39 protein-coding genes (2 of these 39 running past the window's edge) are annotated in these 57,671 nt (G+C 63.8%); 17 read left to right on the top strand and 22 right to left on the bottom strand.

The window, feature by feature from the left end:
• The 11 genes from typA to def form a co-directional block, all read right to left on the bottom strand.
• Positions 1 to 1,535, bottom strand: the 5' portion of a protein-coding gene (typA, locus tag ACW73L_RS12020; RefSeq protein ID WP_498922270.1) for a translational GTPase TypA. It extends 295 nt beyond the left edge of the window; the window shows 1,535 of its 1,830 coding nt (coding positions 1-1,535); it begins with the start codon at positions 1,533 to 1,535; its stop codon lies beyond the left edge, outside the window.
• Positions 1,536 to 1,707: 172 nt separating this feature from the next.
• Positions 1,708 to 2,418 (bottom strand): glycosyltransferase family 2 protein, encoded by a 711-nt coding sequence (locus tag ACW73L_RS12015; protein WP_498922268.1) that lies wholly within the window; start codon positions 2,416 to 2,418, stop codon positions 1,708 to 1,710.
• Positions 2,419 to 2,521: 103 nt separating this feature from the next.
• Positions 2,522 to 2,917, bottom strand: coding sequence for a rhodanese-like domain-containing protein (locus tag ACW73L_RS12010; protein WP_498922266.1), 396 nt, complete (start codon positions 2,915 to 2,917; stop codon positions 2,522 to 2,524).
• Positions 2,914 to 3,525, bottom strand: a complete 612-nt coding sequence (locus ACW73L_RS12005; RefSeq protein WP_498922265.1) for a class I SAM-dependent methyltransferase — start codon at positions 3,523 to 3,525, stop codon at positions 2,914 to 2,916. Before ACW73L_RS12005 ends, ACW73L_RS12010 begins: the two co-directional genes overlap by 4 nt.
• On the bottom strand, positions 3,522 to 4,910 hold the full coding sequence (gene trkA / locus ACW73L_RS12000; RefSeq protein WP_129884966.1) for a Trk system potassium transporter TrkA: 1,389 nt from the start codon (positions 4,908 to 4,910) through the stop codon (positions 3,522 to 3,524). The genes ACW73L_RS12005 and trkA overlap by 4 nt, the downstream gene beginning before the upstream one ends.
• A gap of 49 nt (positions 4,911 to 4,959) precedes the next feature.
• A complete protein-coding gene (locus tag ACW73L_RS11995; protein ID WP_498922263.1) occupies positions 4,960 to 6,324 on the bottom strand; it encodes a sigma-54-dependent transcriptional regulator in 1,365 nt (454 codons plus the stop codon).
• Entirely contained in the window at positions 6,317 to 8,518 is a 2,202-nt protein-coding gene (locus ACW73L_RS11990; protein WP_498922262.1) for a sensor histidine kinase, read from the bottom strand. Before ACW73L_RS11990 ends, ACW73L_RS11995 begins: the two co-directional genes overlap by 8 nt.
• Positions 8,494 to 9,060, bottom strand: coding sequence for a DUF4390 domain-containing protein (locus tag ACW73L_RS11985; protein ID WP_498922260.1), 567 nt, complete (start codon positions 9,058 to 9,060; stop codon positions 8,494 to 8,496). The genes ACW73L_RS11990 and ACW73L_RS11985 overlap by 25 nt, the downstream gene beginning before the upstream one ends.
• Positions 9,060 to 10,352, bottom strand: a complete 1,293-nt coding sequence (rsmB, locus tag ACW73L_RS11980) for a 16S rRNA (cytosine(967)-C(5))-methyltransferase RsmB (RefSeq protein WP_498922258.1) — start codon at positions 10,350 to 10,352, stop codon at positions 9,060 to 9,062. The genes ACW73L_RS11985 and rsmB overlap by 1 nt, the downstream gene beginning before the upstream one ends.
• A 5-nt stretch (positions 10,353 to 10,357) precedes the next feature.
• On the bottom strand, positions 10,358 to 11,281 hold the full coding sequence (fmt, locus tag ACW73L_RS11975) for a methionyl-tRNA formyltransferase (RefSeq protein ID WP_498922257.1): 924 nt from the start codon (positions 11,279 to 11,281) through the stop codon (positions 10,358 to 10,360).
• Positions 11,282 to 11,359: 78 nt separating this feature from the next.
• Positions 11,360 to 11,896: a peptide deformylase gene (gene def, locus ACW73L_RS11970; RefSeq protein WP_498922256.1), complete on the bottom strand. Its 537-nt coding sequence runs from the start codon at positions 11,894 to 11,896 to the stop codon at positions 11,360 to 11,362.
• A 200-nt stretch (positions 11,897 to 12,096) separates the two neighbouring features.
• Between def and ACW73L_RS11965 the strand changes: the two genes are divergently transcribed.
• The 7 genes from ACW73L_RS11965 (at position 12,097) to ACW73L_RS11935 (ending at position 20,214) form a co-directional block, all read left to right on the top strand.
• Complete coding sequence (locus tag ACW73L_RS11965) at positions 12,097 to 13,131, top strand: LysM peptidoglycan-binding domain-containing protein (RefSeq protein WP_498922255.1); 1,035 nt, start codon at positions 12,097 to 12,099, stop codon at positions 13,129 to 13,131.
• Positions 13,132 to 13,135: 4 nt separating this feature from the next.
• Positions 13,136 to 14,251, top strand: a complete 1,116-nt coding sequence (gene dprA / locus ACW73L_RS11960) for a DNA-processing protein DprA (protein ID WP_498922253.1) — start codon at positions 13,136 to 13,138, stop codon at positions 14,249 to 14,251.
• Between the two features lie 41 nt (positions 14,252 to 14,292).
• Positions 14,293 to 14,760: a Smg family protein gene (locus ACW73L_RS11955; RefSeq protein WP_129884975.1), complete on the top strand. Its 468-nt coding sequence runs from the start codon at positions 14,293 to 14,295 to the stop codon at positions 14,758 to 14,760.
• A gap of 114 nt (positions 14,761 to 14,874) precedes the next feature.
• The gene (gene topA / locus ACW73L_RS11950) at positions 14,875 to 17,178 is read left to right on the top strand and encodes a type I DNA topoisomerase (RefSeq protein WP_498922252.1); all 2,304 of its coding nucleotides are present in this window, start codon (positions 14,875 to 14,877) and stop codon (positions 17,176 to 17,178) included.
• Between the two features lie 221 nt (positions 17,179 to 17,399).
• On the top strand, positions 17,400 to 18,629 hold the full coding sequence (locus tag ACW73L_RS11945; protein WP_498922250.1) for a pyrophosphate--fructose-6-phosphate 1-phosphotransferase: 1,230 nt from the start codon (positions 17,400 to 17,402) through the stop codon (positions 18,627 to 18,629).
• Positions 18,630 to 18,770: 141 nt separating this feature from the next.
• Positions 18,771 to 19,547: a TorF family putative porin gene (locus ACW73L_RS11940; protein WP_498922248.1), complete on the top strand. Its 777-nt coding sequence runs from the start codon at positions 18,771 to 18,773 to the stop codon at positions 19,545 to 19,547.
• 319 nt (positions 19,548 to 19,866) lie between these two features.
• Positions 19,867 to 20,214: a zf-HC2 domain-containing protein gene (locus tag ACW73L_RS11935; protein WP_498922246.1), complete on the top strand. Its 348-nt coding sequence runs from the start codon at positions 19,867 to 19,869 to the stop codon at positions 20,212 to 20,214.
• Between the two features lie 251 nt (positions 20,215 to 20,465).
• Here the strand turns inward: ACW73L_RS11935 and tatA are convergent, their stop codons facing one another.
• The 7 genes from tatA to ACW73L_RS11900 form a co-directional block, all read right to left on the bottom strand.
• Positions 20,466 to 20,615, bottom strand: a complete 150-nt coding sequence (gene tatA, locus ACW73L_RS11930; protein ID WP_129884980.1) for a twin-arginine translocase TatA/TatE family subunit — start codon at positions 20,613 to 20,615, stop codon at positions 20,466 to 20,468.
• Positions 20,616 to 20,738: 123 nt separating this feature from the next.
• Positions 20,739 to 21,428, bottom strand: a complete 690-nt coding sequence (locus ACW73L_RS11925; protein ID WP_498922244.1) for an SCO family protein — start codon at positions 21,426 to 21,428, stop codon at positions 20,739 to 20,741.
• Positions 21,429 to 21,459: 31 nt separating this feature from the next.
• On the bottom strand, positions 21,460 to 23,541 hold the full coding sequence (locus ACW73L_RS11920) for a multicopper oxidase family protein (RefSeq protein ID WP_498922242.1): 2,082 nt from the start codon (positions 23,539 to 23,541) through the stop codon (positions 21,460 to 21,462).
• 324 nt (positions 23,542 to 23,865) lie between these two features.
• A complete protein-coding gene (locus tag ACW73L_RS11915; RefSeq protein ID WP_498922241.1) occupies positions 23,866 to 24,663 on the bottom strand; it encodes a trypsin-like serine peptidase in 798 nt (265 codons plus the stop codon).
• Positions 24,660 to 26,036, bottom strand: a complete 1,377-nt coding sequence (locus tag ACW73L_RS11910) for a TolC family protein (RefSeq protein ID WP_498922239.1) — start codon at positions 26,034 to 26,036, stop codon at positions 24,660 to 24,662. The genes ACW73L_RS11915 and ACW73L_RS11910 overlap by 4 nt, the downstream gene beginning before the upstream one ends.
• 3 nt (positions 26,037 to 26,039) lie before the next feature.
• Positions 26,040 to 27,383: an HlyD family type I secretion periplasmic adaptor subunit gene (locus tag ACW73L_RS11905; protein WP_498922237.1), complete on the bottom strand. Its 1,344-nt coding sequence runs from the start codon at positions 27,381 to 27,383 to the stop codon at positions 26,040 to 26,042.
• Between the two features lie 32 nt (positions 27,384 to 27,415).
• On the bottom strand, positions 27,416 to 29,173 hold the full coding sequence (locus tag ACW73L_RS11900; protein WP_498922236.1) for a type I secretion system permease/ATPase: 1,758 nt from the start codon (positions 29,171 to 29,173) through the stop codon (positions 27,416 to 27,418).
• Positions 29,174 to 29,494: 321 nt separating this feature from the next.
• Here ACW73L_RS11900 and ACW73L_RS11895 point away from each other — a divergent pair, with 321 nt between their 5' ends.
• From ACW73L_RS11895 to ACW73L_RS11885, 3 genes are all read left to right on the top strand, one after another.
• Positions 29,495 to 29,797, top strand: a complete 303-nt coding sequence (locus ACW73L_RS11895) for a YceK/YidQ family lipoprotein (protein WP_498922235.1) — start codon at positions 29,495 to 29,497, stop codon at positions 29,795 to 29,797.
• Between the two features lie 736 nt (positions 29,798 to 30,533).
• Positions 30,534 to 36,917, top strand: coding sequence for a peroxidase family protein (locus ACW73L_RS11890; RefSeq protein WP_498922233.1), 6,384 nt, complete (start codon positions 30,534 to 30,536; stop codon positions 36,915 to 36,917).
• A 567-nt stretch (positions 36,918 to 37,484) separates the two neighbouring features.
• Positions 37,485 to 38,078, top strand: coding sequence for an RNA polymerase sigma factor (locus ACW73L_RS11885; protein ID WP_498922231.1), 594 nt, complete (start codon positions 37,485 to 37,487; stop codon positions 38,076 to 38,078).
• 830 nt (positions 38,079 to 38,908) lie between these two features.
• On the opposite strand, the gene ACW73L_RS11880 is transcribed toward ACW73L_RS11885, so the two are convergent.
• The 3 genes from ACW73L_RS11880 to ACW73L_RS11870 form a co-directional block, all read right to left on the bottom strand.
• The gene (locus tag ACW73L_RS11880) at positions 38,909 to 45,031 is read right to left on the bottom strand and encodes a peroxidase family protein (RefSeq protein WP_498922229.1); all 6,123 of its coding nucleotides are present in this window, start codon (positions 45,029 to 45,031) and stop codon (positions 38,909 to 38,911) included.
• 236 nt (positions 45,032 to 45,267) lie between these two features.
• Positions 45,268 to 45,960, bottom strand: a complete 693-nt coding sequence (locus ACW73L_RS11875; RefSeq protein WP_498922227.1) for an SCO family protein — start codon at positions 45,958 to 45,960, stop codon at positions 45,268 to 45,270.
• Between the two features lie 32 nt (positions 45,961 to 45,992).
• The gene (locus tag ACW73L_RS11870; RefSeq protein WP_498922226.1) at positions 45,993 to 48,101 is read right to left on the bottom strand and encodes a multicopper oxidase family protein; all 2,109 of its coding nucleotides are present in this window, start codon (positions 48,099 to 48,101) and stop codon (positions 45,993 to 45,995) included.
• Here ACW73L_RS11870 and ACW73L_RS11865 point away from each other — a divergent pair.
• Positions 48,095 to 48,361 carry a hypothetical protein gene (locus tag ACW73L_RS11865; protein ID WP_498922224.1) on the top strand — a complete coding sequence of 89 codons (267 nt, stop codon included), beginning with the start codon at positions 48,095 to 48,097 and terminating at the stop codon, positions 48,359 to 48,361. The two genes, ACW73L_RS11870 and ACW73L_RS11865, sit on opposite strands and share 7 nt — an antisense overlap.
• A gap of 993 nt (positions 48,362 to 49,354) precedes the next feature.
• Here ACW73L_RS11865 and ACW73L_RS11860 read toward each other — a convergent pair.
• Positions 49,355 to 50,389, bottom strand: coding sequence for an AI-2E family transporter (locus tag ACW73L_RS11860; protein WP_498922222.1), 1,035 nt, complete (start codon positions 50,387 to 50,389; stop codon positions 49,355 to 49,357).
• 318 nt (positions 50,390 to 50,707) lie between these two features.
• Here ACW73L_RS11860 and ACW73L_RS11855 point away from each other — a divergent pair, with 318 nt between their 5' ends.
• The 6 genes from ACW73L_RS11855 to ACW73L_RS11830 form a co-directional block, all read left to right on the top strand.
• Complete coding sequence (locus ACW73L_RS11855; RefSeq protein ID WP_498922220.1) at positions 50,708 to 51,658, top strand: cytochrome c family protein; 951 nt, start codon at positions 50,708 to 50,710, stop codon at positions 51,656 to 51,658.
• 140 nt (positions 51,659 to 51,798) lie between these two features.
• The gene (locus tag ACW73L_RS11850) at positions 51,799 to 52,575 is read left to right on the top strand and encodes an SHOCT domain-containing protein (RefSeq protein ID WP_498922219.1); all 777 of its coding nucleotides are present in this window, start codon (positions 51,799 to 51,801) and stop codon (positions 52,573 to 52,575) included.
• A gap of 126 nt (positions 52,576 to 52,701) precedes the next feature.
• A complete protein-coding gene (gene pta, locus ACW73L_RS11845) occupies positions 52,702 to 54,846 on the top strand; it encodes a phosphate acetyltransferase (RefSeq protein ID WP_498922217.1) in 2,145 nt (714 codons plus the stop codon).
• Positions 54,847 to 54,974: 128 nt separating this feature from the next.
• On the top strand, positions 54,975 to 55,841 hold the full coding sequence (locus tag ACW73L_RS11840; RefSeq protein ID WP_498922215.1) for an isocitrate lyase/PEP mutase family protein: 867 nt from the start codon (positions 54,975 to 54,977) through the stop codon (positions 55,839 to 55,841).
• 72 nt (positions 55,842 to 55,913) lie between these two features.
• Positions 55,914 to 56,489 carry a DOMON-like domain-containing protein gene (locus tag ACW73L_RS11835; RefSeq protein WP_498922214.1) on the top strand — a complete coding sequence of 192 codons (576 nt, stop codon included), beginning with the start codon at positions 55,914 to 55,916 and terminating at the stop codon, positions 56,487 to 56,489.
• Positions 56,490 to 56,492: 3 nt separating this feature from the next.
• On the top strand, positions 56,493 to 57,671 hold the 5' portion of the coding sequence (locus ACW73L_RS11830) for an exo-beta-N-acetylmuramidase NamZ family protein (protein WP_498922212.1). 27 nt of this gene lie beyond the right edge of the window; only the first 1,179 of its 1,206 coding nucleotides appear in the window; it begins with the start codon at positions 56,493 to 56,495; its stop codon lies off the right edge, out of view.

Raw genomic sequence — 57,671 nt, 5'->3', positions numbered from 1 at the left:
ACGAACAGGCGCCCCCTTTCCTGTAGATTGAACAGCGCGAACGCCAGGGCCTTGCCTTCGACGTTCGAGATGAGCACACCGTTGGTCCGGCTGCCGAGGTCGCCCTTCTTCATCGGACCGTAGTGGTCGAATACGTGATAGAAGAGCCCGCTGCCGGAAGTCGTGCTCAGGAACTCGGTCTGAAAGCCGATCAGTCCGCGTGATGGCACCATGTACTCGAGGCGCACGCGGCCCTGGCCGTCGGGAAGCATGCTAAGGAGGTCCGCCTTGCGCGAGCCCAGCTTTTCCATGACGGCGCCCTGATGGGTTTCTTCGACCTCAAGGGTCACGAACTCGTAGGGCTCGCAGGTCTCACCATCGACCTCCTTCAGGATGACCTCGGGACGCGATACGCCGAGTTCATAGCCTTCGCGCCGCATGTTCTCGATCAGGATCGACAGGTGCAGTTCGCCCCGGCCAGAGACCTTGAACTTGTCGGGATCCTCGGTCTCTTCGACCCGCAGTGCCACGTTGTGCTTCAACTCGCGCAGGAGGCGCTCCCGAATCTGTCGGGAGGTGAGGAACTTGCCTTCCCGGCCGGCGAATGGCGACTTGTTGACCTGGAAGGTCATGCTGACTGTGGGCTCGTCGACGGCCAGCGCCGGCAGCGCCTCGGGCGTGTCGGGTGCACACAGCGTGTCGGAGATGTCGAGCGTCTCCACGCCGGTGATTGCGATGATATCCCCCGCTCCGGCCTCGCCGACCTCGACCCGTTGCAAGCCCCGAAAGGAAAGGATCTGGAGGATCCGGGCATTGCGGCTGTTGCCGTCCCGGCTGATCACCGTGATCGGCGTGTTCGACTGAATGCGGCCGCGCTGTACACGGCCGATACCAATCACGCCGACGTAGGTGTTGTAGTCCAGGCTGCTGATCTGCATCTGGAAGGCGCCCTCAGGGTTGACTGCGGGCGGATGGACCTTGTCGACGATGGTCTGGAACAGCGGCGTCAGGTCGCCCTCGCGGATGTCGGGGCTGAAGCCCGCGTAGCCGTGCAATGCCGAGGCGTAGACGATCGGAAAGTCCAGCTGTTCCTCGGTCGCGCCCAGGCGGTCGAACAGGTCAAAGGTCTGGTCCACGACCCAGTCAGGGCGTGCGCCCGGGCGGTCGATCTTGTTGATCACGACGATCGGCTTGAGGCCAAGTGAGAAGGCCTTCTGCGTGACGAAGCGGGTCTGGGGCATCGGGCCGTCGACCGCGTCGACCAGCAACAGCACACAATCGACCATCGACAGCACGCGTTCCACTTCGCCGCCAAAGTCGGCGTGGCCAGGGGTGTCGACGATATTGATCCGGTAATCCCGCCAGTTAAGCGAGGTGTTCTTGGCCAGAATCGTGATCCCGCGCTCCTTTTCGAGGGCGTTCGAGTCCATGACCCGTTCCTCGAGTCGTTCGTGAGCCGCGAAGGTGCCGGATTGCTGCAGGAGCTTGTCGACCAGCGTGGTCTTGCCGTGATCGACGTGCGCGATGATCGCGATATTGCGTAAGTGTTCCAACATGGGGAAGGGTGCCGGGTAGGGAGTCAGGAAAAACTGCTAATCATAACAGCGAGCGTGGGTCAAGAACAAACGCGGGGGCGTACGAGGTCCCGTTGGCTGCCTGTGGGAGGCGGCGCTGGTCGCCGTCAACCCCGGCGCCCGCGAAGGCTCGGGTTACCAGCACGCCTTCCGTTCAGTCGGGCCGCTGTCGCGACCAGTAGCCCCAGTCACTCGCTCGCCAGGCCGGCGGGAGTAGATCGGCATACAACAGCATGCAACGCAGCAGCGAGTGGGCGGTTTTTCGCAACCGACCCTGCCGCAGCCGTCGATGGTCCGTGGCATAAACCGGCGTATCGCCGGCGAAGCGGGTCCGAAAACCGGCCCGCTTGACGCGCCAGACCAGTTCCGAATCCTCGTTGCAAACGAGTTGACGATCGAAGCCGCCAACCTCCAGCAGTACCCGCCGGCGCAACGCGAGATTCGAGCCGGTGGCAGAGGGAATCCCGAAAGAGTGCAACAGCCGCTGACCCTGACTGAAGGCACGGTAATAATGCCGATACGTGTCGCGCGATAGCTTGCTGCCGTAAACGCAGTCGGCGTCGCGCAGTTGGCGCGCCAGACGCGAGAAGAACGTGGGCGGGAACACGACATCGGCGTCGGTGAACAACACCCATTCGGTGCGTGCTGCCTCGCCGCCAATCTGCCGGGCCTCCGCAATGGGGCAGCGGCATCTGATCACCAGGGTATGGTCTGGCCGGTGTGCGACCGCAAGTTCCGCCGTCCGGTCGGTGCTCGCGTCGACGACGATCAAGGGCAGGTCCCGCGGCAGCGATGCGAGAAAACGCGGGAGGTTGCGCTCCTCGTTGCGGGTTGGAACGACGACAGTGAGAGCGGCAGTATGCATCGGGTCTTCCGGGAGTTGTTGGATATCCCGGATTGATACCCGCCTCCCGTTACAGCCGTTCGATGGAACCCCTCGAATCGCCAAGATTCCCGAATGTCGGGACTCAGCTCTGCTCCCAGGGCAGGCCGGCACAGCGCCAGCCTCCCAGAGTGCCCCTGTGTCCGTTGGCGTCCAGCGGACCTTCGAACCCTTCCTCGATATTGGTCAGGTTGCGGTAGCCCGATTCCGCCAGCGCGTTAGCAGCGTCCAGCGAGCGTTGACCGCTGCGGCACAACAGGAACAGGGGCGTCTCGGGTCCGCCAACTTGGCGCACGCGTTCGATGAACTGGGGATTGCGGCGCCAGTCGGGTGCCATCTTCCAGGGGACATTGATCGCCCCGACAGGGTGTCCCACGAAGGCGAACTCCACCGGGTCGCGGACGTCGATCAAAACACTGCCGGCTTCAGCCTGGATTTGCCGCCAGGCGTTTCCGGGATTCAGGGAACGGATCGTGGTCATGTATCCTCCACGGCCGCGGTATGCTCCGCCGCCGGCTTTTGTCCAACGAAATAGGCCTCGTTGCGGAGCCCGGCCGCCAGGTCTCCGCAGCGGTTGTCCTCCCGGTAGTACCGAACCTTCAGACTCCCGAACAGCGCGAACAGTTCGTTCTCGCCCAGCAGGAAAGCCGGGTTTCGCGGTCCGGTCGCGTCCAGCTTGGCCGCCGTGAAGGTCTGGTAAAACAGTAGGCCGCCCGGCCGGAGACTGTCGCACAAGTGGGGCGCAAGCGCCCGGTCCAGATAACGCGAGACCACGATGACGTCGAAGCGGTCAGTTGACCAGACCACGGCATCGATATCGCAGGCCTCGGCATGTATCGCCAAGGCCTCTTGTCGGGCGGCGCTGCGCAACGCGTTCACCGCATTCGCTGCAATGTCCCAGGCGCACACCGTCAGACCGCGTCGGGCGAGGAACAGCGCATTGCCCCCGGTTCCGCAGGCCAGATCGAGCGCCTCACCGCCACGCGGGAGCAAATGCGCATTGTCGACCAACACGCGGCAGGCCTCCGAGGGTGCGGCCAGCCGCGCCATGTAGCGCTCGTTCCACGAGTCGCGCAGCGCTTCGTTCACGCGGTCCGCGCCTGAGCGGACAGATCGTCGACCTGAAACAGCTGTTCGATGACGGGGATCAGCTTCTTGTCGAGCAGGAAGATGATGACGTGGTCGCCATCCTGTATCACGGTGTCGTGATGGACCTGGATCACTTCATCCCCGCGCACCAGCGCGCCCATCACGACGCCGGGCGGGATCTTGATCCGGTCTATGGGTATGCCGACGACTTTGGAGATACCGGGCGTGCCATGGGCGATGGCTTCGATCGCTTCCGCGGCGCCATGCCGTAGCGAGTAGACCCGGGCCGCATCGCAGCGCCGGATGTGGCGCAGCAGGGCGCCGATCGTCGATTGCTGCGGCGAGATGACCAGATCGACCAATTGCGAATCGATGATGTCGGCGTAGGCGGTCTTGTTGATCAGCGCGATCACCCGCCGCGCACCCAGCCGCTTGGCCAGCATCGCGGAAAGAATGTTCGCCTCGTCGTCGTTTGTGATCGCGCAGAAGACATCGGTATTCTCGATGTTCTCGCTGAGGAGCAGTTCCTTGTCCGACGCATCCCCCAGCAGTACCACGGTGTTGGTCAGCTCGCTGGCGATCTTCTTCGCGCGTTTGGGATCCTTCTCGACGACCTTGACCTGATAATCGTTCTCCAGCGCCAGCGCGACACGCTTCCCGATATGACCGCCGCCGGCGAACATGAGTCGCTTGTACGGCTTCTCCAATTCGCGCAGTTCGCTCATGACGTCCTTGATCTCTTCGCTCGATGCGATGAAGAAGACCTCGTCGTTGACTTCGATCGTCACGCGCCCGTTGGGAATGATCGCCTTGCCCTGGCGGAAAATGGCCGTGATCCGCGCATGCACGTTCGGCATGTGCTGGTGCAGTTCGCGGATCTCACGCCCGACCAATGGTCCGCCGCGCAGGGCCCGCACCGAGCCGAGGCGCACCTTCCCGTCGGCAAAATCGAGAATTTGCGATGCGCCGGGATATTCCAGAAGACGTTCGATGAACTCCGTGATGATCTTTTCCGGGCTGATGACCACGTCGATCGGTATCGCGTCGCCGGCGAACAGCTCGGGATAGCTCAGGTACTCGATGGCACGGACGCGCGCGATCTTCTTCGGGATCTTGAACAGCGCGTCGGCGATCTGGCAGGCGAGCATGTTGGTCTCGTCGTCGCTGGTGACGGCGATCAGCATGTCGGTTTCCTCGCCCCCAGCCCGTTTGAGCACCGTCGGATGCGCGGCATTGCCCTGTACGATGCCGATGTCGTAGCGGTCCTGGAGATCGCGCAGCAGATGCGACTGGGTGTCGACCACCGTAATGTCGTTGCGTTCGCTGGCCAGGCTGGCGAGCACGCTGGTGCCGACTTGGCCGGCGCCCAATATGATGATTTTCATGAATGAGTGATGAAAGCCAGCGGCCCCTGGTCAGGTGCCGGATGCCGGGTCATCGCCGATCCTTGAAGTTGACGCCGAGCGAGTTCAGTTTGCGGTACAGATGCGTGCGTTCGAGCCCGATCGCCTGAGACAGTCGAGCCACATTGCCGCTGTATTTCTCAAGATGGTATTCCAGATACGCTTTCTCGAATCTGTCGCGTGCCTCCTTGAGCGGCAACCCGAAAAAGTCCGGCTGCCCCTGGATGCTGGCGACATTCAGGGATTCGCCCAGCGCAGAGCGGACTTCGTCAAGAGAGACTTCCTCGCCCGCTCCAAGGATCATGAGCCGCTGTACCAGATTCTTGAGTTCCCGGATGTTGCCGGGCCAGGGGTAGTTGCGGAGGAAATTCTGCACCGCCACCGGAAAGCGCCGAAAGGGAATTTTCTCGCGGCTGACGAAGTAGTCAACGTACCAGCTCAGCAGTTCCGGAATATCCTCGGTGTGCTCCCGCAGGGGCGGGATCTTCAGCGTGACCACATTCAACTGATACAGCAGGTCGCGGCGGAAGACGCCATTCCGCACCTCTTCCTCGAGCATTTTCCGCGTCGAGGCGATCACGCGTACGTCGACGTTGATCGGGTCGCTCCCGCCGATGCGCGAAAATGCGCGCGATTCGAGCGCGCTCAGCAACCGCAACTGGGTGTCGCCATCCATGTCGGCCACCTCGTCGAGGAACAGCGAGCCGGCGTGCGCTTGTTCCAGTAAACCCCGGTGGATATGCCCGCCGGATTCCCGCCCGAAGAACTCCACGGCCGAATGATCCGGGGCGAAGGCACCCACGCCTACATCAATGAAGGGCCCTTCGCGCCGTGGGCTCATCTGGTGCAGATACCGGGCAAAGGTTTCCTTGCCGCTGCCGGGCTCCCCGACCAACAAGACCCGCGCATCATGCTGCGCCAGTTTTTTGATCTGTTCCCTCAAGCGTTCCATCGCTGCGCTTTTGCCGATCGGTTCCAGGACCGGTTCGACGCGTCGTTTCAGGCCGATGTTTTCCTTGCGTAGCCGGGCGGCTTCCAGTGCCCGCTCCACCGTCACGAGCAGTTTTGCCATGGACAGCGGCTTCTCGAGGAAATCGTGGGCACCCAGGCGTGTGGCCTCGACCGCGGTCTCGATCGTCGCGTGTCCCGACATCATGATGACCGGGCAGTCGAGGTAGCCATTCTTTAGCCAGTCCTTCAACAGGCTGATGCCGTCCTCGTCGGGCATCCAGATGTCGAGCAGGATCAGATCGGGGCGCTGTTCGTTGAGTCGCTTGCGCGCCTCGCTGCCGCTGTCCGCGATGCTGACGAGATAACCCTCGTCTTCGAGGATTTCCGATAGCAACTGACGGATATCCGGTTCGTCGTCGACGATCAGAATCTTCGATTTAATCATGGCGGGCCTCGAGGGCAGAGCGCAGTGGATGGGGTGGAGCAGGAGCGGCGGAGGGCAGCCGAATCAGGAATGCGGCACCGCCGGCTTCGGCGCTTTCGAGCCGGATCTGACCGCCATGCTCTTCGATGATCTTCTTGACGATGGCTAGGCCCAAGCCGGTTCCCTTCGATTTCGTAGTGACATACGGTTCAAAAATGCGGTCGGCCTGATCCGCCGGTATACCCGGCCCGTTGTCGCCAATCAGCAGTTCGGCATGCCGGTTGCCATCGCCTTCCACGCTGCGGGTGGTGATCGTGACCAGACCGGGCTTCCCGGAACTCGCTTCCTGTGCATTCTTGATCAAATTGTGCAGCACCTGCCGGATGCGTCCCGGGTCAGCAAGCGTTGCCGGGAGCCGCGACTCCAGCTCCAGATGAAATTCTAAACCACTCTGCGGCGGATACAGTGCAACGACCTCTTCGATCAGTGCATTCAGTTCGACGCGCTGGATATGGGCGACGGCCGGACGGGCGTATTCCGCGAAGGCATTCACCATCGTCTTCATGGCCTCCACCTGTTGCACGATGGTACGGGTCGAGCGTTCGAGGAACGCGGCTTCCGTTTCTCCGAGCGTGGGTCCGAGTTTGATTTTCAGGCGTTCGGCGGACAACTGGATCGGCGTCAGCGGATTCTTGATCTCGTGCGCCAGGCGTCGGGCCACCTCGCTCCAGGCGGCTTGCCGCTGTGCCTGGATAAGGGCGGTCACGTCGTCGAGCACGACGACCGCACCCTGCCAGGTCCCATCCGGACTGAACAGCTGCGTGCCCCGGCACAGCAGTTCCTGCGCTCCCTGTGGCCCCGGCAAGCTGACCTCGACTTGCCAGACGCCGTTGCGGGTGGCGCGCAGGTGTTTCTCGATCACCCGCAGCAGATCGGCCAGATGTGGGTGGTGGCGCTCGATCGAGCTCATCGACAGTCCGACGGAACGGCTCAGCGTGGCGTGCAGTATCGAGTCGGTCGCGTGATTGGCGGTCAGGATGCGCAGGCGTGCATCGAAGCTCATGACCCCGGACGACAGATTCGCCAAAACGGTCTCCAGATAGGCGCGCTGGCGTTCGACCTCCATGCGCGAGCGGTGCGCTTCGTCGCGGGCCTGAGACAGCGAGGCGGTCATGCTGTTGAACGATTCCACCAGGAAACCGAGTTCGTCGCGCTCTTTGACCGGCAGTCGCTGTTCGTAACGCCCTTCGGCAACCGCGCGCGTGCCTTGTGCGAGATGACGGACTGGCGCGACCAGGCGTCGGATGCTGATGAAGGCTACCCAGATCGCGGCGAGCAGACTCAGCAGCAGCACCAGCGACAAGGTCAGCGAAAAACTCTGCTTGAGCGAATTGCGCAGGAACCCGAGCTCCTTGATCTGGATGTAAGCCGATTCGACCGTCTCGGCCAGTTGAGATAGACGCAGGGGTAGAGGGTGCACTGCCTGCAGGAAGTAAGCCGAATCGTCCGCCAGCAGGGCCAGAGCCCGCACCTGCAGGTGTCCGTCGGGCCCCGGCTCCAGCGTGGTGAAGGTCTTGCCGGGTTTGACCTGGAGCAGCACGACGGCGTCGGGCAGGTCGGGAATCATCAGGCTGGGCTGAGGGCTGCTCGAGGCGATGATGCGGCCCTGTTTCGAGAAGATCGTCAGGTCGCTCTCTTCGCTGCTGCGGATTTCGTCGAGCAGCAGTGCCATTTCCGGCAAGGGGGCGTGCTCCAGTTGCTTGGCACCCTGTTCGGTCTGCTTGGCAATGGCGCGGATGCGCTCGTCGACGGCGGCCTGTCCGAGTTTCAGCGCATCGTCCATGGCCTGGTCGATGCGCACGTCGAACCAGCTGTCGATGCTGCGTTGCAGGAACATCATCGAGTAGTAGAAGACGATCGATGCCGGCGTCAGCGTTAGCAGCAGGAACAGGAACACCATCCGTGCGGTCAGCGCCGAACCCGCCGCGCGCCGCCGCAACTGCTTGACCAGCCAGACGATATTCGCCACGACGAGCGCCAGCAGCAGGATCGAGCCGAGCGTATTGATCAGCAGCAGCTTCGAGTAGATCTCGCCGAGCTGCGAGGAGTCCTGGGTCGCGTTGCTCATCAGGTGCAGCGACGCGAGTATCGCGCCAAACAGCACGACGACGATCAGGCTCAGCGGCGGCTTCAGTCGGATTTTGCGAAAGACCATCGGTATGTCGGGCTACTGAGGTACCAACTCGGTGACAGGTAGGCCGTCGGACGTAGCGGCAGCGGTAATGTCTCGATGTCCAGACGGACCGACAGTTCCGCCACGTAATGCTCGCCGGCCAGAATCCTGTCGGTCGCGATGACCGGTAGACGGCGGATCGAGCCCATGGCGTCCAGCAGGGACGCCAGGGTCGTGAAACTCTGCCGGTTGCCTCTATCGTCGACGTTCAGCTGGAACAGCTGTCCCAGTGGGTGATAGCGGATCTCGAGCTGGTGGCGATGGTCCAGAATCGTTTCGTTCCACCAGTGCGCACGCACGCGCTCAACGCGCAGATTCATGGCCAGCGTCAGCGGTACGCTGTTGTCCAGCGCTTCGAGTGCGCTGGCGGAGAAGGCGTAGTGGATTTCGGCGTTCAAGACGTAGTCGGACCCGACCGGCACCAGTTCCGCGCTCCGGATCACAAAGCCTTCCTCGGCGGGCGCCGGGCCACTCAGCAAGGCGCACCCCAGCACGAATCCCGCCAGCCGGAGCGCGGATGCCATCAGCCGAGCTTGAGGAGGCGGGCGTAATAGAACCCGTCCATGCCGCGATCGCCCGGCAGCATCTGGGCTCCATGGACCACCGGGCGATTGCTCAGCCCGGGCAGCGGGACTTCCCGCGCGTCGGTGTGTTCTCGCAGGAAGTCGGCGACATTGTGTTCGTTCTCCTCCCGCAACACCGAGCAGGTGGCATACAGCAGACGGCCGCCAACGGCGAGCATGGGCCAGACGCGCTGCAGGATGCGGCGCTGCCGCGCGGCAGCTTGGGCCACGTCTTCCGGCTTACGGAGAAGCTTGATGTCCGGATGGCGCCGGATCACACCGGTGGCGGTGCACGGTGCGTCGAGCAGGATCCGGTCGAATGTCTGGCCGTCCCACCAGGCAGGTTTCGCTTCGGCGTCGGCAACGACGACGCGCGCTTCGCAGCGGCTGCGTGTCAGATTCTCCCGGATCAGCGTCGCACGCTCGGCCGAAACATCGACCGCGACGACCTCGGCGAGGTCCGGGCAGGTTTCCAGCATGTGCACGGTCTTGCCGCCGGGCGCCGCGCAAACGTCCAGTACTCGCTGGGCGGGCTGCAGGTCCATCAGGCCGGCGACGAGCTGGGGCGCTTCGTCCTGCACCGATACCCGGCCATCGGCAAAACCCGGTAGTCGTTCGACGGGGACCGGTCTTTCCAGGATGACGGCATCGGGAGCCGCCAAACCCGGTTCGCAACCGATCTCCGCGCTCCGCAGCGCCTCGCAGTAGTCCTCGCGGGTCGTCAGGCGCCGATCAGCCCTCAGCGTCATCGGCGCCGGCAGGTTGTTTTGCCGCAGGATTTCGGCACAGTCCTGCGGCCAGTCGCGTTCCAGGCGCTCGATCAGCCATCGGGGATGCGCGGTGCGTGCGAGCAGGTTCTCGGCGACGGCCTCATCCAGCGCCGCTTGCTGGCGCAGGTAATTGCGGAGCACCGCATTCAGCAGGGGTTTGGCCCAAGCGGCGCGCCGCTGCGCCGCCGCAACGGTCTCGGCCACCGCGGCGTGGGGCTTGATCCGCATGTGGCGGAGTTGGAACAGCCCGGCCAGTGCCAAAGCGCGGACATAGGGTTCCCGGATCGGTTTGGAAACGAGCCGTTCCAGCAGGAAATCGAGTTGGCCGTACCAGCGGCAGACGCCGTAGGCCACAGCCTGGACGAAGGCCCGGTCTTTCGGGTCGGGAAGCCTGGGCAGATGCTCGGCAAGGGCCGTGGACAGCGATTCGCCGTGGGCGAGAACCCGCAGCGTTACTTCAGCCGCCAGTGCGCGCGTGTTCAACGGCGTCAGGTACCGAGCGGCGCCGGCTCGGGCGCAGCATTCAGGAAATCCGACCCGGGGACGCGCCGGCGTCCGGCGAGCTGGACTTCGAGCAGGCGCAGCACGCCGTCCCCGGTCGCGACATCCCAGGTCTTGCGGCCGGTCAGCGTCGTGCCCGGGGCCGCGTCGGACCGTTCGCTCAGTGCTTCGGCGCGCCAGATCCTCAATGCCTGGCCTTGGAGTCGGGTTTCGGCGACCGGCCAGGGATTGAATGCCCGTACCTGACGCTCGAGCGTCAGCGCGGGTTGCCGCCAGTCGATCAGCGCCTCATGCTTGCTGAGTTTCTCGGCGTAGGTGACCAGCGCTTCGTCCTGGGGTTCCGGGACCGGCGGCGCGGCTTCGAATGTGGCCAGTACCGCGGACAGCGCCTCGGCGCCGAGGCGTGCCAGTCGCGGGTAGAGCTCGGCCGCGGTCTCCAGCGGCTCGATCGAGCAACTGCGCTTCAGCAGCATCGGGCCACTGTCCAGCCGGGGTTCGATCACCATAATCGTCACGCCGGTCGTCGCGTCCCCGGCCAGTATCGCGCGTTGGATCGGAGCGGCCCCGCGCCAGCGCGGCAACAGCGAGGCATGCACGTTGATGCAGCCCAGGCGGGGTGTTGCCAGAACGGGCGTAGGCAGGATCAGGCCGTATGCGGCAACGACCATCAGGTCTGCGCCCAGCCCCGCGAGGGCTTCCTGTTCCTCCGCTGGTCGCAGGGACTCGGGCTGAAACACCGGGAGGCCATGCGCGAGCGCGAGCGTCTTGACCGGGCTGGGCGTCAGCTTCCGCCCGCGGCCGGCGGGCCGGTCGGGCTGGGTATACACGGCGCACACCGCGTGACCGGAAGCGAGGCAGGCTTCCAGGGACGGGACGGCGAACTCCGGCGTCCCGGCAAAAATGATCTTCATCGATTGAATTCCCGATCGCGGTAGCGGTCCGGCGCTGGCCTGGAACGTTTCGGCCAGTCCGGATCGGGCCGCGGCGGCTTACAGCGAAGCCGAGGTGGCCGCCAGCGGTTTCGTCGCGCGCTGCCGTTGTTCCTTCTTGATGCGCTTCCGGACCAATTGCCGCTTCAGCGGCGACAGGCGGTCGACGAACAGCCGACCCTCCAGGTGATCGATCTCGTGCTGGATGCAAACCGCGAGCAGGCCATCGGCGTCGAACTCGGTGATGCTGCCACTGACGTCCGAGGTCCGGACGCGGATCCGTTCGGCACGCTGCACTTTCTCGTAGACGCCGGGGACGGACAGGCAGCCTTCTTCCATTTCCTCCTGACCGGTGCGCGCGACGATCTCAGGATTGATCAGGATCAGCGGACTATTCTTCTCTTCCGAGATGTCGATTACGATGACCTGCTGCTGTACATTGACCTGTGTGGCGGCCAGACCGATTCCCGGCGCCGCATACATCGTGGCCAGCATGTCCGCCACGAGCCGCGTCAGCGATTCATCGAACACGTCGACCGGCAATGCCTTCTTGCGAAGTCGTTCGTCGGGAAACTCCAAGATGGTCAGGATAGCCATGATTTTGGTCTGGTGTCTGGAACGGTCGGGCGGTAGGCAGCGGAACACGCAGTTAACCTTGAACGTTAACCGCAAAGACTGCGGCGATCAAGAAAAGTTGCCGTCCGGGCCGGACTTCAGGCTGACTCGGAATTCCCGTGTTCCGGCCGGATGACGTAAACAAAAGGGTCGAGACCCGTCGCAAGCCCGGGAGTTAAGGTATGAACTGGCATCGGATGTGGGTTCTGTGCGTGTCGCTGCTCGGGGCGACCGGTGTAACGACGAGTGCGCGATCGGTTGAATTGCTGGCTTCCGCCCCGACACAGTATCGGGTCGTCGAGGGCGACACGGTGTGGGATGTTGCGTCGCGCTTTCTGGTGCATCCCTGGGAATGGCCCGAACTCTGGCGGCGCAATCCAGCGCTGGCCGATCCTGACCTGATCTATCCGGGCGATGTACTCGAACTGACCCGGTTCAACGGTGAAGCCGAACTCCGCATTGCGGCGGCGTCCGAGGTTCGGCTACAGCCGCAGGTGAGGGTGAGCGCTCCGCGTCGTGCGATTCCGACGATTCTCATCGAAACAATCCGCCCGTTCCTGAGCAGTCCCCGCCCCCTGTCAGAGGACGAAAAGGACGCCGGCCCCTTCATCGTCGCGTTGCCGGACCGGCGGATCGCCGGCGGCGCGCAGGATCGCATCTATGTGCGTGGGCTGCCCCAGGCGCCGGCGCGGGATTTCACGGTGTTCCGCGTCGGTCAGCCGCTGACCGAGGGCGATACCGGCGAGACCCTGGGCTATGAAGGGATCTTCGTCGCGGATGCTACCCTGGTCGCCCACGGCGATCCCGCAACCCTGGTGATGCTCCGGAACCAGCGCGAGGCGGTCATCGGCGATCGCATCCTGGCGCGCAATGCGGGCGAGACCGGGCTTTACGTACACCCGCATGCCATCAAGAAGCCGCTGCGCGGCCATATCATCGGCGTACTCGATGGCGTGTCGCAGATCGGCCAGTACCAGGTCGTGACGCTGGATCGGGGGGCGCGCGACGGTATCGAGTCGGGTCATGTGTTCGAGATCGTGCAACGCGGTATCGAGTTGCGCGATCCCTATGCTGGATTCGGGACGCGGGTCTTCGCTCCGGAACAGTCGGCCGGTACGCTGCTGGTCTTTCGCGTGTTTGAACGCGTCAGTTATGCGCTGATCCTGCGCGCTTCCCGACCGGTCCATGTGCTCGACATCATCCAGCCCCCCGGTTGATGCGGTGTCCGACACCGATCCGAACAGCCTGCGCTACTGGCTCGCCCTGTTGCGGGCGCCACTGGCTGGGGCGCGCCAGTGGCGCCAACTGCTGGAGCTTCACGCCGGCCCGCGTTTCCTGTTCCAGGAACCGCGGGCGGCGCTGGCCGGGCTTGGATTCAAGGCGCCGCTGCTCGATTACCTGAAGGCGCCCGACTGGGACGGCGTCGAGCGTGATCTCGCCTGGCTGTCCGCGCAGTCCGGGCGCAGTATCCTGACCTTGGCGGATCCCCGGTATCCGCCGTTGCTGCGGGAGATTCCGGCGCCGCCGCCGGTACTGTTCGTGCTCGGGGACGTTGCGGCGCTCGGCTCGCTGCAGGTCGCCATCGTCGGTAGCCGGAACCCGACACCGCCGGGTCAGCGGACTTCCCGTGAGTTTGCCGCGGCGCTGGCGGCCAGCGGCATTACCGTTACCAGCGGGCTCGCGCTCGGCATCGACGCCGCGAGTCATCGCGGCGCGATCGACGGCGGCGGGCGAACCGTCGCGGTGGTCGGTACCGGTTTGGACCAGGTCTATCCGCGGCGCCATGCCGACCTGATGGCCGAAGTGGTCCAGGCCGGGGCGGTAGTGTCCGAGTTTCCGGTCGGCACGCCGCCGCTGCCGGCGCACTTTCCGCGGCGGAACCGCATCATCAGCGGTCTGAGCACCGGCACGCTGGTCGTCGAGGCAAGCCTGCGCTCCGGTTCGCTGATCACGGCCAAGGCGGCCCTGGATCAGGGGCGGGAGGTGTTCGCGATTCCCGGGTCCATCCACAATCCGATGGCGCGGGGCTGCCATGCGTTGATCAAGGATGGCGCCAAACTGGTCGAGGGCGTCGCCGATATTTTGGAGGAACTGGCGGGCTTTGCCGGTGGCTTGGAGTCCTCCGGCGGCTCTCGTCCGACTGCCGATCGTCCGGAATCTGCGGCCGCACACCTGTTGAAATATGTTGCGTGGGAACCCACCTCTGTGGATACTCTAGTAACAGCTAGCGGGATGAGTGCCGAAGAAGTGGCCTATCTGCTGCTAGATCTCGAGCTGAAGGGATACGTCGCGTCAACGCCGACAGGCTGTTACTGCAGAATCACCTACGATGAGTAGGGAGGCCCGCATCGCGTGGTCGTCCCCGCTCGAGGCCCGGAATGAAAGAAAACGTCTTCGATGTGCTGATCTATCTGTTTCAAAACTACATGGACGGAGACGAAGAGCATTCGCCAGATCCGGATGCACTTCGGGATGAGTTGCTGGAGGCGGGATTTCCCGGGAAGGAAGTGAGCAGGGCATTCGAGTGGCTCGAGTCATTGGCCGAGCAGCCGCCCATTCGATCACTCTCCTCGCCGTCGTTCCGCGTCTTCTCCCATCAGGAAAAGTCGAGGCTCGATACGGAATGCCGAGGCTTTTTGATGTTTCTCGAACAGTCGGGGATCCTGACATCCACGAGCCGCGAGTTGGTCATCGACCGGCTGATGGCCTTGCACGAGGACCCCATCACTCTGGAGAACCTGAAATGGGTGGTCCTGATGATCCTGTTCAGTCAGCCGAGTGAGGAAGCGGCCTATGCCAGGATGGAAAACCTGGTCTACGACGCCGTTCCGGAATATCTTCACTGACCCCGCGTCGCCAGTCCTCCGTCCGCAGCGCCGTTGACCCTGCCGCCGCCTGAGGCGGTGGCGACGGCGCGGCGTGTGAATCGCCCCATCTTTCGGACTTCATCCTAAGGCTCCATGAACCAGAATCTGGTCATCGTCGAATCGCCGGCCAAGGCGCGGACCATCGAGAAATACCTGGGCAAGGATTTCCGCGTGTTCGCGTCGTACGGTCATGTCCGCGATCTCGTGCCCAAGGAAGGCGCGGTCGATACGGATCACGACTTCAAGATGAAGTACGATCTCATCGAGAAGAACGAGAAACACGTGCAGGCCATCGTCAAGGCGCTGGCCAAGGCCGACGCTCTGTATCTCGCGACCGACCCGGATCGCGAGGGTGAGGCGATCTCCTGGCATCTCTATGAAATTCTCAAGGAAAAGAAGGCGCTGAAGGATCAGCCGGTGCACCGGGTGGTATTCCACGAGATCACGAAGCGCGCGATCACCGAGGCCATCGAGCACCCGAAGGCGCTGTCGCTGGACCTCATCAACGCGCAGCAGGCGCGCCGCGCGCTCGATTATCTGGTCGGTTTCAAGCTCTCGCCCCTGTTGTGGAAGAAAATCCGCCGCGGCTTGTCGGCGGGCCGCGTGCAGAGCCCGGCCTTGCGGATGATCGTCGAGCGCGAACTCGAGATCGAGGCGTTCAAGTCGCAGGAATACTGGACCATCGAGGCCGCGCTGATGGCCGAGGCGCAGCCTCTCGGTGCGCGCCTCACGCATTACCGTGGCGAGAAGCAGGAACAATTCAGCATCACCAATGCCGAGCAGGCTGCTGCCGTGCGCACCGATCTGCTGGCTCAGGCGCAGGGCTTCCTGACGGTCGCCAAGGTCGAAGAGCGGGAGCGCAAGCGTAACCCGGCAGCGCCGTTCACGACCTCGACCCTGCAGCAGGAGGCCGCCCGCAAGCTCGGTTTCACGACCCGGCGCACCATGACGGTCGCGCAGCAGCTCTACGAGGGCATCGACCTAGGCGGGGAAAGCGTCGGCCTGATCAGCTACATGCGTACCGACTCGGTCACGCTCGCTGCCGAGGCGATTCAGGAGTTCCGCAAGCTGATCGCCGAGCGCTATGGCGCCGACAACGTGCCCGATCAACCGCGCATCTACAAGACCAAGAGCAAGAACGCGCAGGAAGCCCACGAGGCGATTCGCCCGACCTCGGTCTACCGCACGCCGGAAGCCGTCAAGGCGCGTCTGACACCCGACCAGTTCAAACTGTACAGCCTGATCTGGAAGCGCAGCGTCGCCTGTCAGATGGTCCATGCGACGATCAACACGGTGGCGGTCGATTTCGCCTGCGGCGAAGGCAACACCTTTCGCGCCACCGGTTCGACCGTGACCAATCCGGGGTTCATGGCCGTTTACCTCGAAGGCAAGGACGACGCGCCCAGCGAAGAGGACGAGAATTTTCTGCCGGCCCTCAAGGTCGGGCAGACCTTGCCGCTGACCGACATCGTCAACGAACAGCACTTTACCGAGCCACCGCCGCGGTACACCGAGGCGAGTCTGGTCAAGGCGCTGGAAGAGTACGGGATCGGCCGGCCCTCGACTTACGCCGCCATCATTTCGACGCTGCAACAGCGCCATTACGTGACGCTGGAGTCGAAGCGTTTCACGCCGACCGACGTCGGGCGCATCGTCAACAAGTTCCTGACCGAGCATTTCACCCAGTACGTCGACTACAACTTCACCGCCAATCTGGAGGATGCCCTCGACGCGGTGTCGCGCGGCGAAAAGAACTGGGTTCCGCTGATGCGGGAATTCTGGGACCCGTTCAAGGCCCTGATCGAGGACAAGGACGAGAACCTGCGTCGGGCGGACGTGACGCATGAGTCGCTGGACGAGGCCTGTCCCGAATGCGGCGGCCAGTTGTCCATCCGCCTCGGCCGGAATGGCCGTTTCATCGGTTGCAACAACTACCCGACCTGCAAGTACACGCGGAACATGCAGGGTGAGGAAACCGGGCCCGCGGCCGCCGAGGTCATCGAGGGCCGAACCTGCCCGAAATGCGATTCCGCGCTGATCGTCAAGTCCGGACGTTACGGCAAGTTCATCGGCTGCAGCGCCTACCCGAAATGCAAGCACATCGAGCCGATCGAAAAGCCCGCGGACACCGGCGTGCAATGTCCGCAATGTAAGGTGGGTACGCTGAATACGCGCAAGTCGCGATTCGGCAAGTTGTTCTATTCGTGCTCGACGTATCCGACCTGCAGTTATGCCGTCTGGAATCCGCCGCTCGCCGAGCCCTGCCCGCAATGCGGCTGGCCGATACTGACCATCAAGACCGGCAAGCGCCGCGGCACCGAAAAAGTCTGTCCGCAAAAGGAATGCGGTTACGCCGCGCCTGTCGCGGAAGGCGAAGTGGCGGATTCGGCGGCCTAGTCCATCCGGGCTGGCGGCGACGCGCTGTTTCGATGCGGTTGGCTATCGGCGCCGCGCCCGCCCTCCGTTCCCTGGCCTCCGAAATGGTGCCCGGCATGGCCACGACGCGCTTTGTCCGTTAATCTACGCGGCTAAGTCCGGCTCCGACGGCCCGGTGTGGCCCTCCGGCATTTCGCCTTAAGGCGTTCTATCGTTTAACCCCTTAATCGGAAGACCTTGCCATGAACAAACCCAAGAAAGTCGCCATCCTGACCGCCGGCGGTCTGGCTCCGTGCCTCAGCTCCGCTGTCGGCAGCCTGATCGAGCGTTACAGCGAGATCGATCCGTCGATCGAGATCATCTGCTATCGCGGCGGGTACAAGGGCTTGTTGCTGGGCGATTCGTACAAAGTGACCCCGGAGATCCGCGAAAAGGCCGGCCTGTTGCACCGTTTCGGCGGCTCGCCGATCGGCAACAGCCGCGTCAAGCTGACCAACGTCAAGGATTGCGTCAAGCGAGGTCTCGTCAAGGAAGGTGAGGATCCGCAGAAGGTCGCGGCCGATCAGCTGGTCAAGGACGGCGTCGACGTGCTGCACACCATCGGCGGTGACGACACCAACACCGCTGCGGCCGACCTCGCGGCTTTTCTCGGACGCAACAACTACGGTCTGACCGTAATCGGCCTGCCGAAGACCGTCGACAATGACGTGTTCCCGATCAAGCAGTCGCTGGGTGCCTGGACGGCGGCCGAGCAGGGTGCCCGCTACTTCTGGAACGTGGTCGCGGAAAACAACTCCAACCCGCGCATGCTGATCGTCCACGAAGTCATGGGCCGTAACTGCGGCTGGCTGACCGCGGCGACCGCGCTCGAATATCGCAAGCTGCTCGACCGCGCCGAATGGTTGCCGGGCATCGGCCTCGATCGTGCCGCCTTTGAAGTGCACGGGGTCTTCATCCCGGAGATGGAAATCAATCTGGCGGCCGAGGCGGACCGCCTGCGCGCCGTCATGGACAAGGTCGACTGCGTCAACATCTTCATTTCGGAAGGGGCGGGCGTCGAAGCGATCGTTGCCGAGATGCAGGCCAAGGGGCAGGAAGTCCCGCGTGATGCCTTCGGTCACATCAAGCTCGACGCGGTCAACCCTGGCAAGTGGTTCGGCGAGCAGTTCGCCGCGATGATCGGTGCCGAGAAGACGCTGGTGCAAAAGTCCGGCTATTTCGCCCGCGCCGCAGCGGCCAATGTCGAAGACATCCGGCTGATCAAGTCCTGTGCCGATCTCGCCGTCGAGTGCGCCTTCCGACGCGAGTCCGGTGTGATGGGCCACGACGAGGACCGCGGGAACGTGCTGCGCGCGATCGAGTTTCCGCGCATCAAGGGCGGTAAGCCTTTCGACATCGAGACGCCATGGTTCACCGAGACTCTGACGGCGATCGGCCAGACCAAGGGCGCCAAAGTCGCGGTCAGCCATTGACCGGAAGGCCCCTCGGGTAAGTGATGCGGGAGCTTCGGGCTCCCGCATTCGCATTCACCCGTGGTCACAGCTTTCCTGGGTCCTGCACGGATGCCCACCGGCCCCCCATCGTTGGAGTCTCTCCGGCGGCCTGTCCCTGGCATGCCGGTCCCTGCCCGCAAACGGGCTGTGCTGCTGGTCGTGTTCGGCGCAATGTACACGTCGGATTTGCTGGCTCACGAGGCATCTTCGCTGCAGTCCTTCGTCGCGGCGTCCAAATTCGGCGCGCTGGCGACCTTCACGACGAATTACTTCTACCGCGGCTATTCGAAGAGCGATAACCGGCCCTCGCTGAGGGGCAATCTCGACTATGAACACGACAGCGGCTTTTTCGGCGGCGCGTGGCTTTCATGGGTTGACTTCGGCGACGGGGACTTCCCCGGTCACTCCGACCTGGAGTTTTACCCCTACCTCGGCTACAGCCATGAGATCGACGAGAGCCTTCGCGCGGAGCTCATGGTGTCGCGGTACATCTTCAATGACCGCATCTTCGGCCGCTACTCGGACTACAACGACTACAGCCTGGCGCTGCATTACCGCGATGTGGCCAGTGCCAGGGTCTACTACGCCGACAATGCCTATCATCGCGGCGCAGCGTTCACTACCGTAGAACTGTCCGGCCGCTATCCGGTGATGGAATCCCTGGAGTTCTCGGCCGGCGCCGGGTACAACGCCGCGCGACAGGTTCTCGAATACGATTCCGCATACTGGCACGCGGGCCTGACATGGTACTGGAGCCACCTCGCTTTCGATTTCCGATACATCGATGGAAAGTGGACCAGCGGCCAGGAATCCCCGGCAAGCATTGCGGAGCACCACGAGTTCGAATTGCCGCTGCCGGACCCGAAGTTCATGTTCTCGCTGACGGCGGGTTACTAGCCCCTCGGATCTGGCCGGTAAGGATGCCGCGAGCCTTGCTGCGCGAGGCAGGGGGATTTGGGGAAAGCGTTTTGGTCGGGAACTTTTTGAACCTTTTGGCAAAGAAATGGAATTCACTTAAGGTGAACCCTGTAATCTCCCATGGCTCTGTCAGATATCCCCTTAGGCCAATTGCGCCCTGTAGGGTCTTCGTCGTATGCTGGGATTCGCGTTGCGGTGATACCCGCGCTTTGGGCGCCCCACCGATGCGGACGCTGACGGGGGTTCACGCTCGTCGGCAGTTTCAGGTGCAGGGCGCTATTCTGAGGGGGGATATTTGATGGTCGCTGAAGATAAAGTCTTCGTGGCCCGCCATGAGGAGGTTCTGCTCTTGTTGCCCTGGTATGCCAACGGGAGTCTGAGTGCAGCAGAGCATCTGGCGGTTGACCAGCATCTAGGCACGTGCGACGACTGTCGCAAAGAGCTTGCGGATTTCCAGCAGATCCAAAATCGGTGGCAACACGCGCCGGCTGATCCGACTGCCGAGAGCGGCTTTGCCCGGCTGATGGCCCGGATCGATGCGGCCGGAATTCCGGAAGCGAAGCCTGCGACGGCCCACGAGTCGGATCGCGCAGCCGAAGGCGCGGCAGCGCGGTCTTCCGGATTGCGCCACCGGTTCTCGGAATAGCTCCCGATACCTCGCCGAATCTGCAGCGCCACCCGGACTATGGCCGCCGTTGGCAGCAGGTTGTTGGTTTGGGCAACGTCGGTGCAACGCGTTCGGTCCCCCCGACCGTAAGTTTCGAAAGCGCGACCTTGACGTAACTTAATCGGCCCCGATGGCACGCCCCGTCGGGCTATCGCGCTACAGAACAAAGCGCCCCGCAGGGCGCTTTGTCGCGTCGATCGCGAATTCCGTCCAAGCGCGCCGACCGTGCCTCAAGTCTTGTCGGGTGTGTCCTTCATCGCATTGCGGAAGCCTCGAATCGCGCTTCCCAGGTCGGTGCCGATCGTGTTGAGCCGCTTCGTGCCGAAGACCAACATGACGATGGCCAGGATGATGGCCAGTTGCCAGATGCCTATGCCCATGGTGAATGCCTCGTAGGGAAAAGTGTTGTGAGGGCGCCGTACGGCACCCTCGGCCTCGGTTCGCCCGCGAACGCGGGGGGGGGCGGCCGGCGCCGCCCTTGGCGGCGCCGTTTACCCAAACCGTCAGCCGAGCATCGCTGACAGATCCGGCCGTTTGCCCCTGGGTTCGAGCCATTCGACATAACGCGCGATGTACTTGGGATTGCCAAGCGCGGCGCACATGCCCCAGCGTTCCAGTCGCTCGATACCGAATTTCACTGCGCCGATGTGCGAATCGGCCAGCTTGTCGAGCGTCGCGTCGGCGCGATAGAAGCCGAACTCACGCCGGATCAGGTCCAGGTTCTCCTTGCTGCCGGTGATGAAACGCCAGCCGGGTTGGACCTTGAACAAGTCCGCATAGGCCTTCAGGCGCTCCGGCGTGTCGTACTCCGGCTCGAGCGAGACCGAGTACATGAATACGTCGCGGCCCATGCGATCGCCGAACTCGGCTTGAACTTTCTTCAGATTCGCCGTCGTGCCGGGGCAACTGCCATTGCAGCGCGTGTACATGAAGTTGATGAGGACGGTCTTGTCCTTGAGCATGTCGTCATAGAAACGCAGGATGTTGCCGTCCTGGTCGACGACCGGCACGTTCGGGAAGCGCTGGCGGCGCCGCTCGTCGCGGCTGAGCCGGACGGGCTTCGCGGGAAGGCGGTGGTTGGCCGCTGCACCGCTGTTCTTCGCGACCGCGGCCGGTACCACCGCCGCCGCGGTAAGGCCGGCAGAAACCCCGACCATTCTGCTGAGAAATGCACGCTTGTTGCTATCGTTCATTGATCTTTTCCTAAGCTGGAGCGGGGAGCGGCTATTGGCCGGCCTTCGGGTCGGTCGGCGGCACGATCTTGAACAGCAGCATCATGCCGTGGTCTTCGTGCACAACGTTGTGGCAGTGCACCGGATATTCGCCGTACCAGTCCCGAAACTGGATCACGTAGCTGACGCTGTCGCCGTTGACGGTGCCGACGGCCCCGTTGCCGATGCGCACGACGTCCTTGCGGCCGTAATCGTCGGAGCTTGCCGAGATCGCGCGGCCGTTGCGGCGCGTGATGCGGTATTCCTCATGGTGGCTGTGGATCGGGTGGCCCCAGCTACCGCTGGAGGTGACGGTCCATTCCTCGGCCGTGCCTTCCACCGGGTAGGCGCTGATGCGCTCCGGGTCGAAGAATTGCTTGTTCACCGACCATTGCGCGCCAAAGGTTTCGAACGCGAAGGTGCGCTTCTTGACGGGGGTCGGCAGAGCCGGCAACTCCAACAAGGTTGGCATCTTCAACAATTGTGCCTTGGTCGTGCTGATATCTTTCGTGGCCGGCAGTCCGCCGACCCGGATCTGCAGGATTTGCGTCGCCTCGCGCTGGCGCGGGTCCGGGCTGCTCGGCAGCAATACGCCATCGGGACCGCGCGGGTCGGTTTGCAGCAGCAGGTTCTCCATGTAGACGACCGTACCCTGAGCGAGCTCGGCGAAATCCAGGATGATGTCGGCGCGCTCGGCCGGCGAGAGCCGGACGGTGGTGTTCGTCAAGGCCTTGGGCAACAGGTTGCCATCGTTGCCGACGCGGACGAAGCTGACCAGTTTGCCGGTCGAGGTTTTGAAGCCGATCTCGACGTAGCGTGACGGGCCGGCGTTCAGCAGGCGCAACCGGTAGCGGCGCCGCTTGACGTCGAGATACGGCTTGATCTTGAAGTTGACCGTCATCAGGTCACCGAGAAAGCCGTCGAAGTTCTCGGTGTCGAAGTACATCTCGCCGCCGTTGTCGGGGTCGAAACTCTTGTCGGTCAACAGGATCGGGATGTCCCATTCGCCGCTCGGCAGGCCGAGTCCGCGCTCGGACAGCTTCGCGCTGTCGCCCTTGCCGGTGTCGAGATTGATGTCGTCGCTGAACAGCGTGTAGAACGAGGCCAAGCCCTTGTAAACGTTCTGCGACGTGAAGTCGTGGCGGTGGTCGTGAAACCACAGCGTGCTCTGGGTTTCGCGGAAGTCACCGGGGCAGGTGCGCGCGACCTTGTCCGGTCCGACATAGCTTGTGCCGTCCTTGTGCGTGCTGGCGAAGCCGGCGCGAACGTTCGGGTACCAGTAGTCGTAGAACTGCCCGCAGTCGAAGAAGCGCATCGGCCCGCCATCGGATTCGGGCGGGTTGTGGGCATTGTGCAGATGCATCGACATCTGGTCGATGCCGATGCCGCGATTGTCCTCCGGCATGCAGTTGTGCATCCGGATCAGCACCGGCTCGCCGTAACGGGCGTTGATGCGCAGGATGCCGGCCGCATCGGAGTTCACGTCGTGGAACACCCAGACCTTGGACGGTGCGACGGTTCCCGCTGCAGCGCTGGGGTAGAAATTCCAGTCGACCTCGCAAGCCTCGAGTTCGTACAACTTGCCGTTGAACGTCCCCGGCTGGACCATGACGCCGTTCTCATACACCGGATCGATGTTGCCGAACTCGGCCCAGCGCTGATGCCGTTCGCTGCGCGTCTCGTAGAACTCCTCGTCCGTGCCGTGCCCTTCGTTGAAGCGGATGTAGCTCGGGAGCCCGTTGCCTTCGCAGTATTCTTTCGACCAGGGCTGATTCTGCGGCGGTGGACCCTTGAGCTGTTCGACCGGCTGGCAGGCTTTTGGGATCGGCATCGGGTCGGTGAAGGCCCAGGCCGGATCCCACGGGCTGACGACCGGCAGGCCCGGCGTCGCTGCCCGACTGTTCTTAGGTGCCAACAGCGCGCCGCCGCCGATCGTGGCCACGGCTGCACCCGCTCCCGCCGTCATGCTGAATTTCAGCATTTCCCGTCGGCTCAGGCCGGATTCATCCCGAACGGGTTCTTCGATCGCGTTGTGCTCTTTCGTGGGGGGAGCCTGGGGATCGCTCAGCGCCTCATCCCCTTTGCATTGTGTCATGTCGTTTGCCTCGTTTTCGTTCGTCTGCTTCGATGCGGTGACCACGAGCGAGCCGCCGCTCCCCCCGTTTGCACGCGATCCACCAGATCACTTATCCCGGTTGACGGGAAAAAGGTTCAAACGCCGGAAGAAATTTTTCGCCGTGGCGGCGCGCTGGCTGCAGGCTGCGGTCGGACGAAGAGGGGACGACATGCCGTGCCGGACTCCGGAAGCGGCGAAAAGCGCGGTCCCATGCTGCGGAATTCGCAGCGCGGAAGCGCTGGCTGGCGAAGTTGACGAGATTTCAGGGCGCGCGGGAAGGGTGAGTCGGAGCCGGGGGGCGACTCAGTGTGCAGCTAACTGATCGGCGAATGCGGAAGCGTCCACGGCGAAGCTGCCGGCGGCTTTGGCCGACGCTTCCGTGGCGGCCGAGAACACGCCGATCACCCGGACGGCGCCGCCGTCCCGCCACAGCAGCGGGGCGCCGGAGTCGCCGCGGGTGCTGTCGCAATCGGTCACGAGCACCTTCCCGCCGAAAGCCCGCTCGCGTATCCGGCAACCGTCGTCCAGGGACAACAGGTAGGGCCGATCCTGGGCATACCCGGCAGTTTCGAGATGTATGGCGCCGCCCGCGGTGGCGGCTGGTGGTAGCGTACGGACCTCGACCGGGCGGACTGCCAGCGCGGTTTCCAGGGTGATCAGCGCCCAGTCATGCGCGATGCTGTCGGCGGTGACCGCCGTCGGATCGGCCAGCGGCGAGCGCCGGATGGTCTTGCCGCGGGAATAGCCCGCATCCGTATCGCGGCGGAAGCCGGCGACGAAGACGATCTCCCCGGGTTCCAGCCAGCGGCTGGCCAGCCGGCTATAGACGCAGTGCGCGGCAGTCAGGACGGTGTCGGGTGCCACCAGGGTGCCGGTGCAATGACTGCGGCCGCCGGCCTGATTGACGCGACCGACCGCCTGCCAGGGCCAGGCCGTGGAATCGAGCGGGACGCGGTCGTCGCGCCCGACGATGCCGGGCAGCGCGCGTGCCGACGGAGTGGCGGGTATCGCGAGTTCGTCCGTGGCCCAGGTGGCGAAGGTGGCGGCGAGTGCGACGGCAGCGAGCCCGGCGCGCCGGGGCGTTCCGCAGACGGATCTCAAGACTTATCCGGCTTGCCGGCCTGGGCGGCTTGCGGTTTGCTGACGAACCAGTTGCCAATGGCCTCGATTTCCGGGTCATGCAGGCTACCCGACCACATGCGCAGTGCGATCAGGGCGCGCACGAAATCGTAACGGGCGCGCGCCTGCTCGACCCGTCCGCGCAGCAGCAAGCGCCGCGTCTCGAGCACGTCGACGATCGTCGTCGTGCCCAGGTCGTAGGCCTTGTACTGCGCGTCGACCGCTTTGGCCCGGGCGATGACCTCCTGATTGGTCGATTCGATCCGCGCATGACTGGCCATCACATCGAGAAACGCGGTGCGGGTTTCCTTCTCGATCTCGCGCCGCTGCTGCTCGTATTGCTCCTTCATCTGGTTCCAGCGCGCCACCGATTCCTGGACGCGCGCTTGCGTGCCACCACCGGAATAGATCGGGACCTGGATCTGCACGCCGACCGATGCGGAGGTAAAGGGCGGAAAGCGGCGGTCCTGGAAGCCCAGATTCGAGTAGGTCTGCGTAGCCACCAGATTCGCGCTGGGCAAGTGCTCGGCCTGACTGCCCGACACCATCTTCGATGAGCCCTCGATGGCGTGTCCCAGTGCCGTCAGCTTGGGGTTGAAATGCAGCGCATCGCGGACCCAGTCGTCGATCTGGCCGGACATCAGCGTGAAGCGCTCCTGCACCAGCGGCGAAACGTTTTTGACACCGACACCGGTGGTCTCGCGGAGCTTTTCGAGCGCGACGGCCTTGGCGTTGTTGACCTCGATTTCGCGCGTGATCAGGGCCGAGAAATAGGCTTCCACCTGATACAGATCGGTCACGGTGGCCATCTGCCGTTCCTGCATGTAGCGCATCTGCTCCAGCTTTTCCTTGACCGACTCCTTCTCGGCGACCACGTAGTTGATGTCCGCATCGGCCAGCAGCGCGTTCAGGTAACGGTCTGCCAGATCGTAGGCGACCGCCATGCGCACCGCGTCGACCTCGTTCTCGCTCTGCAGTGTGAAGGCTTCCGCGCCCTGCAGCCGCAGGTAGGACGGCAGATCGAACAAGGCCTGGCGCGCCTGGATCGATCCCATGTTGCCCCAGTACTGCTCGCTGAAATCGCGGTTGTCGGGCAGGTTCTGGGGGCCTCGCTGCAGGCTCTGCCGGAAGTCGACCTTCTGGTAACTGCCGGTCGCCATCAACTGCGGCAGCAGCTTGCTCAGGGCCTGATCCTGCTGTGCCTTGGCCTGGTCCAGCGCGAATTCCTTGCCCTTCAGGATCGGGTTGCTGTCCAGCGTGATGCGGTACAGTTCGAGCAGGGATTCCGCCCGGGCCCCGGTCGCGGCGGCGCCCAGCAGGCACAGGACCGGAATCAGACGTCGCGCGCCGACCATGGCTCAGTCCTCGATCAGCGAGCGCGCGAAGGTATCCCGGATCGGGTCGATCAGGTATTCCATCAGGGTCCGTTCGCCGGTGTTGATCAGTACTTCCGCGGGCATGCCGGGCAGCAGGTCGAGATTCTGCCGCGCCAGATCCTGCAGCCCCTCGGGCGTGATCTCGACACGGGCCAGGTAGTAGCCGGCGCGGTCCTGTTCCGTGGCACCGTTCTCGTCCGCCAGACGGTCGGCCGAGACGGTGATCAGCTTGCCCTCGATCTTGGGCGTGTTGCGCGACTTGAAGGCGCTGAACCGCACTTCCGCCATCTGTCCGACCCGCACCCGGTCGATGTCCAGCGGTGACAGCCGCGCCTCGACGATCAGCTTCTCGTTCTGCGGCACGATGTCGAGTAGCCGCCCGCCGGGCGGGATCACCGCGCCGATCGTGTGCACCGCGAGCCCCAGCACCATGCCCGGCTCGGGCGCCTTGATCACGGTGCGGGTGACGGTGTCCTGCAGCGATTGAAGTTTCTCGCGCAGTTCGAACAGCGCGGCCTGCACCTCGCTGAGTTCCTTGGCCACCTCGCGCTGGAATTCCTTCTTGAGCTGCAAAATCTTCAGCTCGGTTTCGCTGATCTGCAGTTCCGTCGCGGCCAGATCGGACATCAGTTCGCCGCGCTGGCCTTCGGTGTTTGCCAAATTGCGTTCCAGATCGCGGACCTTCTGCTTCTCCGCGTAACCCTCCTTCAGCAGGGACTGGAAATCCTTCAGCTCTTCCTCATAGGAATGCACCAGCCGCTCGTGGCTGCCGATCTGCGACTGGAGCCCATGGGCCTTGTGTCGCAGCTGACCGATCTGGCGTTCATAAAGGCTGATCTCGCCTTCGTGGGCCGATTTGCGGACATTGAAAGTCTGTGTCTGCACGCGTATCGATTCCTCGGCCCGCGGGTCGTGCGCGTTCTGCAACAATTCGGCCGGATACTTGACCTGTTTGAGTCCGTCCCGCTGCGCCAGCAGCCGCGCCTCACGCGCCAGCGAGATCAGGTACTGCCCCCGCACGACTTCCAGCTGGGCTTTGGCCTGGGTGCTGTCCAGCGTGACCAGTCCCTGGTCTTGCGTGACGATGTCGCCGTCGCGGACGTCGATCGTCTTGACGATGCCGCCTTCCAAATGCTGGACGGTCTTGCGATAGCGCTCGACCGCAATCAGGCCGGGGGCCAGCGCGGCGCTGCTGAGCGGGGCGAGCACGGCCCAGCCGCCCAGGCCGCCGAACATGATCAATACGGCCCCGATGCCCCAGCGCCGCAGTCGGCGGTCATCGGTGCGAACGGCCGGTACGGTGGGAGTCGGAGAGGGGGAAGACATCGGCAGCGACAAGTGTTGAGGCGCGGGGGAGTCTAGCCCGCCGGAGCGGTCTGCGTGGCCAGCGTCGGGGCCGGAGCCGCGGGCGTTGGAGCCTTCTGTTGGAGCGCGGCCAGCACCTGATCGCGCGGTCCGTACATGGCGCTCTGGCCGTCGACCAGCAGCAGGATCTTGTCGACGATGCCGAGGATGTTGGGGCGGTGGGTCACCAGCACGATTGTGCTGCCGCGCTGCCGCATCTGGACCACGGCCTTGACGAGCGCATTCTCGCCGTCCTGATCGAGGTTCGAATTCGGCTCGTCCAGCACCAGCAGTTTCGGGCTCCCGTACAAGGCTCGCGCCAGCCCGAGGCGCTGCTGTTGACCGGCCGACAACATCTTGCCCTGGCCGATGATCTTGGTTTCGTAGCCCTCGGGCAGCCGCAGTATCATGTCGTGCACCCCGGCCGCCTGCGCCGCGGCGACGACCTGCGTGGGGTCGATCGTCCCGAAGCGGGCGATGTTCTCGCTGATGCTGCCATCGAGCAGTTCCACATCCTGCGGCAGGTAACCGATGTGCTGACCGAGCGCCTCGCGATCCCACTGGTCGAGTTCCGCACCGTCCAGGCGCACGCTGCCGGATACCGGCTTGTAGAGGCCCAGCATCGCCCGGACCAGCGTCGACTTTCCGGCCGCGCTGGGACCGATGATGCCGACCGCCTGTCCCGGTTCTATGGTGAGTGTGATCCCCTTGAGCACCGCGCCGGCCGCGCCGGGTGGGGTGATGACGGTCTTGTCGAAGGCAATTTCACCGCGGGGCTCGGGCAGGGGCATCGGCGGGGCGCGTTCGGGCACAGTTTTCAACAGGCCGTCCAGGCGCCGATAGGCTTCGCGGGCCTGCAGGAAACCCCGCCAGTTAGCGATCATCAGGTCGAGCGGCGCCAGGGCGCGCCCGAGCAGGATCGAGCCCGCGATCATCAGGCCGGGAGTGATTTCCCGGTGAATGGCGAGGTAGGCGCCCAGTGCCAGGATCAGCGACTGCAGCGTCAGCCGGTAGGTTTTCGACAGTGATGTGATCAGGCCCGATTTCGAGCTGGCCTGGCTTTGCAAGCCGAGCAACGCGACCTGGCGGTCCTGCCAGCGGCTGCGCATCCGCGGCAGCATGCCCATCGCCTCGATCACTTCGGCATTGCGCAGGTTGCGCTGCGTGAACTGGTTGGACTCGATGGACTCCTGATTGGCCCGGCCGAGATTGTCGCGGGTGGCGATTTCGTTCCAGATCGCGATTCCGCCGAGCACGACCATCGAGATGACGGCCAGATACCCGAACCAGGAGTGGAACATGAACATCAGCACCAGGTAGAAGGGCATCCACGGTGCATCGAAGAAGGCGAACAGCCCCGGGCCGGTCAGGAACTGGCGCAACTGCAGCAGATCGTTCAGCGGCTGGACGGTGGACATTCTGCCGCCGCTGGCCAGGGCCTGCGTGAACATGGCATCGAACACGCGACCGTTCAGGACCTGGTCGAGGCGGTTGCTGGTCACGATCAGGACTTGGGCGCGCAGCCATTCCAGGCCACCCATGACCACATACAGGAACACGGCGATCAGCGTCAGCATCATCAGCGTCGATTCGCTACTGCTGGCCAGTACCCGGTCGTAGACCTGCATCATGTAGATCGACGGCAGCAGCAGCAGCAGATTGATGAACAGGCTGAAAAAGCCTGCCGTCACGAACGAGCTGCGGCACAGATCGAGCGCTCGCCTCAGATCCGGTTCCGGACCGGAGCGCAGCGCGGCCGTTCGGGATGTCATCGTTGCGAAGTCCTTGCTGTTGACGGTGTGCGGAGTACTGTGACAGCCGGCTGTCGGGGTCCCTGCAGGGTGCGTCGGAAGGTATGTCCACTCATTGAACGGAATCGGTAGGTACCATCCGGAAGCGGGTCGAGTCTACCGCACCTTCAGGCTCCTAGCATAGCGGAAAGACCTAGAGATCGGTCGCCTATTTTGGGGTAGTCTATTTCGTCGATTATTAGGGGCAATCGGGATATCGGAGTGATCAGCGTGCATGCAAAACCTGGTTTGAGAAACCCTGTTGATCAGGAACGGGGCGCTACTCCCGGCCCCGCGCCTGCCGTGGGTCGGAGTATTATTCTGCTCATCGTCGGTGCGGCGCTCACGGCTTGCGCGAGTATCGAACAGCGCGGTCTGGCCGCGTTCGATCCGCCGCGGTCCGAGCCCTGGACGGTTTATCCAGGTACCCTGCACGATGCGCGGACGGTGCGCGCGGCCTTTGCCGGCGATCATCTCGGCGGCAACGCCTGGCTCAAGGCGCCGGTCGCCTTGCTGGATCTTCCGCTGTCGATCACCGCCGATACGATCTGCCTTCCCTACGACGCGGCAGTCGTTGCCAATACCCCATCTCCTACCGCCCACTGACCCCACGACTGGGCCACCGGAAGGCGTTTCTCCTAGCGCGTCGGCCGGTTCCTCAGAAATGATTACGTCCGTTCCGCTGTAACGGTCCTTGCTTGGGGCAAGGCCGGGCCGGCAAGCGGGAATCACCGGCCCGAGTGGCTCACCGTCCTGCGCTTCGGTGTTCCTCCTGTCATCACAATCTCATCCATATGCCGTTCAGGCTTGCTAGGGGTGGTTCGCGCCACCTCCGGGTGCCGTGTCAAGAGATCTTACACAGCTATCCCTGAGTGGCTGACGGTGCGTGAGCCCAGTTGCCGACGCCAAGGTTTTCGGTCCGACTACGCAGTAGATTGCCAAGCGGGACAGTGACCTGTCTTCGAGTATCGCCTGCTGTGGCCGTGTAGGCCGACGATGTCAATCAACCGCTTCTGGTCGGAAGTTGTACGAGAACAACGCGGTCATCGTTGGGGTGCCGGTTAAGGGTTATTACTGTTATTTCATCTAGTGCAGAACAGTCATTTAGGGGTTTCCCTGAATCCCTGAGGGCTCCTTGCCGGTTATGTAAGCAATTTCTTACATAGTCGAGAGCTATCTCTCTTTGTTTTCTCCAAGAGAGTGCTCGGTTTATTAAAAATAAGGGGTTACCTTGTAGTTTTCGGCGAATTATGCCTCTTGGCACACCCCGTGCTTTAGTCGGCAAACGCCGCTCCGGGCGTCGCGCTGTTGCCGTACCGAAACCACCCGAGGAACAAACTCCATGGTAATGCTCGTCAAGAACGATCTCGAATTCATCCTGAAGCAAATCAAGATCGCCGAAAATCACGTCGATACGAATTACACCGACTACGTCGACGCCCAAGGCAATCCGGTTGGTAATCTCGTGCCTGCGGGACTGCGGACGGTCAGCGGCGAGTACAACAATCTGCTCAATCCCGAGGCCGGATCGGCCGATCAGGTCATGCCGCGGCTGCTGACCCCGATTTACAACACGGCGGGCGACAATCCGTTCATTCCCGGCACGCAGACGACGTCCTACACACAGACGAGCGGGGTGGTCTTCGACGCGCAGCCGCGCATCATCAGCAATCTGGTCGCCGATCAGTCGCTGAACAACCGCGCTGCGATTCTCGCCGCATTGACGGCAGTCGGTGTGCAGAACCCGCAAGCGGCGCTCGCGGCGATCGTCGCTGCGCGCGATGCCGCGACATCCACCGCGGCGAGTCTCGCCGGTGCCCAGGATTCCTACGACGCTGCGTATCAGGCGGCGATCGACGCTGCGGGTGCGCTGCAGCAGGCCGTGCAGGAGGCGCTCGCGGCATTCAACCAGGCAACCGAGGATTACAACACTGCCAACGCCGATGTTGCGGCGAAGCAGGCGGATCTGAACACAGCCAATGCCGCGCTCGCGTTGCTTGAACAGCGTAACCTCGAAATCGCCGACACGCTGCGGCCTGCGGCCGAGCAAGTCGAGGCGGATGCCCTGGCCGCACTGGATGCTGCCCACCTGGCGTTCGATGCCGACCCGAGTCTTGAAAATCAAGCCCTGCTGGATGCGGCCAACTCCGCCTACGTGACTGCCGGCGAGGAAGTGCTGGCGCTGAACGACGAGTTCAGTCTCAACGAAACCGCATTGATCCCTGCGGCGCAGGACGTCGTGGCCGACGCGCAGGCTTTGCTGACGGGTGCTGAACAGGCGCGGGACGAGGCCGTGGCAGCACAGCAGCAGGCGCAGTCCGACCTCCTCGCGGCGCAGGACGCGGCGGATACGCCGACGCCTGAGCTCATCGCGGCGCAGCAGGCCCTGATCGATGCGCAGACCGCCGATGCGAACGCGCAATCGAACCTCCAGGAGACGCTCGACAGCTACGGTGTGACCGTAGACAACGGCACGCTGGTGATTCCCAACGTCGCGACCGACGCTGGGCAATCCGCGCCCTTCAACAGTTTCATGACGCTGTTCGGGCAGTTTTTCGACCACGGTCTGGACTTGATCTCGAAAGGCGGCAGCGGCACGGTGTTCATCCCGCTGCAGCCGGACGACCCCTTGTACGTCGAGGGTAGTCCGACGAACTTCATGGTGCTGACCCGGGCGACCAACCAGCCAGGGCCCGATGGCCAACTGGGTACGGCCGACGACGTGCAGGAGCATGCCAACAAAACGACGCCGTTCATCGACCTCAATCAGGTCTACACCTCGCACGAATCGCACCAGGTGTTTCTGCGCGAGTACGTGCTGAACGCCGAGGGTCAGCCGGTCGCGACCGGGCGGATGCTCGAGGGTGAGCATGGCGGACCGCCGACCTGGGCCGACATCAAGGCACAGGCGAGCACGATGCTGGGCATCGAGCTGTCGGATGCCGACGTGGGACGCGTGCCGCTGCTGGCAACCGATCTCTACGGCAACTTCATCCCCGGTGCGAATGGTTTTGCGCAGATCGTTACCGCCAACGGCCTCGTCGAAGGCAACCCGGCTGCACCGATCGCGGCTGCCGGGGCGATCGCCACGGGGCATGCCTTCCTGGAGGACATCGCCCACAATGCCGCACCCGGTGCGGGCCTGGTCGCCGATGCGGATACCGACATCAGCACCGCGGGCGAGCACCAGCCGGCCGGTACCTATGACAATGAATTGCTCGACGCGCATTTCATCGTCGGGGATGGCCGCGGCAACGAGAACATCGGCCTGACGGCCGTGCACCACGTGTTCCACTCGGAGCACAACCACCGGGTCGACCAGATCAAGGACGTGCTGATTTCCTCGGGCGACGTGGACTTCCTGAACGAGTGGCTGCTGACCGACGTCACCGAGATTCCGGCGGACACCAGCACGCTGGATTGGGACGGCGAGCGGATCTTCCAGGCGGCGCGCTTCAGTACCGAGATGGTCTACCAGCATCTGGTATTCGAGGAGTTCGCGCGCACCATTTCGCCGAATGTCGATCCCTTCGTGTTCTCGAATACAGCGGACATCGACCCGGCGATCGTTGCCGAGTTTGCGCACGTCGTGTATCGCTTCGGCCACTCGATGCTGAACGAGACAGTTGATCGACTCAGTGCCGATGGGCAGACGGCCGATCCGGTGGGCCTGATCGAAGCCTTCCTGAATCCGGTCGAGTACGTGGCCAGCGGTGTCGACTCCCAGGAAGCCGCCGGCGCGATCCTGCGCGGCATGAGTCGTCAGGTCGGGAACGAGATCGACGAGTTCCTGACGGTTGCATTGCGCAACAACCTGGTCGGGCTGCCGCTGGATCTCGCGACGCTGAACATGGCGCGGGCGCGGGAAACCGGCGTGCCCTCGCTGAATCTGGCGCGGGCCGAGTTCTTCGAGCAGACCGGTGACAGTGCGCTGCAGCCCTACGGCAGCTGGTTCGATTTCGCGCTGGAACTGAAGCATCCCGCGTCGATCATCAACTTCATAGCGGCCTACGGCACGCATGCGAGCATCACCGCCGAGACCACGCTCGAGGGGAAGCGCGACGCGGCCACGCTGCTGGTGATCGGCGGGGCCGGCGCCCCGGAGGATCGCCTGGACTTCCTGAACGCCGAAGGGGCTTATGCCGGCGGTACGCTGGGCGGTTTGAACGATGTCGATTTCTGGATCGGCGGCCTGGCCGAAAAGAAAATGCCGTTCGGCGGCATGCTGGGCTCGACGTTCAACTTCGTGTTCGAAGTGCAGATGGAAAAGTTGCAGAACGGCGACCGCTTCTACTATCTGAGCCGCACCCAGGGTCTGAACCTGCTGAACGAACTGGAGGCCGACTCCTTTGCGCACCTGGTGATGCGCAACACCGATCTGGGTAACCCGGATGCGACCCATCTGCCCAGCAGCCTGTTCCTGACGCCGGCCTACATTCTCGAACTGAATCAGTCGCGTCAGAACGTTGCCGATCCGATCCACGCTGACCCGGTCATGCAGGGCATGAGCCCGATGGTGATCCGGCGCGACCTCGACAACGATGGCGACGGCGACTATCTGCGCTACACCGGCGCCGACCACGTCGTGCTCGGTGGCAGCGAAGAGGACGACACGCTGATCAGTGGCGAGGGCGACGACACGCTGTGGGGCGACGGCGGCAACGACCGGCTCGAAGGCGGCATGGGGAATGACCATCTGTTCGGTGGCGCAGGCGACGACATCATCACCGATGCCGGTTCCGACGTGGGCGATGTGATCCACGGCGACGGCGGGAACGATGTCATCAACGGCGGTAACGGGGTCGACCTGATCTTCGGCGGCGAGGGTCAGGACTTCATCTACGGCGGCGTGGACAGCAAGAACGTCAGCGGCGGCCTCGGCAACGACTTCATCACCGGTCCGGCCGGCAATAGCTTCCTGGCCGGCAACGAGGGCGACGACTGGATCGAGGGCGGCGACGGCTTCGATACGCTGGCCGGCGAAAATTCGCAGCTGTTCTTCAACAGCGACATCATCGGCCACGATGTGCTGAACGGGCGCGGCAACGACAACGACTACGACGCCGAGTCCGGCGACGACATCATGTTCCAGGGACCCGGCATCCAGCGCAACAACGGCATGGCCGGATTCGACTGGGCAATCCACAAGGGCGATCCGAACGGCGCCGATTCCGATCTGGGCATCCCGATCTTCGTCAACCAACAGGCCAACATCCTGCGCGATCGCTTCGACATGGTGGAAGGCCTGTCGGGTTGGACCGGCAACGACACCTTGACCGGCCGCGACACCAACATCGGTGCGTTTGGTGCGGCCGCGGGCGCCGCGGCCCAGTTCGATCCGACCGCGCCGTTCGCGTCCTACTCGAATGCCTTGACCGAAGAAGGCGTGGCGCGCATCGACGGGCTAAGCGAACTGGTCGCGCATCTCGACCGAGCGACCTTCACGGTCGCGGGCGAGACCATTACCGCGGTCGTGTTCGACGATGCGCAGGTTCAACGGGATGCAGACGGCAATGTCACGACCCTCTTCGACGGCCCTAACGACATTCTGCTCGGCGGTGGCGGCAGCGACATCCTGCAGGGCAAGGCTGGGAACGACATTCTCGACGGTGACCGCTGGCTGAATGTCCGCATACGGATCAACGATGCACAGGGCAATGCCATCGGTTCAGCCGAGGGCATGAGCAGCCAGGTACGCGATCTGGACGGCAATCTGCTGTACGGCGGACGCACGTTGAACGCGCTGATGTTCGACCGGACGCTCAATCCGGGCCAGTTGGCCATCGTCCGCGAGATTCTCGACGGCGATCCGAGCGATACCGGGATCGACACGGCCGTGTTCGCCGACCTGATGGAGAACTACACCGTCACGGCCAACGATGACGGTAGCCTGACGGTCGCTCACACCGGCTTCGCACAGAACGGTTTGCTGAGACTTCAGCTATCGGACGGCGTCGACCGGCTGTTCAACATCGAGCAGGTGCAGTTCGCCGATCAGACCGTTGAAGCTTCGACGTTCTTCAATCAGGCGCCCGTGATCCTGTCTGACGGGGCCGAAGCGACGGCGGCGCTGACGGTCGACGAGAACACGACGGCCGTAACCCAGGTGCAGGCACTCGACGTCGACGGGCCTCAGCCTGTCGTCTACGCGATCTCCGGTGGTGCCGATGCCGGGCTGTTCCAGATCGATGCGGCGACTGGCGAGTTGCGCTTCATCGACGCGCCGGATTTCGAGGCGCCGGCGGATTCCGATGGCGACAATGTCTTCCAGGTGACGGTGGAAGCGAGCGACGGTGCGCTGGCAGATACGCAGGACCTGTCGATCACGCTGGCCAATGTCGACGAGGCCGCCAGCGGCACGGTTGACATCGTCAGCTTCGACAATGCGGGCGCTTTGGCCAGTCTGACGGCGGGCAACAGCCTGGCCGATCCGGACGGCATCATCGGTGACATCCAGTATCAATGGCAGCGGCAGGTTGCCGGCGACTGGCAGAATATCGCCGGTGCCACGGCAGCGACGGTGACGGGTCTTAGTAACGCGACAGTGCGGGCGACGGCGAATTACACCGATCCCTTCGGCACCAAGACGGTGGCTTCCGAGACGGTGGCGGTGATCACCGGCACCACTGCGGCCAATGCCGTCGTCGGAACGGCCGGCAGCGATCTGATGCTGGGGCTGGGCGGAAGCGATACCCTGACGGGCAATGCCGGCAACGATATCGTGGATGGTGGTGCCGGTGCGGATACCATCCTGGCCACCGTGGACGACGGGGACGATGTCTACCGTGGCGGGGCCGGTGATGCCGATACGTATTCCCTGGCGAATACCTCGGCCGATGCGACGGTCGATCTCGGGGCCGGCACGGCGTCCAGTGCGCAGACCGGCAACGATACGTTGACCGGTATTGAGCGTGTGGTTGGCGGCAGCGGCAACGACTTACTGATCAGTGCCGCGGGTATCGCCAACCGTTTGGCCGGTGGCCAGGGCAACGATACCTATGTGGTGCATGATGCCACCGACCTGGTCGTCGAGGCCGCGGGCGAGGGTACGGACAGTGTATCGGCGTCGGTCAGCTTCACGCTTGCGGCGAACGTCGAGGACTTGACGCTGACGGGTCTCGGCAACCTCAACGGCACGGGGAACGGGGCGGCCAACGTGATCGTCGGCAATGTCGGCACCAATATCCTGAGCGGCGGCGGCGGCGTGGATACGCTGAACGGCGGTGACGGTGCGGATCGCCTGATCGGCGGTACCGGTGCGGATAGCCTGACCGGTGGTGCCGGTCGCGACACCTTTGCGTTCAGCGCCGGCGACAGCAGTCGTTTCGGTGCGACGATCGATCAAGTCACCGATTACGCCAAGGGCGCTGCGGGGCTGGGCGACCTGATCGATTACACGGCGGCGCTCACGCGCGGCGGTTCTGCCGCGGGAGCAACTGCCCTGACGGCATCCGTCAATCAGACGACCGGCGTCGCGACCTTCGCGGCGGGGTCGGGGACGACGTTGGCCGATGCCGTCAACGACATCGCCTTGCGATTCACGTTGTCGGGCGATGCCAACGGCGAGTTCGCGCTGTTCCAGGTGAACCGGGGTGGCAACTTCCACCTTTACATCTCGGACGGGGTGCTCGGAGCTTCCGCCAATGATGTGGTCGTTGAACTGGTCGGCGTCACGTCGGTGAGTGCCATCGACCTGACGGGCGGCGACCTGACCATCACGGCCTAAGCCATCCTCCCACCGTTCTTCGGAGCGCCTGCCCGGTTTGCCGGGCAGGCGTCTTCGGGGTGCGGTGACGATTCCTGGATTCAGGTCTGCAGAGCCGGCACGCCCTCTTCACGTTCAGGCTACAGCGATGTGCCACAGTTTTCGCGGTTCACTCGGTGCCGCCCTTACGGCTGCGCGGCACGCGCAGTGTCATTCTTCTCGTCCACCCCAATCTTTGCTTTATGGCAAGGGCGAACCACGTCGGACTCCGTCTGTCAGCCCCCTTTACATCATCGCCGACATGCGGTGAGACATGGTCTCAAGGCCATGTTTTAAAAGCTTTTATTCACAGGTTTTCGAGTTGGCACGTATTGTGCTAATAATCTGGTCCGGACCCGCAGGGATATGCCGATTCGCATCGAAAAGCCTGATAATGGAAGGGTTTTCCGGTTCGGGATGATATATTAGGAAAAAGCAATAAAAGGACCGGTTTCCGCCATCCCGGCAAGCCCCTTCGCCGCCCAGCTGCGGCTGCCGATAGGGGTCGGCCTGACGCAAACGTTCCGATCAACTCCGAGCACTTCAGCGATGCACGCAGGCAAGAACAAGGCCGACTTGACCGACAACGAACTGCTCGCGCGCGTCAATGAGCGCGATACAGCGGCGTTTCATGTTCTTTACTGTCGGTACTTCCCTTATCTGCGGCGTTTTCTCGCCCGCCTGGGGCAGTGCGACGACAGCATCGATGAGTTGATCAACGACATCATGCTGGTGGTCTGGGAAAGGGCGTCCTCGTTCAACGGGACATCCAAGGTGTCTACGTGGATTCTGGGTATCGCGTACAACAAATCCCTGAAGGCGGCGGCGACGCACGGTGCGCGGCCAAAGCATCTCGACCTCGATGAAGCGGAACCCCTGTTGCCGGGAGTTGCCTGTCAGGGGATCCGCGGGGTAGAAGGCGATGACTGGATGGGTAAGGCGCTGGCCCTGCTCTCCGAGGAGCAGCGCGCCGTCATGGAACTGACCTGCGTGCACGGGTTGCATTACCAGGAGATCGCGCAGATTCTCGGCTGTCCCGAGAACACTGTGAAAACACGGATGTACCACGCCAAGAAGAAGTTGAAATGCCTGTTTGCGGAGGCTCCGGCAGCGGAATTCGTACCCTGCTTCGCATCGCAGTGAGCGAGCGCGGGACATAGCGCCTCAAGCCAACCGGAATCGCCAACCCAATGGATCCACTCCCGCGGGTCCATCGCTTTCTGCGCCGAATACACCGCGGCGGGCGGATATCGAGTCAGTCCCATCACGAGCGGATCCCATCAGGGCTGCAAACACGCGCAGCTAAAACACCGCATCGAACCCGAAGCTTACCTCACTCCAGACTGCGACGACCCGCACCGGGACCCTGGCGGCAAGAGCCGCGCAAGGCTAAACGACTGGTCACCCACTGACGCTTCGTGCCGCCCACGCCGCGACTGGCGCCCGTTCCAGTTGATTGACGTCTTCGCGCGCGGCGCCAGCGGTGCAATCCGTTCCGCACGTATCCCTCTGTGTGTTGCGGTGTCACCCACGGTGTCCGAATGGGATGCCGGCTGCGAGGTTCGACGCGAAAGGAGACGTCACGGCCCGCCGAGATGGCCGGCCACAATTCGATGTTCAGGCGGAGCCCATGGTCTTTCAACTCGCCGCGGCGCAGGCGGAGCAAGATGGGCAGAGTGATGCGTGTCCGAATAGCCGAGGACCCCGACGCTCCCCGAACGGTGCCATGGGGTGGATACTGATGGATCGAGGCCGGGCCCTCAGGCGCCACGGAGCTGCCGCGGTCGTTTTTCGTCGATGGCTCGGATTGAGAATCCGGCGGTAGTCCGGGCAATCGGGAGATGGAACGTTCCCCGGTTGCGCGGAGCAGTTCTGGTGCTTGCCGTCATTGAGCGACAGCATCGTGAGTCGGAGGGCGGTGCCGGCGAGGGGGGCGGTGTGCGCACCCTGTTCGCCGGCAACCGCGGTACGGGCTATGCCGTGATCGTCAGATCGCCCCCGGCGAGGTTGATCGATGTGACCGTGGTCACGCCCACCAGTTCGACATGGACATCGTTCGCACCGGCCCCGGCCACACCATCCGAGATGAACAGGTGGTAATTGCCGGCGCCACCGACGCGGAACAGGGCAAACTCGCCGGCTGCATTGGTCGCCGCCGTAAACCGCGCGGCAATGTCACCGATGGCGTCCGCCAAGGTCCCCCCGGACCCGGCCGCGAAGGTGGCCACTCCTGTCGTCTGGTTGATGGAGGCCTGGGTGGCCGTGGCAGCGGCGCCAGAGCCGCCGCGCGCCAGCGCAACGGTGAAATCGATTAGATCGCCGATACCCGCGCCGCCTTTGGCGTAGTCAGTGATCGAGTCGAAGGTCGCAGCCGATGCGCTGCTATCGCCTGCCGCGAACGCGAACGTATCTCGACCGGCGCCGCCGGTCAGGGCATCGACCCCGACGCCTCCGATAAGGCGATCGGCGCCCCCGGCGCCGTTCAGCACGTTGTTGCCGACGTTCCCGCCCAGGATGTTTGCGCCCCCGTTGCCCGTGCCGTTGATGTTGCCGATGCCAAGAAGCGTGAGGTTCTCGACGTTGGCGGCCAGGATGTAGGTGATCGAGGTCTGCACGGTGTCGGTACCGCCACCCGCGGCCTCGACCACGATATCTCCGGCATCCTGGATCTGGTAGGTATCGTTTCCCGCACCTCCCGTCAGACGGTTGTTGGTGCCTGCCCGGCCGATCAGCAGATCGTTACCCGAACCGCCAACGGCGTTTTCGATCGCCAGCAAGGTGTCCGAGCCCGTCTGTGCGCTCGTCGCGGTACCCGTACCGAGATCGATCGTCGCATCCGCCGTGGTGTTGGCCAGCGAATAGGTGTCGGTGCCGGCGCCGCCCCGATAGTCGTCATCCCCGTCGTTCACGCTGGCGAGGAGCGTATCGCCACCACCGCCGCCATCGACGATGTCGTTGCCGGCCGCGCCGGTCAGCGTATCGTTACCGGTCAGACCGAGGATCAGATCGTCGTTGGCGGTGCCGACGACCGTATTGTTGGTCGTCGTGCCGGTGATCACCGCCAGTGCGCCGGAGGCCACCGTCTTGACGCCGAAGCCGTCGTCATAGCTGGCCGTCGCCCGCACCGTGGCGTTGCTGAGGCCGGTTACGGTCGCTGCCGTTGCCCCGGCGATGTTCTGCCAGTTGCCGCCTACCTGCCGCTGCCACTGGTACTGGATCCCGCCAACGATACCGTCGGGGTCGGCCAGATCATTGGTTGCCGTCAGGCTCGCCGTCGCGCCGGTGTTTGCGTACGAGGCAATACCGACGTTGCCGGAACCGGCCTCGTCGACATTGTTCAGCGTGATGGAGAGGTCCTGCGTGACGGCGAACAGCCCATCGCTGACCTCGACCGTGACGTCGTACAGGTTATCGCCATCGGCATCGCCCGGCGTCTCGAAGTCCGGCGCGTCGATGAAGCTGAGGTCACCCGTCGTCGCATCGATCTGGAACAATCCCGCATCCGCACCGCCGGCGATCGCGTAGCTGAGTGTCTGCGCCGGCACGTCGGTGTCCACGGCCGTCACCGTCGTGACGAAGGTCGTGTTTTCGTCCAGGGCGGGTGCAGGATCCGACGTGAACGTCGGCGCGCTGTTCTCGACCGCGACATCCAGCACCGTAACCGATAGCGTCTGCGTATCCGTCAGGGCACCATCGCTGACCTCTACGGTGACCTCGTAGACGCCATCCCCGTCGGCGTCCGCCGGCAGTTCGAAATCCGGCGCGGTGATGAAGCTCAAGCCGTTCTCGAACGGCGTTGCGGTCGGCAGCAACTCGAACAAGTCCGCGTCGGCACCACCGATGATCGAGAAGACCGGATCGAGGGGTCCATCGACGTCGAGCACGCTGATGGTCGTCGCCAGCGTCGTGTTCTCATCAATGGCGACAGCGGCGGTCTCCAGCGCACCGTCACTGATGATTTCCGGCGGGGTGTTGGCACCGAACAGATCCGCGACAGCCACCTGAAACCCTTCGAACTCGAGATATTCGACGTTGAACACCCGGTCGATGCCGTCACGAATTTGCGCACCGCCGCCACCGCCGCCGCCACCCAGGCCGAGTGCCGAATTGTGCGCCACGGTAATGCTGCCGTCGTCGTTGAGCGTCAGCGTGTAATTGGTCATGACGTCGGCAAACACCGCAGTATCAACGCCGGTGTCGAGTTCGTCCCCATCGACGATCTCGCGCTCCGTGACCAGTTGCCCCGGATTCAAGGTGCGATCGAGCATCAAGGCGCTCAAGGCGCGGCCGCCATAGAGCGCGTTGCCCGCGGCGTCCCGCACTGCGCTGGTCATGTTGTTGGCCCAGCCGAGCGCATTGCCGGCAGCGTCATTGACGCGAATCCGAACATTAAGCCAACGATCGCCGTCGATGATGTCGTCACCGCTCATGCCGAACAGCCGGTCACTGCCACCACCGCCCAGCAGGATATCGGACGGCGTGTCGATCATCGTCAGATTGCCGGCGACGTCAGGCACGAGGGCGCCCGGATCCAGCACGACGACATTGATGGTTTCCGTACCCACGGTCAGCGTCGCCCGATCCAGATGCGCCACCAGGGTGTCGAGCCCGATGATTCGAGCAACGCCCTCCTCGGTCAGTACATTGGCGTAGGAGAGGAACGGGGCGGCGGGATCCGGCTGCAGGCCACCGGGCTCGCCGACCCCCAAAAAGCCGCCGGTCAGTACGTCCCGGCCGGTCAGCGTGTCGTCATGGATCCAGCCGGACAGGCCCTCGACCTGGTCGAAGCGATCGAGCAGCAGCAGCTCCGGCGCAGTCACGAAGATCGGGATGCCCAGGTCGGTATTGGCGGCAGCCGAATCGCCCTTGTGGATGGCCCAGTCGAAGCCAGCCAGGCCGTTGTTGGTCTGTACGCCGGGACCCTGGAACATGATGTCGTCGCCCGACTCGGCGGTGTAGGTGCTGTCGTTGCCGCGCCCGTTCAGCACATCGTGACCGATCAGGGTGCTGTTGAAGAGCGGCGCCCCGTTGTCGCCGATGAGTGTGTCGACCCCGACGCTGCCCTCAAGCCAGTCGTCACCCTCGCTGCCCTGGATCACGCTGCCGCCGGTCGCTCCGGCAATGAAGTCGTCGTCGAGGCCGCCGGTCAGCGTATTGGTATCCGTGCCACCGAAAATGAAATCCTGACCGCTGCCCCCGATGATCACATCCAGACCGGCGCCGCCGTTGATGACGTCGTGACCCGCGTCACCGTGGATCGTGTCGAAGAGCGTCGAGCCGGAATCCGTGATGACGTCGTCGCCGTCGCCACCGAAGATACGATCGTTGCCCGCTCCCCCTTCGAGCCGATCGTTACCGCCGTCGCCCCACAGGGTGTCGTCATCGAGACCGCCGATTAGCGTGTCATTCTCGTTGGTGCCGCCCAGCACGACCTGATCGTTGCCGGTGTAGCGCAGATAGTCGCCGTCGCCGTCGCTGTCGGTATCGCGTCGCACGACCATCGGATTCGTGGCCTGCAGTGCCGGATTGCTATGGACCGGATCGGGCACGTTCTGCAGCGTCGGATCCATTTCGAGGATATAGTCGGGCTGCAGGAACATGGCGCCGGGTAGATGGGTTGCACCGTCTTTACCGAGATCGGTGTTCCGCATGACCAGTTCCGCGAACGAATCGGCTTCCAGTTCGTTCAGCAGGTTCATGCCGGCCGTCCGGCTCAGATAGTAGAAGCGGTCGCCGGTTTGCAGTTTCTCCATCTGCACTTCGAACACGAAATTGAACGTCGTGCCCAACATGCCGCCGAACGGAATCTTCTGTTCGGCCAGACCGCCGATCCAGAAATCGACGTCGTTCAATCCACCGAGTGCACCGCCGGAGTACACTCCCTCGGCATTCAGGAAGTCCAGGCGATCCGCAGGCTCTCCCGCGCCCCCGAACACCAGCAGAGCGGCGGCGTCGCGCTTGGCTTCCAGCGTGAGCGCCCCGGTAATAGAACTGTGCGTGCCGTAGGCCGCAATGAAATTGACGATCGAAGCAGGGTGCTTGAGGTGCAGCGCAAAATCGGCCCAACTGGCATAGGGCGCCAGGGTGCTGTCGCCGGTTTGCTCGAAAAACTGCGCGCGCGCCACATTCAGGGCCGGCACGCCGGTTTCTCGCGCGCGGGTCATGTTCAGCGTCGGCAGATCGAGCGGCAAGCCGACCAGATTGTTGCGGAGCGCCCCGGTGACGAACTCATCGATTTCGTTGCCGACCTGGCGGGTCATGCCGCGGATGATGGCACCTGCTGCCGCATCGGAGTCGATGCCGCTGGCCGCGAACTCGACCGGATTCAGAAAGGCCTCGATCAAACCGATCGGGTCGGCCGTCTGGCCGTCGGCACTGAGGCGGTCGACGGTCTCCGTCAGCATCGAGTGGCCGAAGCGGTACACGACGTTCGCGAACTCGGAAACGATCGCCGGATCGATGTCGACACTGGTGTTGCCGCCGAAGGCATCGATCGTCGGTGAGACGGTGCGCGCGAACTCCTCGAATACCAGATGCTGATAGACCATCTCGGTGCTGAAGCGGGCGGCCTGGAACAGCCGCGCGCCATCCCACTGCAGTGTGCTGGTATCGGCGGGGATCTCCGTGATATCGGTCGCCAGCCATTCGTTCAGGAAGTCGACATCACCCGAGGACAGCAATACGTCCTTGATCTGCTCGACGCGCTGGTTGTGTTCGGAATGGAACACATGATGCACCGCCGTCAGGCCGATGTTCTCGTTGCCGCGACCGTCGCCGACGACGAAATGCTTGTCGAGCAGTTCATCGTCGTAGGTGGTCGCGACACCGAACTCGTTCAGCGGTATCGCGTTGCCGGCCACGGTGTCCCCATCGGCCGTGCGCGCGATGTCCGGCGTTGCCGGATTCCGGTCGTGATCGACCATCCCCGGCGCCGCGGTGTGCGCGATGTCGACCAGAAAGGCATGGCCGGTCGCCAGCGCATTGGACGCCAGTACCGGCGCCAGCGGATTGCCTTCGACCAGGATCGGCGACCCAGGCGTGTCGGTGACCAGCTGCGGGAAGCCGTTGGCGCCCGGAATAAAGTTGCCGTAGAGGTCGGTCGCGACCAGCGGCACTCGCTCCACGGCCTGGTCGGACAACTGGATACCCAAGATATTCGCCGCCTGCTCCTTGATGTCCGCCCAGGTGGGCGGGCCGCCGTTGGCGCCCGCCAGCATCCGCCCGGTCGCGACCGGCACGCCGTCGGCGTTCAGCACGTACTCGCGCAGGAAGACCTGATGGGATTCATGCGAGGTGTACAGCTGGTTCAGGTCAATGAAGGGCGTCGTCCGGTTGATCTGGGTATCGTCCGCGGTGCCCAGCACGCCGTCAGCCCCGGGGCTGCGCGTGGCGCGCGTCAGCACCATGAAATTGGTCGGACTTTCCGGATCGTACAGCGGATCGTCCGGCTGCAATGGTATGAACACCAGGCCGTTGCCGCCCTTGTCGGTCAGGTCCAGACCGTGGTCGAAGAACTGCCCGAACAGTGTCATGAAGCCGCTGAAGGGAGGACCCTGCCCGACGTCGGTCGCGACGTTCGGAATCACGACGCTGCCGTTGTCGACGACGACACCGTATTGGTCGAGGGTCGCTTGCAAGTCGTCCTGCAAGTCCGCGTCCTCAGGGTCCGCGGCGGCGGCATCGCGAGCCGCCACGATCGCGGCCAGGGCCTGTTGCGGATTATTGGTGTTGTTGGCTTCCAGCGCCGCGAGGATCGCCGAGTCATTGTTCAGCGACTGGTCGACCACGAGGTTGCTGATAGTCCGTGGCTGGGAATCGATCACGACGCCGTTGGTCTGCGTGTACGAGGTCCCCTCCTCACCCTCCCGATAGTAGGGGTCCAGCAGTCGGGGCATCGGCTGATCGGCCGACCCGGCCAGCGGGTTCACCAGGTTGTTGTACTGCCCGCTAACGGTCCGGAGGCCCCAGGGCAGCAGGCTGGGCACCGGCACACCCTGCCCGTCGACGTACTCGGTGTAGTTCGTCGCGACGTGATTCTCGGCAATCTTGATTTGCTTCAGGATGAAGTTCAGATCGTCTTTATTGAGCATGACCATGGTGAAGAATTCCTACAATAAGGATTGTGGCAATGGAGAGAGCACCCAATACGCAGAGCGGCTGGCCGCAACGCTCTCTGTTGTTCGGGCAGTGCTGGCCTGCCTGGAATCATCGACGTGGTTCCAGTTCGGTCACGCTGCCGTGTGCAAGACCCAGTGCAATTCAGGGCCGCCCCGGCCGCAATTCCGTTCGCGCGGAGTGAGGCCGGGGCCGATCGAATGATGTCTGGCGTCGTCTAGGTCGCTACCCGAGCGGGAACGCTCCCGGTCATCTCGGGGAGCGTCGGTCGTCGACCATTCGGCTCCATCCACTCCACATAGCGCGCGATGTACTTCGGCTTGGTCATCGCACTGCACATTCCCCACCGTTCCAGGCGCTCGATGCCGAATTTGACGGCACCGACATGGTTATCTGCCTGACGATCGAGCAAGGGATCCGTTCGGTACAGGCCGAACTTCCGGCGAATCAGGTTGAGATTTTCCGTGTTGCCGGTAATGAACCGCCAGCCGGGGCCAACCTTGAACAACTCGGCGTATGCCTTCAGCCGTTCGACGGTGTCGTACTCGGCGTCGAGGGAGACCGAGTACAGGAACACGTCACGACCCATGCGGTCACCGAATTCCGCCTGGACTTTCTTCAGATTCGCGGTCGTGCCGGGGCAGGTCCCGTTGCAGCGGGTAAACATGAAATTGACCAGGACGATCTTGTCCTTGATCAGATCATCATAGAACTGATACGGCTTGCCCTCGTGGTCGACCACCGGGACGTTGGGGAACCGGCGACGGCGGCGCTCGTCGGCACTCGGCCGCTCGGATGGCGCTGCGCCAGCGGCCTGGGCCAGGGCGAATGGCGCGGCGGTCGCTGCCGCAACGCCGGCCGAGACACCCGCCAACCGGGTCAGGAATGCACGTTTACTGATCTCGTTCATTAAGCTTCCTATCGCGTTGGGTGGAGCGCTGTTTACAGGCCGGCGTTGGGATCGGTCGGGGGCACGATCATGAAGCGGAACATCATGGCGTGGTCCTCGTGCACGACGTTATGGCAGTGGACCGGGTAGTCGCCGTACCAGTCGCGGAACTGAATCCTGAAGGTGATGCTTCCGGTATTGCGGATGCCCATCCCGCCATTGCCGATGCGCACGACATCCTTGCGGCTGTAATCCTCGGAGGAGACGGCTACCGGTACCAGATTGCGGGCGGTGAGCTGGAATTCCTCGTGATGGATGTGGACCGGATGGCCCCAGCCGCCGCCGGAAGTCCAGGTCCATTCCTCGCATGTCCCTTCGATCGGAAATGCGCTGATGACATCCGGATCGAACAGCTGCCCGTTGACGACCCACTGTGCACCGGCTGCGGTGAAGGAGAAGGAGCGCGTCCGGGCAGGCGGCGGCAGCACCGGCAGCGGCAGCAGGCTCGGCATCGCCAGCAACTTGGCCTTGCTGGTGCTGATGTCGGCGCCGCCGGACAGTGCACCGACACGTAGTTGCAGGATTTGCGTCGCGTCACGCTGCCTGGGGTCGATGCTGGTGGCCCTCAAGGTGCCCGCGGGACCCTCCGGCGCGACCTGATCCAGTCGGTTCTCCATGTAGATGATCGTGCCCTGCGGCACCTCGGCGAAGTCGAGGATGATGTCGGCGCGTTCCGCGACTCCCAGCCGGATGCTGCCGAGGCCCAGTGCCTTTGGGAGCAAGTTGCCGTCGTTGGCGATGCGGACGAAGCCGAGTGGGGTGTTCGTCGTGGCGCCCGGCTTGCGGTACGAGAACGACAACTCGTAGTAGCGCGAGGGTCCGCTGTTGAGCAGGCGGAACCGGTAACGACGGCGCTGGACGTTGAGATACGGCTTGATCTTGAAGTTGCAGGTGACCAGATCGCCGAGGAAGCCGTTGAAGTCCTGGGTGTCCATGTACAACTCGCCGCCGTTGGCTGGATCGAAGCGCTTGTCCGCCAACAGGATCGGGATGTCGTACTCGCCACTGGGCAGTCCGAGACCGCGTTCGGCAAGTTTTGAGCTATTGCCCTTGCCGGTATCGAGGTTGATGTCGTCACTGAACAGCGTGTAGAACGACGCCATGCCCTTGTAGGTGTTCTGCGCCGTGAAATCCATCCGGTGGTCGTGGAACCACAGGGTGCTTTGCGTCTCCCGGTAGTCCCCGGGGCACTGGCGGGCGACCTTGTCCGGTCCGATAAAAGTCGTGCCGTTCCTGTGTGTGCTGGCAAAGCCGGCACGCACGTTCGGGTACCAGTAATCGAAGAATTCGCCCGAGATGCTCCAGCGCAGCGGCCCGCCATCCGATTCCGGCGGGTTGTGCGCGTTGTGCAAGTGCATCGTGCAGTTGTCGATGCCGAAGCCCCGATTGTCGACCGGGCAGCTGTTGTACAGACGGACCAATGCCGGTTCACCGTAGCGGGCGTTGATGCGCACGACGCCGGCGGCGTTGGAGTTCAGGTCGTGGTAGATCCAGACCTTGGACGGCAGGATCGGTTGCCCGGCGACTGCCGCGCTGGGCGGATAGAAGCTCCAATCGGCCTCGCGACACTCCAGTTCATACATCTTCCCGTTGAACTGACCGGAGCTGACCAGTTGCCCGTTTTCGTAGACCGGATCGACGTTGCCGAATTCGGCCCAGCGCTGGTGGGGCTCCAGCCGCGCTTCGTAGTACTCCTCGTCCTGCCCGTGGCCGGGATTGTTGCGCACATGGGCCTGCAAACCGTTGGCGGTGACATAGTCGCGGGTCCACGGCTGATTCTGCGGCGGCGGTCCGTGCATCGTCGTGGTCGGCTGGCATACCTCGGGGATCGGCATCGGTTGCACGAAGGCCCAGGCCGTGTTCCACGGGCTGACCACGATCGGTGCCGGCACGACCTGTGCGTTGCCGCTGCGCGGTGCCAGCAGTGCGCCACCCCCCAGCGTCGCTGCAGCGGCCCCGGCACCGGCCGTTGCGCCCAGCTTCAGGAGGTCCCGGCGGGCGGTATTCACGCCCGCACCGTTTATTGCCGACGGTTCATCCGCGACGCGTATGTCGGGTTCTTGGGGATGTTCCGATACCTGATCCGGATTGCACTGTGTCATTGCGTTCGCCTCTTCATTGCACTTTGTTATTACGTTCTTTTGAATACGAATTCGTTCGTTGCGCCTCGATGCGCTATCTGCTGACGGCCGCCAAAAAGCCCAAAAAAGTACCCCGCGATAAAAACCGTGAGCGGTGTGTGGAAATTGGGTGTGAGCAGCGCGTGAAAGGCAGCCGCTACCGTGCGACGCCTGGATCAGCGCTGATTTGGCCTAAAGCAATAGCTGCTCTGACCGCGCCGTGGCGCGGCTTAAGCTACTGAGTCTCTGAGGTGTTCTGGTGTCGGGGCAGGCGTCCCGAACGCAGGTTCGGAGTCAGTATCCCGTGACGCAAAGGATCCTGACGGTGTGGTCGGAGGGGCTGTGCCTGAGGGGCGGAAAGGAGTGAGGGTGGATATCATCACGGCTGCGGTCTCTGAAATGCTTGATCGAAATCGTCCGATAGCGCACTAGCCCCCACAAACTGAGTACGCTTTGGTCAGAATACGTAGCATATTTGTTAAGCGCAATACGTAAAATTACGTAGAAAAGTAAGGGACAGGCTTATTCGGAGACGGGGTATAGCTGGTTTCCCCCGGTCGATGTTGCCCGTTGGGGTCCTGGTTCAACGGCTGCGAGTGCCTCGGATTCAATGGTCTGCCAAGTGACGCCGCAGCGTACCGCTTGAGGCGATCTCTGATGGCGGTTTGGTCGGATCTTTCCGGTTCATCCCTGGGAAACAGGGAACACCTCTAAGGCATCAGGGAAGGCCTGCCTCTCTGCTCGGGACGCTACCCGTGCCGCACTCGTGTTGCTGCTGCGGTTCGCTGAACGCGTGCGATCCCTAACGACGTTCGGGATCGCGAGTGAGGGAGGGTGCTGGCATCCTGATCGATGGTGCTATTGCTAAGGCAGTAGCGAATGGAGACCGCAGTTGCCGTGTCGAGGTGCGGGGTGCCAGCGCCACCGGCCTGGCTGTTGAGATCCCGGGAGATGTCATCGCTTCGGGAGCGGGTAGGGGCAGTATCGAGTTAGCTGAGCCGCCACGACGACCGCTTCGACACGATCCGTGACGTCTCTTCGCGGATTGCGCTGACGCTGAAGGCCGGTCGCGCCAGCGTATCGATGATGCCTGGCAGCGGCAGGGCAGTCCCCGGTGACTTGCGAAGGGCGCTCCAGGCATGCTGGTCGGGGGGCACCTGCTCCCGATGGGCCGTCCCGGCTCCGCATGGGCCAGCTCCGGATCGCTCGGTGTGGACTGCGGACCGCGGCGCCCGTCAGCCTTCTATCCATTCCTTATATAGCGTGTAGCTGACCGCCAGCAGCGTGGCACCGAGAAACGCGCCGATGAGGCCCCAGGTCAGTACGCCGCCGATGACTCCGATAAAGATCACGATCAGTGGCAGCCCCAGTTCCTTGCTGATGTAGGCGGGCTTGATGAAGTGATCGACCGTGTTCAATGCCGTGCCCCACGCCACAATGCCCAGCGCCCAGGGCAGCTGACCGTGGTAGAAGAGCCACAGGGCGGCCGGTATCCACACCAGGGAGGTGCCGAGTTGGGCCAGGGACAGCACGAAGCCGGCGAAACCCAGCAGTGGCGCGCCTGGCACGCCGGCCAGAGCCAGACCCAGGCTGAGCAGCATGGCCTGAACCACGGCCATCCCGACGATACCGAACATGACGGCACGTATCGTGCGCGCCACGGCGCCGACCAGTCGCGGGCCATTGGCAGCGCCAAGACGTTCCACTGTCGTTCGGACCCAATGCGCCGCCGTCTCGGCATGTAGGTAGAGGAGGCCCGTCACGATCACCGCGAGCAGAATCTCGACCATGGCCGTCAGGAGATGGACGCCCTGCGACAGTAGCCAATGACTGGTCTGCCCGATCCAGGGTTGTACGGTGCCCGCCATGCTGGCGGTGTCGGCCGTCATATCGCTCCAGCTCTGGTGCAGCAGGGGACCGATCATCGGGATCGCATCCAGCCACAAGGGGATCTTCTGCGGCAGAATCGTCGCCAGATCGTTGGCGACCCTGGCCAATTCGTGCACGTGCCGGGCTAGCGATCCCCCGAGGAACCCGAGGGGCAGTACGAACACCGTCAGCAACAGCGTGCTCATCAGCAGGGCGAGCACTTTCCGCGATAGCCCGGAGCGCCTTTCCAGTCGGCGAAAGATCTCCCATGTCGAAACGCACAGCACGCCGGCCCATAGGAGAGCACCCAGAAATGGCCGGACGACCTCGAACGAGGCGAGCGCGACCAGACCGATGGCCACATAGCGTAAAACAACCGCGAAGTTTTCTTTTGAAGTCATGGCAGGGAGGGTTCGGAATGGCTGAGGCGCGTGGCCACGCTGTGGGAGCCCGGAACAAATCTAAGCCGCTCTAAGTTAGGCTGTTAGTGTAACGGTTTGGCGATCCGCGGTGCGCGCCATCCCGAATATCGGGGAAGGGCCGCGGGAACGGAGGTAGAAATCGAGATATGAGGGGCAGTTGATGAACTGCCCCTGACGACACAGAAACGATGGGCTGGAAGCCTCTATGCGGTCGTGTCGCCTCTTTCGTCGCGGTGCCGAATGAGGCACGATGTGCCCGTGGATCGCCGGCCGCGATCCATCAGCGGAGGTTCGTATATGGCTGCAGACACCTTGACCGGGCGCGGTCGAAACTCATCCAAGGTCGCCGTCGCGGCTCCCAGGCGGCGGCCCGTCATCGGCCTTCGTTGTTCCGCGCAGGTCTTCCTTGCCCGGTTTCTCCGGCTACTGGCGACGGGGGCGCTCGCCGCGCTGTGGGTCAATGGCGCCAGGGCCGTCGATTTGCCGGCGCCGGAGCAACTGGTGCGGGAGTCGGGCCTCGTGCCGCAGGCGATCGCCGTGATCGAGCCACACGAGTCGCGGGCGGGGCGCGAGGTTCAGGCGAGCTATACCGGCTTGCCGCTGGCGCCACTCCTGGACCGGTGGTTCGGTAGCCGTTGGTCGGCGCCGGAGGCCGAAGTACTCTTCACGGCGCGGGACGGTTACCGCTCCGCGATTGCGGCGGAGGCGCTGCGCAAGGAAAGAACCTTGCTTGCGTTCGCGCGCAGTGACGGCGCCCCGTTCGTCGTCGACAACGCCGAGCAGAACCAGACCGCCGTGCCCCTCGGTCCCTATTACCTGGTCTGGGACAATCTGAATGCGCCCGATCGAGCGACCCGCGGCACTTATGGCTGGGCGTATCAGGTCGTGGCGATCGACGTCCGCTCGGCGCAGGACGACCGTGCGTTATTGCCCCGGGAAGCCGGTGCGGAGATAGTCCAGGGGTTTGCGCACGCCAAGAAACACTGCCTCAGCTGCCATGCCGTCCGCGGCGTCGGGGGGCGGAAGTATCCTGTCGATCTGGGTCGGGCCGCGTGCCGCTGGGACGACGCGGCATTGAAGGACTGGTTGCGCGAGCCCTCGGCGCTGCGTCCCGGAACGACGATGCCGGCGCTGAACCGCGAACTGCCGGCCGCCGAGCGCGAGCGGGTCAGCGACGGCATCGTGCGCTATCTGCGCGCGGTCGAAAGGGAAGACGGGTCCTGTTCGACCATCGTCACGCCGCGCTGAGGCGCCATCATAAGGCGTGACCAGCCGCGCCAATCCGGCGGGTAAACAAGGGGTTTAGCGGCCGGCGCCTTGTTCGAGCCACGCCAAGGTGAAATGATGCCGCGGTGGTGGCAAAGCACTCGATAGCGGCGGTGATCCAAATGCAAGAACTGACAGCGCAGGGACAGGCAATTCTCCAGGAACTCGCGCAGCGTTACGGGGTCAGCCTGGACGCAGCGCTGACCATGCTGCGGGCCGTCGCCCAGGGGCACGGCACCATGGCCCAGTTCAGTCATCCGGAGTTCGGTGGCAGCGGCCAATGGATGCAGGGCGGCATGACGATGGTCGGCGACATGTTCAACAATGCGTTGAAGGCGCGCGTCGACGGGCTGTGCAGCGAGTTGTCGGGCTTGTTGGCAAGCCAGCCGTTATTCGCCCCGCCGCCGGCGAGTCAGTCGCAGCAACAGGGCGGCAGCGGCGTCAGCCTGTTCGTCACGGCCGCGGACGCGGGCGTCTGGTGGCCGGCCGAGTTCGGTTCGCCCAGCAGTGTCGGCGCACAGAACGACGTTCGCTATGCCGTGTTTCCCGGTGCCCGGCGCCTGGTCGTTGACCTCGGCGGCCGGGTTACGGTCTACGACACGCTCGATCACCAGATCGGGGGTGTTTCGCAGCAACAAGGTGGAGTCGCTTCCCTAACCTTCACCAGCCAGTACGGCACCGTGCGCGTGGCCGACCTCCCGATCGTGTCCGGCGAACGCGCCGAGTCTGCCGTCCCGGCCGCCGCTGCGATGGTGCCGGAGCCCGTACCGGAAGCGGGTTCGGGAGCGGGCGGCGATGTCTTCGGACAGATCGAGAAGCTGGCCGCGTTGCACGACCGGGGCTTCATCTCCGATCAGGAGTTCGCCCAGAAAAAAGCCGAATTGCTCAGCCGGATCTGAAGTCCTTCTCGGTATCGCCGCGGCGCGAGTCGCGCCTCGCCGGGTAGGCCGTGTTCCGGCGTCGCCCGCAGGCGTCCACCCCGTCGCCATGCTGCGCCGAAGTTCCGTTTCAGAGACACCAAACGCATGACGTCCTCGCTTTACATCAGCACCACCGGCGCCGGGTCGGGCAAGGCGCTGGTCGCCCTCGGCATACTCGATGTGGCGCAGCGCCGCACGCCCCGGATCGCGTTCTTCCGCCCCATCGCGGAGGGAGACCCCGGTCAGGAACGGGATGAGGACATCGATCTGATCCTGGGGCATTTCGGCTTGCCGCAGACTTACGAGTCCTCGTTCGGGCTGTCCGCCGCTGCCGCGATTGGCCTGCTCGCCGAGCACAAACCGGACGAGATCATCGACCGGATCATCGCGAAGTACAAGGCGCTGGAGGATACCTGCGACTTCGTGCTGCTCGAAGGGACCGATTTTCTGATCGAGACGACATCGGCCTTCGAATTCAACTTCAACCGCGAGATCGCCAAGAACCTCGGAAGCCCGGTGCTGGTCGTCGGCAGTGCCGAAGGGCGATCGGTTGAAGAGGCGCTGGGTTCGGTGGGAATTGCGATCGACTCGCACCGTTTCCGCGGCTGCGAAATTTTTGGCGCGGTCGTGACCAAAGCCGATCCGGCCGACGTCGAAGCCCTGGGAAACGGACTGCGCCAGCGCTACGGGCACGAGAACTGGGCGCTCGGCGTGGTGCCCTTCGACCGGACGCTGGGCAGTCCGCGGGTGGCGGAAGTGGCGGAGCAACTGGGGGCCGAAGTGCTTTACGGCGCAAACCGGCTCGATGCGCTCGTCTATGACTACCTGATCGCGGCCATGCAGTCACAGCATGCGATCGAATGGCTGCGCGACAATCATCTGGTCATCACGCCGGGGGATCGCGCCGACGTGATTCTGTCGATGCTGCAAGCCAATCAGTCGGCGAATTACCCGCAACTGTCCGGGCTGGTGCTGTCGACCGGCTTCAAGCCCGAGCCGTCGGTGGCCCGACTGCTGGATGGTCTGCCGGACCCCTTGCCGATCCTGTCGGTGAAGATGGATACCTATGTGACGGCGATGCGTCTGCAGTCGGTACGGGCTCGGCTGCGGTCCGGCGACCAGGCCAAAATCCGGCGCAGCATCGAACTCTTCGATCGTTCCGTGGACCTGGATCGATTGGTTTCCGCGCTGAAGGCGACTCGCCCGCAGGGCTTGACGCCGAAGATGTTCACCTATCTGCTGCTCCGCAAGGCTCGAGCCGATCGCCGCCATATCGTGCTGCCCGAGGGTGATGAACCGCGGATCCTCGAAGCGGCCGGCCACCTGCTCGCGAAGGATGCCGCGGCCCTGACCCTGCTCGGGTCCAGGGAAAAAATCGCGCAGGCGATCAAGAAGCACCGGATCCCTGTCGACATCAACCAGTTGAACATCATCGATCCGGCGACCAGCGATCGGATCGACGAGTACGCCCAGACATTCTATGAACTGCGTAGACACAAGGGTGTGACGCCTGAACTGGCCCGTGACTGCGTGATGGACGTGTCCTATTTCGGCACGATGATGGTCTACACGGGTGAGGCCGACGGCATGGTGTCCGGCTCCGTGCACACGACCCAGCACACGGTCCGGCCCGCCCTGCAATTGATCAAGACCAAACCCGGCTACTCGATCGTTTCGTCCGTGTTCCTGATGTGCCTCGAAGATGGGGTGCTGGTCTACGGGGATTGCGCGGTGAACCCCGACCCCGATGCCGAGCAGTTGGCGGAGATCGCCATCGTGTCGGCCGAGACGGCCCTGGCTTTCGGCATCGATCCCAAGGTCGCGCTGCTGTCGTATTCGTCCGGGACCTCGGGCGTCGGCGCGGATGTCGAGAAGGTGCGTGCTGCAACGGCGATCGCGCGCCGACGCCGGCCGGATCTGCTGCTCGAGGGGCCGATTCAGTATGACGCCGCGGTCGATCGCGCGGTCGCGGCTCAGAAGATGCCGGGCTCGGAGGTGGCTGGACAGGCGACGGTGCTGGTTTTCCCCGACCTGAACACCGGCAACAACACCTACAAGGCCGTGCAGCGCGAAACGGGCGCCATCGCCATCGGCCCGATCCTTCAGGGTCTCCGGAAGCCGGTGAACGACCTCAGCCGGGGCTGTACCGTCGACGACATCGTCAACACCGTCGTCATCACTGCGATCCAGGCCGCCACGGCGGAGCGCTCGCCAGCGGACAGGGCCGGGGAGCTGGAAGGCGGTTTCTGATCGGGCAGGTTCCGGCGCCGACTCGGCGGGACGGGGTCGCGTCGCCGTGCCGCCCCCTTGCCGAAAGCCGCCGCGGTTCGTATCTTCGTGTCCTCGCCACACCTCACGGCCCAGCCAAGGAACCCACGATGAATTCACCTGCGCAGCGACTCCGCGACTTGCTGCAATTGCCCGGCATTCTGACGATGCCCGGCTGTCATGACGCGATCAGCGCCAAGCTGATCGAACGCTCCGGTTTCGATGCCACGTTCATGAGCGGCTTCGCGGTGTCCGCGGCGCGCCTTGGCTTGCCGGACACCGGACTGATCTCGTATGCGGAGATGCTGGATCAGGGACGGGCGATCTGCGACGCCGTCTCGATCCCGGTTTTCGGTGACGGCGACACGGGCTTCGGCAATCCGATCAACGTGAAGCGAACGGTGCGCGGCTATGCAGCGGCGGGGTTTGCCTGTGTGATGATCGAGGATCAGCTTGCGCCGAAGCGTTGCGGCCACACCCATGGCAAGGCGGTCGTGGGACGGGATGAAGCCTTGATGCGAATTCAGGCCGCGGTCGATGCGCGCCAGGCGGGCGCGGACATTTTGATCATGGCCCGCACGGACGCCCGCGGCACCGAGGGTCTGGACGAGGCCATCACGCGGTGTCGCCAGTTCCGGGAGATCGGCGCGGACATCACCTTTCTCGAAGCCCCGGAGAGCGAGGAGGAGATGCGCCGCTATTGCACCGAGGTGGGCGGTCCCAAGATGGCGAACATGATCGAGTTCGGCCGGACGCCGCTGCTTCCGCCGGCCCAATTGGCGGCCATCGGGTACCGTATCGCCGTCTATCCGCTGACCTTGTTGAATGTGTCGATACTGGCGATGCGTGACGCGCTGGAGGCGCTCCGCAACGGGCGAGCTCCGTCCCGGTTGTTGAACTTCGAGCAGCTTACGTCGTGCGTGGGATTTCCCGAGTACTGCGCCGAGGAAGCCCGGTACAAAATCACCGAGCGCTGAGAAGCGCCTCCTCTACCTTAACGACTCCGCGCGCTGCGCCGAAGCCGCTGAACGCGGCCTCTCTCTTGAAATATGTCGACCGTCTCCTTGCAGTGTCATCCCGGCGCGCCCTGCCCCGCAGTGCGTGCTATCGACGTGACCGTCGCGTCCGACAAGGCGGGCGCCTGGCAACTGCAGTATGCCGTCCATGGCACGATTGCCGATCTGCAGCTGCCCGAACCGGCAATACCGCGGCGGGCCGACGGCCTGTGGCGTCACACCTGCTTCGAAGTGTTCTGGCGGCATGGCGGACAACCGCGTTATCAGGAGTGGAACTTTTCGCCATCGGGCGCTTGGGCCGCCTATCGCTTCGACGATTATCGGCGCGGCATGACAACGCTCGAAACCGCCGCAGCGCCCGGCATCGTTGCCCGTGCCGAGGCCTCCGAATTCCGGCTCGAGGTCGTACTGGAGCGGCCACCGTTCGCGGCCGATGCCGGAGCGTCCCTCGAACTCGCCTTGACGGCCGTCATCGAGGAGCGTGACGGGCGGCTTTCGTACTGGGCTCTGCGGCATGCGCCAGGACAGCCTGACTTTCATCACCCCGACGGGTTTGTGCTCTCGCTGCGACCGGACGACCCGGGTTGCGGCGCCATCTCGAGGATCTGACTCATGCGCTTCGGTATCGACCGCCTGCTGGCGGAATCGGATTTGCGCCGCCCGCTAGCCGGGCGGCGCGTCGCCCTGCTGGCTCATCCGGCCTCGGTCACCGAGACGTTCGAGCACTCGCTCGATGCGCTCGCTGCCACTGACGGAGTTGAGTTGACCGCGGCCTTCGGGCCCCAGCACGGCCTGCGCGGCGACAAGCAGGACAATATGGTGGAGTCGCCGGATTTCGCCGATCCGAACCTCGGCATCCCGGTGTTCAGTCTGTATGGAGAGGTCCGTCGGCCGACACCGGCCATGATGGACACCTTCGACGTGCTGCTGATCGACCTCCAGGATCTCGGCTGCCGCATCTACACCTTCATCACGACGCTGCGCTACGTGTTGGAGGCAGCAGCGGAGCATGGGAAGGCCGTCTGGGTTCTGGATCGGCCGAATCCAGCGGGTCGCCCGGTCGAAGGGCTGCGCCTGCGGGAAGGCTGGGAGAGTTTCGTCGGCGCCGGCGCGCTGCCGATGCGACATGGCCTGACCCTGGGCGAACTCGGTCAGTGGTTCGTCGACACGCTGCGCCTCGACGTCGATTATCGCGTTATCGACATGCAGGGCTGGCAGCCCGAGCAGAGCCCCGGTTTCGGTTGGCCGCTCGGGGAGCGCTCGTGGATCAATCCCAGCCCCAATGCCCCCAACCTGTGGATGGCGCGCGCCTATGCCGGCACCGTGATGCTGGAGGGCACGACGCTGTCCGAAGGACGGGGTACGACGCGCCCGCTGGAGTTGTTCGGTGCGCCGGATCTCGATGCCGTGGAGATCCTGGAAACGATGCGGGCTGTCGCACCGGACTGGCTCGCCGGCTGCCGGTTGCGGCCGTGCTGGTTCGAGCCCACGTTCCACAAGCATGCCGGTGCCTTGTGCTCGGGCCTGCAAATCCATGTCGATGATCCCGCCTACGATCACGCGGCATTTCGCCCGTGGCGTCTGCAGACTCTCGCCTTCAAGGCCATCCGCGGCCTGTATCCGGACTATCCGTTGTGGCGCGACTTCGCCTACGAATACGAGTTCGACCGTTTGCCGATCGACCTGATCAATGGCAGCCCCCTGCTGCGGGAGTGGGTCGACGACCCTCGCGCCGAAACCGGCGACTTCGATCGCCTGGCCCAGGCCGACGAGGCTGCGTGGCGCGAGGAG

The organism is Methylolobus aquaticus (genome assembly GCF_054172105.1).
Note: the sequence above shows the minus strand (reverse complement) of the source record. Positions and strands in the feature narration are given on the sequence as shown.

Coding starts and splice junctions, on each gene's coding strand:
- tatA (WP_129884980.1), bottom strand. CDS start 20,615: ATGGGCATAGGCATCTGGCAACTGGCCATCATCCTGGCCATCGTCATG.
- ACW73L_RS11850 (WP_498922219.1), top strand. CDS start 51,799: ATGCAAGAACTGACAGCGCAGGGACAGGCAATTCTCCAGGAACTCGCG.
- def (WP_498922256.1), bottom strand. CDS start 11,896: ATGGCTATCCTGACCATCTTGGAGTTTCCCGACGAACGACTTCGCAAG.
- trkA (WP_129884966.1), bottom strand. CDS start 4,910: ATGAAAATCATCATATTGGGCGCCGGCCAAGTCGGCACCAGCGTGCTC.
- ACW73L_RS11885 (WP_498922231.1), top strand. CDS start 37,485: ATGCACGCAGGCAAGAACAAGGCCGACTTGACCGACAACGAACTGCTC.
- ACW73L_RS11870 (WP_498922226.1), bottom strand. CDS start 48,101: ATGACACAGTGCAATCCGGATCAGGTATCGGAACATCCCCAAGAACCC.
- fmt (WP_498922257.1), bottom strand. CDS start 11,281: ATGAAGATCATTTTTGCCGGGACGCCGGAGTTCGCCGTCCCGTCCCTG.
- ACW73L_RS11925 (WP_498922244.1), bottom strand. CDS start 21,428: ATGAACGATAGCAACAAGCGTGCATTTCTCAGCAGAATGGTCGGGGTT.
- ACW73L_RS12015 (WP_498922268.1), bottom strand. CDS start 2,418: ATGCATACTGCCGCTCTCACTGTCGTCGTTCCAACCCGCAACGAGGAG.
- ACW73L_RS11840 (WP_498922215.1), top strand. CDS start 54,975: ATGAATTCACCTGCGCAGCGACTCCGCGACTTGCTGCAATTGCCCGGC.
- ACW73L_RS11935 (WP_498922246.1), top strand. CDS start 19,867: ATGGTCGCTGAAGATAAAGTCTTCGTGGCCCGCCATGAGGAGGTTCTG.
- topA (WP_498922252.1), top strand. CDS start 14,875: ATGAACCAGAATCTGGTCATCGTCGAATCGCCGGCCAAGGCGCGGACC.
- ACW73L_RS11890 (WP_498922233.1), top strand. CDS start 30,534: ATGGTAATGCTCGTCAAGAACGATCTCGAATTCATCCTGAAGCAAATC.
- ACW73L_RS11835 (WP_498922214.1), top strand. CDS start 55,914: ATGTCGACCGTCTCCTTGCAGTGTCATCCCGGCGCGCCCTGCCCCGCA.
- ACW73L_RS11965 (WP_498922255.1), top strand. CDS start 12,097: ATGAACTGGCATCGGATGTGGGTTCTGTGCGTGTCGCTGCTCGGGGCG.
- ACW73L_RS11880 (WP_498922229.1), bottom strand. CDS start 45,031: ATGGTCATGCTCAATAAAGACGATCTGAACTTCATCCTGAAGCAAATC.
- ACW73L_RS11945 (WP_498922250.1), top strand. CDS start 17,400: ATGAACAAACCCAAGAAAGTCGCCATCCTGACCGCCGGCGGTCTGGCT.
- ACW73L_RS11855 (WP_498922220.1), top strand. CDS start 50,708: ATGGCTGCAGACACCTTGACCGGGCGCGGTCGAAACTCATCCAAGGTC.
- ACW73L_RS11910 (WP_498922239.1), bottom strand. CDS start 26,036: ATGGTCGGCGCGCGACGTCTGATTCCGGTCCTGTGCCTGCTGGGCGCC.
- ACW73L_RS11955 (WP_129884975.1), top strand. CDS start 14,293: ATGAAAGAAAACGTCTTCGATGTGCTGATCTATCTGTTTCAAAACTAC.
- ACW73L_RS11940 (WP_498922248.1), top strand. CDS start 18,771: ATGCCGGTCCCTGCCCGCAAACGGGCTGTGCTGCTGGTCGTGTTCGGC.
- ACW73L_RS11900 (WP_498922236.1), bottom strand. CDS start 29,173: ATGACATCCCGAACGGCCGCGCTGCGCTCCGGTCCGGAACCGGATCTG.
- ACW73L_RS11990 (WP_498922262.1), bottom strand. CDS start 8,518: ATGGTCTTTCGCAAAATCCGACTGAAGCCGCCGCTGAGCCTGATCGTC.
- ACW73L_RS11905 (WP_498922237.1), bottom strand. CDS start 27,383: ATGTCTTCCCCCTCTCCGACTCCCACCGTACCGGCCGTTCGCACCGAT.
- ACW73L_RS11920 (WP_498922242.1), bottom strand. CDS start 23,541: ATGACACAATGCAAAGGGGATGAGGCGCTGAGCGATCCCCAGGCTCCC.
- pta (WP_498922217.1), top strand. CDS start 52,702: ATGACGTCCTCGCTTTACATCAGCACCACCGGCGCCGGGTCGGGCAAG.
- ACW73L_RS11860 (WP_498922222.1), bottom strand. CDS start 50,389: ATGACTTCAAAAGAAAACTTCGCGGTTGTTTTACGCTATGTGGCCATC.
- ACW73L_RS11995 (WP_498922263.1), bottom strand. CDS start 6,324: ATGATTAAATCGAAGATTCTGATCGTCGACGACGAACCGGATATCCGT.
- ACW73L_RS11985 (WP_498922260.1), bottom strand. CDS start 9,060: ATGGCATCCGCGCTCCGGCTGGCGGGATTCGTGCTGGGGTGCGCCTTG.
- ACW73L_RS11875 (WP_498922227.1), bottom strand. CDS start 45,960: ATGAACGAGATCAGTAAACGTGCATTCCTGACCCGGTTGGCGGGTGTC.
- ACW73L_RS12010 (WP_498922266.1), bottom strand. CDS start 2,917: ATGACCACGATCCGTTCCCTGAATCCCGGAAACGCCTGGCGGCAAATC.